Annotated in this window: 53 protein-coding genes (2 of these 53 only partly in view); 35 read left to right on the top strand and 18 right to left on the bottom strand. The window is 69.3% G+C overall.

The genetic code is table 11. From position 1 onward, the window contains the following. Positions 1–2,927, bottom strand: the 5' portion of a protein-coding gene (locus ACXC9Q_RS20540) for a multifunctional oxoglutarate decarboxylase/oxoglutarate dehydrogenase thiamine pyrophosphate-binding subunit/dihydrolipoyllysine-residue succinyltransferase subunit (RefSeq protein WP_457058218.1). It extends 877 nt beyond the left edge of the window; only the first 2,927 of its 3,804 coding nucleotides appear in the window; its start codon is at positions 2,925–2,927; its stop codon lies off the left edge, out of view. Positions 2,928–3,353: 426 nt separating this feature from the next. Beyond that, positions 3,354–3,761 carry a DUF3052 domain-containing protein gene (locus ACXC9Q_RS20535; protein WP_457058216.1) on the bottom strand — a complete coding sequence of 136 codons (408 nt, stop codon included), beginning with the start codon at positions 3,759–3,761 and terminating at the stop codon, positions 3,354–3,356. Positions 3,762–3,791: 30 nt separating this feature from the next. Between ACXC9Q_RS20535 and ACXC9Q_RS20530 the strand changes: the two genes are divergently transcribed. The 4 genes from ACXC9Q_RS20530 to ACXC9Q_RS20515 all read left to right on the top strand — a co-directional run bounded on the left by ACXC9Q_RS20530 (position 3,792) and on the right by ACXC9Q_RS20515 (position 9,330). Continuing rightward, on the top strand, positions 3,792–4,463 hold the full coding sequence (locus ACXC9Q_RS20530; RefSeq protein WP_328518816.1) for a FadR/GntR family transcriptional regulator: 672 nt from the start codon (positions 3,792–3,794) through the stop codon (positions 4,461–4,463). Positions 4,464–4,477: 14 nt separating this feature from the next. After that, positions 4,478–4,687, top strand: coding sequence for a DUF6343 family protein (locus tag ACXC9Q_RS20525; protein ID WP_457058215.1), 210 nt, complete (start codon positions 4,478–4,480; stop codon positions 4,685–4,687). Positions 4,688–4,838: 151 nt separating this feature from the next. Beyond that, positions 4,839–6,419, top strand: coding sequence for an ABC-F family ATP-binding cassette domain-containing protein (locus tag ACXC9Q_RS20520; RefSeq protein ID WP_457058214.1), 1,581 nt, complete (start codon positions 4,839–4,841; stop codon positions 6,417–6,419). An 838-nt stretch (positions 6,420–7,257) separates the two neighbouring features. Further along, positions 7,258–9,330 (top strand): copper-translocating P-type ATPase, encoded by a 2,073-nt coding sequence (locus ACXC9Q_RS20515; RefSeq protein WP_457058213.1) that lies wholly within the window; start codon positions 7,258–7,260, stop codon positions 9,328–9,330. On the opposite strand, the gene ACXC9Q_RS20510 is transcribed toward ACXC9Q_RS20515, so the two are convergent. After that, the gene (locus ACXC9Q_RS20510) at positions 9,307–9,858 is read right to left on the bottom strand and encodes a TetR/AcrR family transcriptional regulator (protein ID WP_457058212.1); all 552 of its coding nucleotides are present in this window, start codon (positions 9,856–9,858) and stop codon (positions 9,307–9,309) included. The two genes, ACXC9Q_RS20515 and ACXC9Q_RS20510, sit on opposite strands and share 24 nt — an antisense overlap. 63 nt (positions 9,859–9,921) lie before the next feature. Here ACXC9Q_RS20510 and ACXC9Q_RS20505 point away from each other — a divergent pair, with 63 nt between their 5' ends. From ACXC9Q_RS20505 to ACXC9Q_RS20475, 7 genes are all read left to right on the top strand, one after another. Then, a complete protein-coding gene (locus ACXC9Q_RS20505) occupies positions 9,922–10,227 on the top strand; it encodes a DUF2218 domain-containing protein (protein WP_457058211.1) in 306 nt (101 codons plus the stop codon). A 118-nt stretch (positions 10,228–10,345) separates the two neighbouring features. After that, positions 10,346–11,692: a purine-cytosine permease family protein gene (locus tag ACXC9Q_RS20500; RefSeq protein WP_457058210.1), complete on the top strand. Its 1,347-nt coding sequence runs from the start codon at positions 10,346–10,348 to the stop codon at positions 11,690–11,692. A 20-nt stretch (positions 11,693–11,712) separates the two neighbouring features. Continuing rightward, on the top strand, positions 11,713–13,281 hold the full coding sequence (locus ACXC9Q_RS20495) for a hydantoinase/oxoprolinase N-terminal domain-containing protein (protein ID WP_405068456.1): 1,569 nt from the start codon (positions 11,713–11,715) through the stop codon (positions 13,279–13,281). A gap of 20 nt (positions 13,282–13,301) precedes the next feature. After that, the gene (locus tag ACXC9Q_RS20490; RefSeq protein WP_457058208.1) at positions 13,302–14,375 is read left to right on the top strand and encodes a DUF917 domain-containing protein; all 1,074 of its coding nucleotides are present in this window, start codon (positions 13,302–13,304) and stop codon (positions 14,373–14,375) included. Beyond that, positions 14,372–15,487: a DUF917 domain-containing protein gene (locus ACXC9Q_RS20485; RefSeq protein WP_457058207.1), complete on the top strand. Its 1,116-nt coding sequence runs from the start codon at positions 14,372–14,374 to the stop codon at positions 15,485–15,487. The genes ACXC9Q_RS20490 and ACXC9Q_RS20485 overlap by 4 nt, the downstream gene beginning before the upstream one ends. 87 nt (positions 15,488–15,574) lie before the next feature. Further along, the gene (locus ACXC9Q_RS20480; protein WP_457058206.1) at positions 15,575–16,645 is read left to right on the top strand and encodes a DUF917 domain-containing protein; all 1,071 of its coding nucleotides are present in this window, start codon (positions 15,575–15,577) and stop codon (positions 16,643–16,645) included. Beyond that, on the top strand, positions 16,642–18,168 hold the full coding sequence (locus tag ACXC9Q_RS20475) for a PucR family transcriptional regulator (RefSeq protein ID WP_457058204.1): 1,527 nt from the start codon (positions 16,642–16,644) through the stop codon (positions 18,166–18,168). Before ACXC9Q_RS20480 ends, ACXC9Q_RS20475 begins: the two co-directional genes overlap by 4 nt. On the opposite strand, the gene ACXC9Q_RS20470 is transcribed toward ACXC9Q_RS20475, so the two are convergent. The 3 genes from ACXC9Q_RS20470 to ACXC9Q_RS20460 are packed head-to-tail and all read right to left on the bottom strand — an operon-like array spanning position 18,165 to position 21,204. Further along, entirely contained in the window at positions 18,165–19,130 is a 966-nt protein-coding gene (locus ACXC9Q_RS20470) for an aldo/keto reductase (RefSeq protein ID WP_457058203.1), read from the bottom strand. The genes ACXC9Q_RS20475 and ACXC9Q_RS20470 overlap by 4 nt on opposite strands. Then, a complete protein-coding gene (locus ACXC9Q_RS20465) occupies positions 19,130–19,891 on the bottom strand; it encodes an SDR family NAD(P)-dependent oxidoreductase (protein ID WP_457058202.1) in 762 nt (253 codons plus the stop codon). The genes ACXC9Q_RS20470 and ACXC9Q_RS20465 overlap by 1 nt, the downstream gene beginning before the upstream one ends. Beyond that, a complete protein-coding gene (locus ACXC9Q_RS20460) occupies positions 19,888–21,204 on the bottom strand; it encodes an L-fuconate dehydratase (RefSeq protein ID WP_457058201.1) in 1,317 nt (438 codons plus the stop codon). The genes ACXC9Q_RS20465 and ACXC9Q_RS20460 overlap by 4 nt, the downstream gene beginning before the upstream one ends. 189 nt (positions 21,205–21,393) lie before the next feature. Here ACXC9Q_RS20460 and folP point away from each other — a divergent pair, with 189 nt between their 5' ends. The 5 genes from folP (at position 21,394) to ACXC9Q_RS20435 (ending at position 25,297) form a co-directional block, all read left to right on the top strand. Further along, a complete protein-coding gene (gene folP / locus ACXC9Q_RS20455) occupies positions 21,394–22,275 on the top strand; it encodes a dihydropteroate synthase (protein WP_457058200.1) in 882 nt (293 codons plus the stop codon). Continuing rightward, entirely contained in the window at positions 22,275–23,000 is a 726-nt protein-coding gene (locus ACXC9Q_RS20450; protein WP_457058199.1) for a pyrimidine reductase family protein, read from the top strand. Before folP ends, ACXC9Q_RS20450 begins: the two co-directional genes overlap by 1 nt. A 2-nt stretch (positions 23,001–23,002) precedes the next feature. Then, positions 23,003–23,689: a class III extradiol dioxygenase subunit B-like domain-containing protein gene (locus ACXC9Q_RS20445; protein ID WP_457058198.1), complete on the top strand. Its 687-nt coding sequence runs from the start codon at positions 23,003–23,005 to the stop codon at positions 23,687–23,689. A gap of 15 nt (positions 23,690–23,704) precedes the next feature. Next, a complete protein-coding gene (locus ACXC9Q_RS20440) occupies positions 23,705–24,313 on the top strand; it encodes a hypothetical protein (protein ID WP_457058197.1) in 609 nt (202 codons plus the stop codon). Positions 24,314–24,379: 66 nt separating this feature from the next. After that, complete coding sequence (locus tag ACXC9Q_RS20435; RefSeq protein ID WP_457058196.1) at positions 24,380–25,297, top strand: alpha/beta hydrolase; 918 nt, start codon at positions 24,380–24,382, stop codon at positions 25,295–25,297. Positions 25,298–26,108: 811 nt separating this feature from the next. On the opposite strand, the gene ACXC9Q_RS20430 is transcribed toward ACXC9Q_RS20435, so the two are convergent. Both ACXC9Q_RS20430 and ACXC9Q_RS20425 read right to left on the bottom strand, forming a co-directional pair. Next, positions 26,109–26,765 (bottom strand): hypothetical protein, encoded by a 657-nt coding sequence (locus tag ACXC9Q_RS20430; RefSeq protein ID WP_457058195.1) that lies wholly within the window; start codon positions 26,763–26,765, stop codon positions 26,109–26,111. 20 nt (positions 26,766–26,785) lie between these two features. Further along, positions 26,786–27,766 (bottom strand): ABC transporter substrate-binding protein, encoded by a 981-nt coding sequence (locus ACXC9Q_RS20425; protein ID WP_457058194.1) that lies wholly within the window; start codon positions 27,764–27,766, stop codon positions 26,786–26,788. A gap of 73 nt (positions 27,767–27,839) precedes the next feature. On the opposite strand from ACXC9Q_RS20425, the gene ACXC9Q_RS20420 reads away from it, so the two are divergent. From ACXC9Q_RS20420 to egtD, 8 genes are all read left to right on the top strand, one after another. Beyond that, positions 27,840–28,889 (top strand): FecCD family ABC transporter permease, encoded by a 1,050-nt coding sequence (locus ACXC9Q_RS20420; RefSeq protein ID WP_457058193.1) that lies wholly within the window; start codon positions 27,840–27,842, stop codon positions 28,887–28,889. Then, positions 28,886–29,914, top strand: coding sequence for a FecCD family ABC transporter permease (locus ACXC9Q_RS20415; protein WP_457058192.1), 1,029 nt, complete (start codon positions 28,886–28,888; stop codon positions 29,912–29,914). The genes ACXC9Q_RS20420 and ACXC9Q_RS20415 overlap by 4 nt, the downstream gene beginning before the upstream one ends. 3 nt (positions 29,915–29,917) lie before the next feature. Next, positions 29,918–30,691 carry an ABC transporter ATP-binding protein gene (locus tag ACXC9Q_RS20410; protein WP_457058191.1) on the top strand — a complete coding sequence of 258 codons (774 nt, stop codon included), beginning with the start codon at positions 29,918–29,920 and terminating at the stop codon, positions 30,689–30,691. Then, positions 30,688–31,347: a (2Fe-2S)-binding protein gene (locus ACXC9Q_RS20405; protein ID WP_457058190.1), complete on the top strand. Its 660-nt coding sequence runs from the start codon at positions 30,688–30,690 to the stop codon at positions 31,345–31,347. Before ACXC9Q_RS20410 ends, ACXC9Q_RS20405 begins: the two co-directional genes overlap by 4 nt. A 165-nt stretch (positions 31,348–31,512) precedes the next feature. Continuing rightward, positions 31,513–32,739 (top strand): glutamate-cysteine ligase family protein, encoded by a 1,227-nt coding sequence (locus ACXC9Q_RS20400; RefSeq protein ID WP_457058189.1) that lies wholly within the window; start codon positions 31,513–31,515, stop codon positions 32,737–32,739. Positions 32,740–32,857: 118 nt separating this feature from the next. Continuing rightward, a complete protein-coding gene (egtB, locus tag ACXC9Q_RS20395; protein WP_457058188.1) occupies positions 32,858–34,195 on the top strand; it encodes an ergothioneine biosynthesis protein EgtB in 1,338 nt (445 codons plus the stop codon). Next, the gene (gene egtC / locus ACXC9Q_RS20390; RefSeq protein WP_457058187.1) at positions 34,195–34,956 is read left to right on the top strand and encodes an ergothioneine biosynthesis protein EgtC; all 762 of its coding nucleotides are present in this window, start codon (positions 34,195–34,197) and stop codon (positions 34,954–34,956) included. The genes egtB and egtC overlap by 1 nt, the downstream gene beginning before the upstream one ends. Next, positions 34,953–35,918 carry an L-histidine N(alpha)-methyltransferase gene (egtD, locus tag ACXC9Q_RS20385; protein WP_457058186.1) on the top strand — a complete coding sequence of 322 codons (966 nt, stop codon included), beginning with the start codon at positions 34,953–34,955 and terminating at the stop codon, positions 35,916–35,918. Before egtC ends, egtD begins: the two co-directional genes overlap by 4 nt. 2 nt (positions 35,919–35,920) lie before the next feature. Here the strand turns inward: egtD and ACXC9Q_RS20380 are convergent, their stop codons facing one another. Genes ACXC9Q_RS20380 through ACXC9Q_RS20370 form a run of 3 tightly spaced genes read right to left on the bottom strand, consistent with a single transcriptional unit; the run spans position 35,921 to position 39,106 of the window. Next, positions 35,921–37,222 carry an ABC transporter substrate-binding protein gene (locus tag ACXC9Q_RS20380; protein ID WP_457058184.1) on the bottom strand — a complete coding sequence of 434 codons (1,302 nt, stop codon included), beginning with the start codon at positions 37,220–37,222 and terminating at the stop codon, positions 35,921–35,923. Between the two features lie 14 nt (positions 37,223–37,236). Further along, a complete protein-coding gene (locus ACXC9Q_RS20375) occupies positions 37,237–38,163 on the bottom strand; it encodes a carbohydrate ABC transporter permease (RefSeq protein WP_457058183.1) in 927 nt (308 codons plus the stop codon). After that, positions 38,144–39,106 (bottom strand): carbohydrate ABC transporter permease, encoded by a 963-nt coding sequence (locus tag ACXC9Q_RS20370; protein ID WP_457058182.1) that lies wholly within the window; start codon positions 39,104–39,106, stop codon positions 38,144–38,146. The genes ACXC9Q_RS20375 and ACXC9Q_RS20370 overlap by 20 nt, the downstream gene beginning before the upstream one ends. 108 nt (positions 39,107–39,214) lie before the next feature. Here ACXC9Q_RS20370 and ACXC9Q_RS20365 point away from each other — a divergent pair, with 108 nt between their 5' ends. Both ACXC9Q_RS20365 and ACXC9Q_RS20360 read left to right on the top strand, forming a co-directional pair. After that, positions 39,215–40,264, top strand: coding sequence for a LacI family DNA-binding transcriptional regulator (locus tag ACXC9Q_RS20365; RefSeq protein ID WP_457058181.1), 1,050 nt, complete (start codon positions 39,215–39,217; stop codon positions 40,262–40,264). Positions 40,265–40,293: 29 nt separating this feature from the next. Further along, entirely contained in the window at positions 40,294–41,022 is a 729-nt protein-coding gene (locus ACXC9Q_RS20360; RefSeq protein ID WP_457058180.1) for an alpha/beta fold hydrolase, read from the top strand. A gap of 43 nt (positions 41,023–41,065) precedes the next feature. Here ACXC9Q_RS20360 and ACXC9Q_RS20355 read toward each other — a convergent pair whose 3' ends face one another. After that, the gene (locus ACXC9Q_RS20355) at positions 41,066–41,758 is read right to left on the bottom strand and encodes a CHAP domain-containing protein (protein ID WP_457058179.1); all 693 of its coding nucleotides are present in this window, start codon (positions 41,756–41,758) and stop codon (positions 41,066–41,068) included. A gap of 118 nt (positions 41,759–41,876) precedes the next feature. On the opposite strand from ACXC9Q_RS20355, the gene ACXC9Q_RS20350 reads away from it, so the two are divergent. Further along, on the top strand, positions 41,877–42,560 hold the full coding sequence (locus ACXC9Q_RS20350) for an NBR1-Ig-like domain-containing protein (RefSeq protein WP_457058178.1): 684 nt from the start codon (positions 41,877–41,879) through the stop codon (positions 42,558–42,560). Positions 42,561–43,707: 1,147 nt separating this feature from the next. Here the strand turns inward: ACXC9Q_RS20350 and ACXC9Q_RS20345 are convergent. Beyond that, positions 43,708–44,217, bottom strand: a complete 510-nt coding sequence (locus tag ACXC9Q_RS20345) for a GbsR/MarR family transcriptional regulator (protein WP_457058177.1) — start codon at positions 44,215–44,217, stop codon at positions 43,708–43,710. 97 nt (positions 44,218–44,314) lie between these two features. On the opposite strand from ACXC9Q_RS20345, the gene ACXC9Q_RS20340 reads away from it, so the two are divergent. The 7 genes from ACXC9Q_RS20340 to rpe all read left to right on the top strand — a co-directional run bounded on the left by ACXC9Q_RS20340 (position 44,315) and on the right by rpe (position 50,951). Further along, complete coding sequence (locus ACXC9Q_RS20340) at positions 44,315–45,232, top strand: ABC transporter ATP-binding protein (protein WP_457058176.1); 918 nt, start codon at positions 44,315–44,317, stop codon at positions 45,230–45,232. Then, positions 45,229–46,827, top strand: a complete 1,599-nt coding sequence (locus ACXC9Q_RS20335; RefSeq protein ID WP_457058175.1) for an ABC transporter permease — start codon at positions 45,229–45,231, stop codon at positions 46,825–46,827. The genes ACXC9Q_RS20340 and ACXC9Q_RS20335 overlap by 4 nt, the downstream gene beginning before the upstream one ends. Before the next feature lie 84 nt (positions 46,828–46,911). Continuing rightward, complete coding sequence (locus ACXC9Q_RS20330) at positions 46,912–47,298, top strand: pyridoxamine 5'-phosphate oxidase family protein (RefSeq protein ID WP_457058174.1); 387 nt, start codon at positions 46,912–46,914, stop codon at positions 47,296–47,298. Continuing rightward, positions 47,288–48,610, top strand: a complete 1,323-nt coding sequence (cbiE, locus tag ACXC9Q_RS20325) for a precorrin-6y C5,15-methyltransferase (decarboxylating) subunit CbiE (protein WP_457058173.1) — start codon at positions 47,288–47,290, stop codon at positions 48,608–48,610. The genes ACXC9Q_RS20330 and cbiE overlap by 11 nt, the downstream gene beginning before the upstream one ends. Then, positions 48,607–49,347: a precorrin-4 C(11)-methyltransferase gene (gene cobM, locus ACXC9Q_RS20320; protein WP_457058172.1), complete on the top strand. Its 741-nt coding sequence runs from the start codon at positions 48,607–48,609 to the stop codon at positions 49,345–49,347. Before cbiE ends, cobM begins: the two co-directional genes overlap by 4 nt. Then, positions 49,344–50,078 (top strand): cobalt-precorrin-6A reductase, encoded by a 735-nt coding sequence (locus tag ACXC9Q_RS20315; RefSeq protein WP_457058171.1) that lies wholly within the window; start codon positions 49,344–49,346, stop codon positions 50,076–50,078. The genes cobM and ACXC9Q_RS20315 overlap by 4 nt, the downstream gene beginning before the upstream one ends. Positions 50,079–50,285: 207 nt before the next feature. After that, a complete protein-coding gene (gene rpe / locus ACXC9Q_RS20310; RefSeq protein ID WP_457058170.1) occupies positions 50,286–50,951 on the top strand; it encodes a ribulose-phosphate 3-epimerase in 666 nt (221 codons plus the stop codon). Here rpe and ACXC9Q_RS20305 read toward each other — a convergent pair. Next, positions 50,916–52,133, bottom strand: a complete 1,218-nt coding sequence (locus ACXC9Q_RS20305; protein WP_457058169.1) for an MFS transporter — start codon at positions 52,131–52,133, stop codon at positions 50,916–50,918. The two genes, rpe and ACXC9Q_RS20305, sit on opposite strands and share 36 nt — an antisense overlap. Before the next feature lie 80 nt (positions 52,134–52,213). Between ACXC9Q_RS20305 and ACXC9Q_RS20300 the strand changes: the two genes are divergently transcribed. Beyond that, positions 52,214–53,005, top strand: coding sequence for an HAD-IIA family hydrolase (locus ACXC9Q_RS20300; RefSeq protein ID WP_457058168.1), 792 nt, complete (start codon positions 52,214–52,216; stop codon positions 53,003–53,005). Here ACXC9Q_RS20300 and ACXC9Q_RS20295 read toward each other — a convergent pair. From ACXC9Q_RS20295 to ACXC9Q_RS20280, 4 genes are all read right to left on the bottom strand, one after another. Further along, complete coding sequence (locus ACXC9Q_RS20295; RefSeq protein ID WP_457058167.1) at positions 53,002–53,742, bottom strand: polysaccharide deacetylase family protein; 741 nt, start codon at positions 53,740–53,742, stop codon at positions 53,002–53,004. The genes ACXC9Q_RS20300 and ACXC9Q_RS20295 overlap by 4 nt on opposite strands. 115 nt (positions 53,743–53,857) lie before the next feature. Continuing rightward, positions 53,858–54,568 carry a polysaccharide deacetylase family protein gene (locus ACXC9Q_RS20290; RefSeq protein WP_457058166.1) on the bottom strand — a complete coding sequence of 237 codons (711 nt, stop codon included), beginning with the start codon at positions 54,566–54,568 and terminating at the stop codon, positions 53,858–53,860. Positions 54,569–54,678: 110 nt separating this feature from the next. Beyond that, positions 54,679–55,428, bottom strand: coding sequence for an amino acid ABC transporter ATP-binding protein (locus ACXC9Q_RS20285; RefSeq protein WP_457058165.1), 750 nt, complete (start codon positions 55,426–55,428; stop codon positions 54,679–54,681). After that, positions 55,412–56,019, bottom strand: partial view of an amino acid ABC transporter permease gene (locus tag ACXC9Q_RS20280; protein ID WP_457058164.1) — the 3' portion only. 160 nt of this gene lie beyond the right edge of the window; only the last 608 of its 768 coding nucleotides appear in the window; the start codon falls outside the window, past its right edge — the gene reads right to left on this strand; it ends in the stop codon at positions 55,412–55,414. Before ACXC9Q_RS20280 ends, ACXC9Q_RS20285 begins: the two co-directional genes overlap by 17 nt.

The raw sequence follows: 56,019 nt of genomic DNA, 5'->3' as shown, positions 1-56,019 counted from the left end.
AGCGGGACGTAGTCCTGCGCGTTGACCCGGTCGATGACCGCGGCGAACCGCTGCACGAAGGTGCCGCGGCGGCTGTCCTGACCGGCCAGCCGGACCGGGCGCCCGTCCAGCAACAGCGAGCCGAACGCGGTGATCTCCGCGCTGGCCCAGTCGATCGGGCCCTGGGTGATCGCGTGCGCCCGGCGCTGCAGCTGCGGCATCACCTTCGGGTGCACGGTGAAGCCCTCCGGCAGCGTGGTGTGCGCGTCGGCGATCTTCTTCAGCACCTCGGGCGTGGTCGCGGTCGCGTCCGGGCCCTCCGGCTTGTCCGGGTAGATCGGGACGGTCACGTACGGCGCCGGGGTGTCGGGCTGGCTCTTCGCCTCGCGGACCTCGGCGAAGACCCGCTCCAGGCGATGCTGGAAGTCCTGCATGGCCTGCTCGGCCTCTTCGATCGTGATGTCGCCACGACCGATCAGGGCCTCGGTGTAGAGCTTGCGGACGGACCGCTTCTGCTCGATCAGGTCGTACATCAACGGCTGGGTGAAGCTCGGGTCGTCACCCTCGTTGTGGCCGCGGCGGCGGTAGCAGACCAGGTCGATGACGACGTCCTTGTTGAACGCCTGGCGGTACTCGAAGGCCAGGTCGGCGACCCGGATGCACGCCTCGGGGTCGTCGCCGTTCACATGGAAGATCGGCGCCTGCACCATCCGGGCAACGTCGGTGGAGTACATCGACGAGCGGGACGACGCCGGTGAGGTGGTGAAGCCGACCTGGTTGTTCACGATCACGTGGATCGTGCCACCGGTGCGGTAGCCGCGCAGCTGGGAAAGGTTCAGCGTCTCCGCCACCACGCCCTGGCCGGCGAACGCCGCGTCACCGTGGACCAGCAACGGCAGCACCGGGAACGCGGCGCCGCGGTCCAGCAGGTCCTGCTTGGCCCGGACGATGCCCTCGAGCACCGGGTCGACCGTCTCCAGGTGGGACGGGTTCGCCGCGACCGAGACCTTGATCTTGTCGCCGAACTCGGAGACGAATTCGCCCTCGGCGCCGAGGTGGTACTTGACGTCACCGGAGCCCTGCACGGTCCGCGGGTCGATGTTGCCCTCGAACTCGCGGAAGATCTGGCCGTACGACTTGCCGACGATGTTGGCCAGCACGTTCAGCCGGCCGCGGTGGGCCATGCCGATCGCGACCTCGGCCAGACCGGCGCCGGCCGCCTCCTCGCAGAGCTCGTCGAGCAGCGGGATGGTGGTCTCGGCGCCCTCCAGCGAGAACCGGCGCTGACCGACGTACTTGGTCTGCAGGAAGGTCTCGAACGCCTCGGCCTCGTTCAGCTTGGCCAGGATCCGCAGCTGCTCCTCGCGCGGCGGCTTGGTGTGCGGCCGCTCCACCCGCTCCTGGATCCACTTGCGCTGCTCGGGGTCCTGGATGTGCATGTACTCGACACCGGTGGTCCGGCAGTACGAGTCGCGCAGGATGCCGAGGATCTCGCGCAGTTTCATGAACTTCCGGTCGCCGCCGCCGAACGAGCCGGTGGCGAACTCGCGGTCCAGGTCCCACAGGGTCAGGCCGTGGGTGGCCACGTCCAGGTCCGGGTGGCTGCGCTGCTTGTACTCCAGCGGGTCGGTGTCGGCCATGATGTGGCCGCGGACCCGGTAGGCGTGGATCATCTCGAGGATGCGCGCCTGCTTGGAGACGTCCTCCTCGTGGCTGTGCGGGAGGTCGGCGGCCCAGCGGATCGGCTCGTAGGGGATCCGCAGCGACTGGAAGATCTCGTCGTAGAAGCCCTCCGCGCCGAGCAGCAGCTGGTGCAGGCGGCGCAGGTACTCACCCGACTGGGCGCCCTGGATGATCCGGTGGTCGTACGTCGAGGTCAGCGTCATCACCTTGCTGACCGCGAGCTTGGCCATCGTCTCGTCGGCCGCGCCCTGGTACTCCGGCGGGTACTCCATCGCGCCGACGCCGATGATGGTGCCCTGGCCGGTCATCAGCCGCGGCACCGAGTGCTGCGTGCCGATGGTGCCGGGGTTGGTCAGGCTGATCGTGGTGCCCTGGAAGTCCGGCAGTGCCAGCTTGTTGTCCCGGGCCCGCCGGACGATGTCCTCGTAGGCCATCCAGAAGTCGGCGAACGTCATCGTCTCGGCGGCCTTGATCGACGGCACCAGCAGCTGCCGCGTGCCGTCCGGCTTCTGCATGTCGATGGCCAGGCCGAGGTTGATGTGGGCCGGCTGGACGTGCGTCGGCTTGCCGTCGGTCTCGTCGAACGACGCGTTCATCTCCGGCAGCGTCTTCAGTGCCTTCACCAGCGCCCAGCCGATCAGGTGGGTGAAGGAGACCTTGCCGCCGCGGGCGCGCTTGAGGTGGTTGTTGATGACGATGCGGTTGTCGATCAGCAGCTTGACCGGGACCTGCCGGACGCTGGTCGCGGTGGGGACCGTGAGGCTGGTCTCCATGTTCTGCGCGGTCCGCGCGGGCGCGCCGCGCATGATCTGCCGCTCGCCGTCGGAGTTGGTCGCGGGAGCCGGCTTGGACTGGACGCTGGGCGGCTGGTTCACCGTGCCTCCGGTTGGGGTGCCGCTCTGGGCCGGCGCTTGCTTCGCTGCGGGTTGATTCTGAGGTACGCCGGCCTGCGCAGCGGCCGGCGTGGGCTGAGCGGCCGCCGTGGTGGCCGCGGGTGCGCTGGAGGCGGGCGCGGACGGCGTCGTACCGCGGCTCGGCGCCTCAGGGGTCTTGTTGTCGGACACCGCGTCGGGCCGGGGAGCGTCGGCCGGGGTGGTGTTCACCGGCTTCGCGTCGTCACCAGGCTTGTAGGTCTTGAAGAAGTCCAGCCACGCCGGATCCACCGAATTCGGGTCCTGCTGGTACTTCTCGTACAGCTCGTCGACCAGCCATTCGTTCGCACCGAAGGCTGCTAGGGGATTGGTGTCTGATGGCTCGGTGGCCACTGGGCAGTTCGCCTCTTCCGATCGGGTCCGGTACCGCGGTTGTTACTGCTGATGTTATGGGTGGTGTCCCAGGGCAAGGCTAATAGCACGCCGACCACTTCCACAGCCCGGGACCACCGGACCAGTGCGCCGGGTGGTCAGGCCCTGGCGGCTTGATCGATCGATGCCTGAAACACTGTGCAGGCAGGTGTTTCAGCTCATCGGCCGGAGACTCCGAGGCCGACGGCACGGTCCGGAGCCGACGGAACTGCGGGACCCCTTGCAGAGGTGGGATTTCGGCTGCTCGCCGAGGTGACGCTGTGTAGAGCATTTGAGCGCGGTTGGCCACTGTATGCAGTTGTGCGCTTGCCGGTGGTGATGATCAGGACTACGCAGAAATGTGGTCAACGTCACCCTCTGGATCAGTCCAGTTCGCCGCGACTGGGCTCACCGGTTACTCAGCCGCCGGACCAGCTTCAGGCCGGACCAGGTCGCGTCGATCGCGGCCACCTTCACGTCGACCACGCCGAGCGGCAGGGCCAGCTCGCGGATCCCGTTCTCGTCCAGGTCGGTCGGTACGCCGGACGACCGCTTCGGCCACGCGATCCAGATCATCCCCGCGGTCACCGTCTTGCCGAGCAGCACCGGCAGGCGTCTGCTCAGCCGGCTCCGGTCCGGGCAGAAGGCCAGTACGGCGTCGTACGACGTCCGGCCGGCCCGGCGGACCACCGTCGTACCGGCCGGCAGGCCCTCGATTGCGAAACCGTCCGGCGCGTTGTCCAGCAGTACGACGTGCTCCGGCTTGATACCCAGCTTCGCCGCGAGCGGTTTGCCCGAGTAGCCCGGTGTGGTCATGAAGGGATCGTAGGGCGGCATACTGACGAGATGGCGTTGACGGATGAGGCGATCGTCAAGATCAAAGGGATGATCACCTCGGGGGAATTGGGTCCAGGGGATCGACTGCCGAAGGAGGCGGATCTCGCGGCGCGGCTCGGCCTGTCGCGGAACTCGCTGCGCGAGGCGGTCAAGGCGCTGACGCTGGTGAACGTGCTGGACGTCCGGCACGGCGACGGCACTTTCGTCAGCAGTCTCGACTCGGCGCACCTGCTGGACGCGCTGAACTTCATGGTCGACCTGCATCGCGACGACTCGGTGCTGCAGTTCTTCGAGGTCCGGCGGCTGCTCGAGCCCGGGGTCGCGGCGCTGGCCGCGGTCCGGATCAGCCATGAGCAGCTGACCGAGCTGCGGCTGCTCTGCAGCGACCTGACGGCGGACTCGCCGGTCGAGGACCTGGTCGCCAACGACCTGCGGTTCCACCGCGCGATCGCCGAGGCGACCGGGAACCAGGTCGTGTGCTCGCTGCTCGACGGCATCTCCGGTGCGACCCAGCGGGCCCGGATCTGGCGCGGGGTCACCCAGGCCGGCGCGGTCGAGCGGACGCTGTCGGAGCACGCCGCGATCCTGGACGCGATCGAGATCGGTGACGCCGAGGCGGCCCGGGCCTGGATGACCGCGCACATCGCCGGCGTCGAGACCTGGCTCCGCAAAGCACCCTGAGGTACTCCGGTGGCATGGCCTTCGAACCGGCGCCGCCGCGCAGTGCGCTGACGCTGCGTCTGGTACTCGCGTCGTTCGGTCTGGCGCTGTGGATCGCGGCAGCCGTGCTGGCCGTCGTCTTCGACCTGCCGGTCGGCTGGGTGATCGCGTTCGGTGCGCTCGCGGTGGTCGCGCTGGTCGACCTGCTGATCGTTGCCTGGCGCAAGCGCCAGGAAAACGGTTGAACCCGGCCGGGAGTGCCGCCTACCCTTGGTGATGTCCCATTCCCGACGGCAGGGGTCCGCGTTGTAGCTCCGAGGTCTTCTCTTCAGCCGATCGATCGCCACCCGTCCTGGTGTGCGGTCTCGTCCGAGACCTCTTCTGGAGTGCACGCACATGAGTTTTTCCCTGTCCTGTACGGACCTCTTCTTCGCCTGGCCGGACGGCGACGTCCTGTTCGACGGGCTCACCTTCGTCGCCGGACCCGTGCGGTCCGGGCTGGTCGGCCGCAACGGCGCCGGCAAGTCGACGTTGCTCCGGCTCATCGCCGGACGGCTCACTCCGCAGCGCGGGTCGATCCGGGTCAGCGGCGAGCTCGGGTACCTGCCGCAGGATCTGACCCTCGACACCGGCCTGCGGGTCGATCAGGCGCTCGGCATCGAGGCCGTCCGCCGCGCCATCACGGCGATCGAGTCCGGTGACGCCTCGGAGGAGAACTTCGCGATCGTCGGCGACGACTGGGATGTCGACGAACGGGCCGAGGCGCTGCTCGGCAAGCTCGGCCTCGGCGCGATCGACCTCGACCGGAGCGTCGGTGAGCTGTCCGGCGGCGAGACGATCCTGCTCGGCCTGGCCGCCGAGCTGCTGCGGCGTCCCGACGTACTGCTGCTCGACGAGCCGACCAACAACCTGGACCTGCGGGCGCGGCGGCATCTGTACGACGCGGTCGAGCAGTTCCGTGGTGCGTTGGTGATCGTCAGCCACGACCGCGAGTTGCTGGACCGGGTCGACCAGATCGGCGAGCTGCGCAAGGGCGACGTCACCTGGTACGGCGGGAATCTCACCGCCTACGAGGAGGCGGTGGCCATCGAGCAGGAGGCGGCCGAGCGGATGCTGCGGTCGGCCGAGGCCGACGTCCGCAAGCAGCGGCGCGACCTGATCGAGGCACGGATGAAGATGGACCAGCGCCGGGCCCGCGGACAGCGGGCGTTCGAGCAGGGCGGGATCCCGAAGATCGTCGCGGGTGGGCTGAAGCGGGCGGCGCAGGTGTCGGCCGGCAAGCACCTCGGCATGCAGTCCGAGCGGCTCGACTCGGCGCGGGAGGCGCTGGCCGACGCGGAGGAGCTCGTCCACGACGACGACACGATCCGCGTCGACCTGCCGAAGACCGCCGTACCCGCGGGCCGGGTGGTGCTGCGGCTCGAGGATCACGTCCTGCGGACCGGGGCACACGTCGACCTGGAGATCCGCGGGCCGGAGCGGATCGCGCTGACCGGGCCGAACGGCGCGGGCAAGACGACGCTGCTGCAGTCGATCACGAGCGGTGGGTTGCCGGTGGTGCCGTTCCGGTACCTGCCGCAGCGGCTGGATCTGCTCCGGGAGGACCTGTCGATTGTCGACAACCTCGCGCTGCTGGCCCCGAGCACGGAGAACCAGGAGCGGCGGTCGCGGCTGGCACGCTTCCTGTTCCGCGGGCGCGCGGCCGATCAGCTGGTCAGCACGCTGTCCGGTGGCGAGCGCTTCCGGGCGACGCTGGCGGCTCTGCTGCTGGCTGAGCCCCCACCGCAGTTGCTGATGCTAGACGAGCCGACCAACAACCTGGACCTGGCCAGCGTCGCCCAGCTCCGCGACGCCCTCGCGTCGTACAACGGTGCCCTGATCATCGCCAGCCACGACCTCCCGTTCCTGCGCGAGATCGGCATCACCCGCTGGGTCGAACTGACCCCCGACACGCTGACCGACATCGATCCGCTGTAGTCGGACTCAGGCCATGAGGTTGGCCGGGGTGTGACCTCTCAGAGGACAGGCTGTCGTCGGGGGTTGAGACAGGTAGTGGTGGGCTGGGACAGGTCATTCCGGCTCTTGTGCTGGGTGTGTGGGTGATAGGGGCCGGGGTCTGCGGTGCGGTCGGTGGGTTCGGGGGCTGCGGGGTCACTCGGTGGGGAGTGCGGACATTGGGTGTGGTGTCCGCGGTCTCGATCAGGTGTCCGAGGTCTGGAGAGTTTGTTTGATCGAGTCCCCGGGGAAGCCCCGGCGTACCGAGGAACGGGTAGTGGTCGGCCACGCCCCACTCGACCGGCCGGCGTTCAGGCTGAACCACCTCACCCAGGTGCCCGCGCGGGCTGACCACTACCCGTCCGTCGGTACACCGGGGCCTCTCCCCGCTCCCCCTCGTCCGCCCCCGAGCCCTGAGGACCCGATCGGTATGTCGACCTCGGGCGGGGGCGCGGGGTCGACTTTGGGCACGGGATGGTCGTTGTGCGGGCGGTTTCGTGGTTGAACCGTGCCCAAGGTGGCGAGCCGGGCCCGGGTACACCCACGGAAACGACAGGGGAGCCGTCATTCCCCGTCGCAGCCCACCAGAAGGTCTCCCAGCCCCGGGGATCGGCTGTCCGGGTGCCATGGGGCAGGTCGCTTTCCGGAGGATTCCGGTCACCTGGCGGACAGTTGTTTCCGAAGATCCCAGCTGATCAGCCGGCCGCCGCCAGCACCTCCTGTCCACGTGCAGACGTACCTCCGTTGCCCGTCGTCCGTGCTGGACGGCGGGGCGGTTTCGCTGGTTGCGGTTAATACCCCTCGGGGGTATGTTTCGAGCATGGATGAGCATCACGACCACACCGCGCATGCTGACCACGCTGACCACACTGGGCATGCTGACCACGGTGGGCACGCGGGTCACGGGGATCATGCGGCGCAGTTCAAGGATCGGTTCTGGGTGAGCCTTGCGCTGGCGGTGCCGGTGGTGTTCTTCAGTGCGATGTTCGCCGACCTGCTCGGGTACCCGCGGCCGGAGTTCCCGGGGTCGGGGCTGATCGCCCCGGTCCTCGGGACGGTGATCTTCGTGTACGGCGGGCAGCCGTTCCTGACCGGAGGTTGGGGCGAACTGAGGTCCCGTCGTCCCGGGATGATGCTGCTGATCTCGATGGCGATCACGGTCGCGTTCGTGGCGTCCTGGGTGACGACGCTCGGCATCGGCGGGTTCGACCTGGACTTCTGGTGGGAGCTCGCGCTGCTGATCGTGATCATGCTGCTCGGGCACTGGCTGGAGATGCGTGCGCTCGGCGCCGCGTCCGGTGCGCTCGACGCGTTGGCCGCGCTGCTGCCCGACTCGGCGGAGAAGGTGACGGCCGACGGCGTGGTCGAGGTGCCGCTCGGTGAGTTGCTGGCGGGAGACGTCGTACTGGTCCGCTCCGGCGGGCGCGTGCCGGCGGACGGGACGGTGATCGACGGGCAGGCCGAGGTCGACGAGTCGATGATCACCGGTGAGTCGCGGCCGGTCCTGCGGGCGGCCGGGGATTCCGTGGTCGCCGGGACCGTTGCCACCGACAACGCTCTGCGGGTCGAGATCACGGCGGTCGGGGACGACACCGCGCTGGCCGGGATCCAGCGGCTGGTCGCCGAGGCGCGGGCGTCGTCGTCCCGCGCGCAGGCCCTGGCGGATCGGGCCGCGGCGTTCCTCTTCTACTTCGCGTCGATCGCGGGGCTGATCACGTTCGTGGTGTGGACGCTGCTGGGTGAGGTCAACGAGGCCGTCACGCGGACCGTGACCGTTCTGGTGATCGCCTGCCCGCACGCCCTCGGCCTGGCCATCCCGCTGGTGATCGCGATCTCCACCGAACGCGCCGCGAAGGCCGGCGTCCTGGTGAAGGACCGGCTGGCGCTGGAGCGGATGCGCACGATCGACATCGTCCTGTTCGACAAGACCGGCACCCTGACCAAGGGCGAGCCGGCGGTGACCGGCGTCGCCACGGTCGGACCGATCACCGACGAGGAATTGCTGGAGCTGGCCGCCGCGGTCGAGGCCGACAGCGAACACCCGCTGGCCAAGGCCATCGTCCGAGCACACTCCGATCGGGTGCCGGTCGGTCACGGACGAGGTGTGGTGGCATCGGAATTCCAGTCACTCACCGGTCGCGGCGTACAGGCTGTTGTGGACGGTTCCGAGGTTGCTGTTGGTGGACCAGCGTTCTTGCGGGAGTACGGCGTACCCGAGCCGGCGGAGCTGGAGACGGACGTCGCGACCTGGAAGGGGCGTGGGGCCGCGGTGCTGCATGTGGTTCGGGATGGGCAGGTGGTCGGGGCGGTCGCGTTGGAGGACGAGGTTCGCGAGGAGTCGAGGCAGGGGGTGGATGCGCTGCATCGGCGCGGGGTGAAGGTCGCGATGATCACCGGCGACGCACACCAGGTCGCCGACGCCGTTGCCAAGGAGCTCGGTATCGACGAGGTCTTCGCGGAGGTCCTCCCGCACGACAAGGATGCGAAGGTCGCCGAACTGCAGGCACGCGGCCTGAAGGTCGCGATGGTCGGCGACGGCGTGAACGACGCCCCCGCGCTGGCTCGTGCCGAGGTCGGCATCGCGATCGGCGCCGGCACGGACGTCGCGATCGAATCGGCCGGCGTGGTCCTGGCCGCCGACGACCCGCGCGCGGTCCTCTCGGTGATCGCCCTGTCGAAGGCCAGCTACCGCAAGATGTGGCAGAACCTGGCCTGGGCCACCGGCTACAACGTGATCACGGTCCCGCTCGCGGCCGGCGTACTCGCCTTCGCCGGCGTGGTCGTCTCCCCGGCCGTCGGCGCGATCCTGATGTCGATCTCGACCATCGTGGTCGCCCTCAACGCCCAGCTACTGCGCCGCCTCGACCTCTCACCCGCTCGACTCGCCGCGTAACCCGGTCAGCGTGACCGCGACCAGGCGCCGTACCGCGGCCTTCGACGGTACGGCGCTTGCCGCGCCGAGGGCATGCACGCAGTACGCCGCCAACTCCTTGGGCGGAACGTCGTCCCGCGCGTCAGTCATCAGACCCGCCAGGAACTCGACGAGATGCACACGAGCCTTGGCCACAGGCTCCGATCGATGCAGCGACGCCGCCGGCTCCGACTGCGGGTGCTCGTAGCAGATGAACGCATAGGCCTCGAGCACATCGCTGAGCTGCCCGCTACGCTCCCAGATGTCCTCGAGTTGCCGGAGATGCTCACCCACCTGTCGCTCATGCCACGCGGCCAGGATCGACTCGACGTCCGGGAAGTACTTGTACAGCGTCGCCCGCCCGACCCCGGCCCGCTGAGCAACCTCCGACATCGTCACCCCGGTCACGCCGCGCTCGACCACCAGCGCGGCGGCCGCGTCGAGCACAGCCCCCCGCACCGCCTCCCGATGCGTCGCAATGCTGTCATCCCACAACTTCGGCACGGCCATCAGCCTACCTTGACAGGCTGTTCGTATCCGAGACACTCTGTTTTGAAAAAAAGGAGTGTGTGGATGGCAGTCGTGCGGGCGTACGTCGGGACTCCGCGAGCGGCACGGTATGTCGAACAACTGACCAGCCACTTCGGTCACCAGCCCGGCGGGATGAAGGTGCTGGCGAGTAGTCCGGGTGAGCTGGTCATCGATCTGGGCGAGGGAACGTGGACGATCCGCAGCGCCGCGGACGAGCTGATCCTCCAGGTCGAGGCAGCCGACACCGCCCGCCTGGACGAACTGAGCGCCCACGTCGCGCAACGCATCGAACAGATCGGCCGCCGCGACGGCCTCCAGGTCCACTGGCAACCGCAAAACCCGGAGTGAGCAAGAGCAGGGACATGGGCTGATTGCACAGTCTGCGGCCGCCTGGTGTGCACGATGGACGGTGAACAGGCCCGCCCAGCGCCGTACGTTCGATGAAATCCCCAGGCTGGAGGTTCTCATGGCCGGTTCATCTGTTGGTACGGACGACTATGCGCTCGCTCGGGTTCCGCAGAGCGCCCGATATTCGTGGTGGTCGGTCGCGACGCAGCGGTTCGGGCAGATCTCGGCGCTCAGTCAGTTTCTGCTCGGGGCGACGCTCGGGTTCGGGATGGACTTCTGGACCGCGTTCTGGGCGCTGACACTCGGCGCGGTGATCCTCGAGCTGGTGGCGATCCTGATCGGGATCATCGGGGCCCGCGAGGGGCTGCAGACTTCGGTGATCGCCCGCTGGACCGGGTTCGGTCAGGCCGGGTCGGCCCTGATCGGGCTGGCGATCGGGATCAGTCTGATCGGCTGGTTCGGGATCCAGTCCGCGGTGTCCGCAGCCGGTCTGAGCCAGTTGATTGGCGTACTGCCGGCGTGGGGCTGGTCGCTCGTCTTCGGTCTCGCGGTCACGCTGGTCGTGCTCCGTGGCTTCCACTCGATGGCGTGGGTCGCGTATGTGACCGTGCCCGCGTTCCTCATCCTGGTCGGCTGGTCGATCATCAGCGAGCTGTCCGACCACAGCCTCAGCGCCCTGGTCAACTCCGCGCCGCCGGGTCCGCCGCTGAGCCTGCTGGAGGGTACGACGCTCGTCGCCGGCGGATTCATCGTCGGTGCGGTGATCACCCCGGACATGACCCGCTTCAACCGGACGGTCGGGGACGTGGTGAAGCAGACCGTTCTCGGCATCACCCTCGGCGAGTACGTGATCGGCCTGTGCGGCGTACTGCTCGCGCACGCGGTCGGCTCGGCGAACGTGATCACCATCGTCACCTCGACGGTCGGCTGGGTCGGCACACTGGTGATCATCCTGGGCACGATCAAGATCAACGACTGGAATCTCTACAGCTCGGGCCTCGGCGTGGTGAACTTCATCGGCACCGTCTTCGGCCGGCACGTCAACCGCGCCGTCGTCACGCTCGTGGTCGGCATCCTCGGCAGCGTGCTCGCGGCCGGCGGGATCCTGGACAAGTTCACCGACTTCCTGATCGTGCTCGGCGTCGCGTTCCCGCCCATCGCCGGGATCATGGTCGCGGAGTACTTCGTGGTGAAGCGCTGGCGTCCCGAGCTGGACGCGACCCGGGCCGGCGGCACGCTGCCCGCCACCGCGCCGACCTGGGTACCGGCCACGATCGTGATCTGGGTCGCCGCCGCCCTGATCGGCAAGTACGTCACCTGGGGTCTGCCCAGCATCAACTCGCTGGTGGTCGGCTTCGCGGCGTACGTCGTCGCCGGCCGGCTCGGCCTGATCCGGGGCGTCGGGACGAGTCGCACCATGGACAGTGAGCAGACCGCCATCAACGCCGTACCGGCGACCAGCTAGGCACAACGGGAGGATCGGGAATGCGTATCGGGATCGATGTCGGTGGTACCAACACCGACGCCGTACTGCTGGAGGGCGAGGGCACCGGCGTCAGCGTGCTGGCCGCCAACAAGTCGGCCACCAGTGCGGACGTCACCGCGGGCATCATCGACACCCTGGACCGGTTGCAGGCCGAGCGGTCCTTCGACCCGGCGCAGATCCAGGCGGTGATGATCGGCACCACGCACTTCATCAACGCCCTGATCGAGGCGCGCCGGCTCGCCCCGACGGCGGCGCTGCGGCTCGGTCTGCCGGCCACCGCGTCGCTGCCGCCGCTGGTCGACTGGCCGGAGCGACTCGTCGAGGCGATCAGCGGGCGCAGTTACCTGGCCCATGGCGGGCACGAGTTCGACGGGCGGCACATCGCCGAGCTGGACGAGGACGAGCTGCGCCGGCATGCCGCGGACATGGTGTCGCACGGCGTCCGGTCGGTGGCGATCTCGTCGGTCTTCTCGCCGGTGAGCAACGAGTTCGAGCTGCGCGCGGCCGAGATCCTGCGCTCCGAACTCGGCGACGACGTGGCGATCTCGCTGTCCCACGAGATCGGCCGGATCGGCCTGCTCGAGCGTGAGAACGCGACCATCATCAACGCGGCGCTGCGTGAGCTGGCCGCGAGCATCGTGGACGGTCTGGCCGGCGCGGTCGCGGGGCACGGCATCGCGGCTCCGCTGTACCTCAGCCAGAACGACGGCACGCTGATGGATGTCGACTTCGCCCGCCGCTACCCGGTCGCCACGTTCGCGTCCGGCCCGACCAACTCGATGCGCGGCGCGGCGCTGCTGTCCGGCCTGGACACCTGCGCCGTCGTCGACGTCGGCGGTACGACGACCGACGTCGGCGTACTCACGCACGGCTTCCCGCGGGAGGCGACCACGGAAGTGGACGTGGCCGGCGTCCGGACCAACTTCCGGATGCCGGATGTGCTCAGCATCGGCATCGGCGGTGGCAGCTTGGTGGCCGAGGGCAACGACCTGGTGACGGTCGGCCCGCGGTCGGTCGGCTATCGGCTGACCGAGGAGGCGCTGGTCTTCGGCGGTACGACGCTCACCGCGACGGACATCGCGGTGGCGGCCGGCCGGGCCGAGATCGGTGACCCGGCGGCGGTGGCCGAGCTCGATCCGACGCTGGTGAAGGCGGCGCTGGCCCGGGTGGCGGCGGACATCGCGGACGCGGTGGAGCGGATGCGTACCTCGCCCGACCCGCTGCCGGTAGTCGCGGTCGGCGGTGGTTCGATCCTCCTGCCGGACGATCTGCCGGGGAGCCTCGCGGTGCACCGGCCCGATCACTTCGCGGTCGCGAACGCGATCGGCGCGGCCATCGCCCAGGTCGGCGGTGAGGTGGACCGGGTGTACGCGATCGACCCCGGCCGGCGGGACGCGGTCGTGGACGAGGCGCGGCAGGAGGCGGTCGACCGAGCCGTCGCCGCGGGCGCCGATCCGGCGCAGGTGCGGATCGTCGACTTCGACGAAGTACCCATTCCGTATTTGCCAGGCAATGCGACCCGCATCCGCTGCAAGGCGGTCGGCGATCTCCGGCTGGGGGCGTCATGAACCCAGGTGGGGGGAGTGCGATGAGGCTGGGTGCCGACGATCTCGCCGCGCTTGCTCGTGGGGCTGCCGTGCTGGGCACCGGTGGTGGCGGGGATCCGCACATCGGCCGGCTGCTCGCGCAGCAGGCGGTCCGGGAGTACGGGCCGGTCGAAATGGTTGCCGTTGACGACCTTCCGGACGACGCCTGTGTGTTGCCGGTGGCGATGATGGGCGCGCCGACCGTCATGGTCGAGAAGCTCCCGTCGGCGGATCAGATCTCGGTCGCCGTCCAGACCCTGGCTCGGTATGTCGGCAAGACGCCGACTCATATCGCGTGCATCGAAGCGGGCGGTGTGAACTCGACCGTCCCGGTGATCGCCGCCGCGCAACTCGGTCTGCCGTTGGTGGACGGTGACGGGATGGGCCGCGCGTTCCCCGAACTGCAGATGGTGCTGCCGACGCTGGCCGGCATCGAGGCGACCCCGATGTCGATTGTCGACGAGAAGGGCAACCGCGGCGTCTTCGACACGATCGACAACCCGTGGGCCGAGCGGCTGGCCCGGTCCGCGACCGTCGACATGGGTTGCTCGGCGATCGTCTCGCTGTACGCGATGACCGGTACCGAGATCCGCAAGGCGTTCGTCCCCGGAACTCTCAGCCAGTGCCTCGCGATCGGTCACGCGATCGAGCGTGCGCAGCAACAGCACAGCGATCCGGTCGCGGCCGTGGTCGATCAGCTCGGCGGCCGGTTGCTGCACGTCGGTAAGGTGGTCGACGTCCAGCGCCGTACGACGACCGGGTTCGCCCGGGGTGATGCCGCGATCGACGGACTGGACGCATCGCTCGGGCGATTGCTGGCGCTGCACTTCCAGAACGAGCACCTGGTGGCCGAGATCGACGGCACCGCGGTCGCGACCACGCCTGACCTGATCATCGTGCTCGACACCGAGTCCGGCGAACCCATCACTACCGAGGCGTTGCGCTACGGACACCGCGTCAGCGTGCTCGCCGCGCCCGCCGACGAACGGTGGCACTCACCGGAAGGCATCGAGCTGGTCGGCCCGCGCTACTTCGGCTACGACCTCGACCCGATCCGCGCGCTGGAGACGGTATGAGCTGGCAGCTCGACATCGAGCACCTGAGAGACCTTGCGAGGGGTGCTGCGATTCTCGGCACCGGCGGTGGTGGCGATCCGCTGATCGGGCGATTGCTCGTGGAGCAAGCGATCCGCGAGCACGGGCCGGTCACGGTCCTCGACCCGGATGAGCTCGACGACGACGCCTTCGTCATCCCGACCGCACAGATGGGTGCGCCGACGGTCATCGTGGAGAAGATCCCGCGCGGCAGTGAGCCGGTCGGCGCGTTGCGCGCCCTCGAGCGCCATCTCGGCCGCACCGCGGATGCGACCATGCCGATCGAGTGCGGCGGCATCAACTCGATGATCCCGCTGCTCGTCGCCGCCCGGACCGGTCTGCCGGTGGTCGATGCCGACGGCATGGGCCGCGCGTTCCCCGAGCTCCAGATGGAGACGTTCTCGGTGTACGGCGTACCCGGGTCGCCGATGGCGATCGCCGGGGAGCACGACGAGACCGTCGTCATCGACACCGGCACGGACAACCAGCAGATGGAGTGGCTGGCCCGCGGGATCACGATCCGGCTCGGCGGCGTCGCGCACATCGCGGAGTACTCGATGACGGGCGCCGAGGTGAAGCGCACCGCCGTACCCAGGACACTCAGCCTCGGCCTGTCGATCGGGCGCGCGGTCCGTGAAGCCAGGGCTGCGCATGACGATCCGATCGAGGCGATCCGGGCAGCACTCGCGCCGACGCTCTACACCCACCTCCGGGTACTCTTCTGCGGCAAGGTCGTCGACGTGGAACGCCGTACGGTCGAGGGCTTCGCCCGCGGCCGCGCTCGCTTCACCGCGTACGACGGCGGGTCCGACCTGGATTTGCGCTTCCAGAACGAGAACCTGGTCGCAGAAGTCGACGGCGAGGTCGTCGCCACGGTGCCGGACCTGATCTGCGTGCTCGAGGCCGACACCGCCGAGCCGATCACCACAGAGGGCCTGCGCTACGGCCAACGGGTCACCGTGGTCGGGATCTCCACGCCCGACCTGATGCGCACACCTGAGGCGCTGGCGGTGTTCGGACCGGCCTGTTTCGGGCTCGACGTGGAGTTCAGTCCGGTCGAACGACGTGTCGAGGCTCTGCCCCTCGCCCGCTGACTCTCGGCCCGCCGCGCTCGATACCCCTCCGCGGCGGGCCGAGTGTTCCACCCCGCCGCGGCGGGGCCTCGGTGACATCATCGGCTCATGACGACGGTCATCCGGGAGCAGGATCTGGGGGCGCTGGTCGTCGGCGTCACCCTGCTGGGATCCGGTGGCGGCGGCGACACGGATGCGTTCGGGCGGATGCTGCGTCGGCGGCTAGGGGCTGGTGAGCTCGTACTGCGGGACGCCTCGGACACACCTGGTGCGTACCTGAGCCCCATCGGCGTGGTGGGTGCGACCAGCGTGCTGGCGGAGAAGCTGCCCAGTGGTGGTGAGTTCGAGACCGCCGTTGGGGCGGTGAGCCGCTGGACCGGGCAGGCGGTCACCGGGCTGATGTCGCTCGAGGCAGGTGGGCTGAACGGACTCAGTCCGCTCATCGCCGCCCTGGATCTCGGACTGCCGTTCGTAGACGCCGATCTGATGGGCCGGGCGATGCCACGGCTCGACCAGTTCTCCTGGGCGGTGGCGGGGCGTTCGCTGACGCCCTGTGCGCTCAGTGAGCCGAGCGGACAGGTGATCGTGGTGGATCACGTCGACGCGTCCGGTCTGGAACGCGCGGTGCGGAGCTTCGTCGCCCACACCGGCGGCTGGGCCGTACTGGCGCTGGCGCCGACGCCTGTCGAGGCCGCGACGTCGGATGCGGTCAATGGCAGTTTGACTCGAGCTCTGGCGCTGGGTCGGGCGCATGCCGGACTCGACACCGGCGCTGCGCCGGCGACGGTCGCGTCGGCTCTCGGCGGCCGGCTGCTGGGTGGCGGGCGGGTCGAAGAGGTCGCGCGCCATGCCATAGCGAACGGCGGTGCTGCCTTCGGGCGTGGCAGTGTCTGTGTGGTCGATTCCGCGAGCCGTGCGGTGGTGCGGATCGAGACGGAGAACGAGTATCTGCTCGCCATGGTCGACGGAGAGCCGGTCGTGAGTACGCCGGACCTCGTCTGTGTGCTGGATCGACGCACACTGCAGCCGATCGCGGTCGAGGCGATCCGGGCCGGCGACGAGGTCCTGGTACTCGCGCTGCCCGGACCGGACTGGTGGCGTCGAGGCGATCGGATCGGGTACGTCGGACCGCGGGCGTTCGGACTCGGATGCGACCCGCAGCTGCTGGAGGCCTCATGATCGCGCCTTCGCTGTCGGCGATGCTGACCTCACCCGGCTGGCGGGACGTCGTCGTTCTGGGCGGTGGACAGGAACCTGGTCCCACGCTGATCGGCTCTCGCGTGCTCATGAACGTCGCCGGCCATCCGGAGCCGATGACCGGCGAACTGTTGGTTGTGCTGCTGGCAACCGACCACTCCGACTGGCGGATCGACGCACTGATCAGCCGAGCCTCGGCCGCAGGCGCAGCGGCTCTGCTGCTCGCCGGTGCCGAGCCACTCGGACGTGGAGCGCAGCTGCTGGCCGAGCGGTTGCAGCTGCCGGTGCTGGGCAGTCCGGATCCGCTGGCAGCTCACGAGCACCTGAACAAGGTGGCTTCCGAGCCCGACCTGGTCCGAGCAGATCTCGTCCTGCATGCTGTCACCGCATTGCGGCGTTCTGACCGTGACCTGACCTCGGTGCTGCGGACGACGTCCGCCGTGCTGGACAGGCCGGTGACGCTGGCCGGCTCTGACGGTGGGACTTTGGCGGGGGAGCCGTTGGAGGCTGAGGAGCGGTCTGCCCTGGTTGGTGCGCTTCCGGCAGTGCCGGTCCCGTGGGCTGCGCCGTACCGGGTGGATCTGCCGAGTGGTGCGGTGCTGATTGCTGTGGCAGTGCTCGGTGCTGGGCCGGTGTGCTGGCTGGTGGCTCGGTTGCCCGGAGTCGTGCCGGCTGAGGTTGCCGCCGTACCTGCTGTGCTGACGGTGGTGGCGCCCGCGGTGGGGGAGCGGTTGGCGTTGCGGCGGCTGGAGTTGGAGCGGGACGCGCGGCAGCGTACGTCGTTGCTCGGTGAGCTGCTGCACGGTGAGCCGTCGGAGGCGACGCGGCGGCGGGCCGTGGATCTCGGGTGGCAGCTGGACGGGTGGCACACGGGGATCCGGATCGGGACCGACGGGCAGGTGGACGTCGCGGGGCGGCGGGCCGACGTGGTGGAAGCCTTTGACGCTGAGGGTTTGCAGGCGGTCGTGGTCGAGCAGGGTGACGGATGGTCCGCGTGGATCACCGCTGCGCGCGAGCCGACGTCGACTGAGGTCCAGCAGCAAGCGGCGGCGATCAGACGGGTGCAGCGTCGCTTGCTGACAGTCGATGCGTACGTCGGTGTCGGCCGGGTTGCACCTGGTCCGAGCGGAATCGCCACGTCGCTGGCCGAGGCAGGTGATGCGGCCGGTCTGGCCCGGGGCCGCGCCGAAACCGGCCGGTTCCTCCACGTCGACCGCCTCGGCCTGGCCCAGCTCCTCCTCGCCTGGACGCGCACCGACACCTTCCAACCGGCCGCCCGCGCCCTCCTGGCTCCCATCGAAGACCAGCCCGGCGACCTGGTCGCGACCCTCGCCGTCTACCTCGACACCGAGTCCTCGCTAGCCGAAACCGCCGCCGTGCTGGGAATCCACCGCAACACAGCAGCCGCCCGCATCACCAAGATCCAGCACCTTCTCGGCGTAGACCTGGCCAACCCGGACGAACGTCTGGCCCTCCACCTGGCCTCCAGAACCACCAGAACCTAAGAGGGGGTCGGTGCGTCCTCGCGGAGGAGGCCGGCGGACTTGAGGTCGGACCAGAGGGCGACCGGGACCTCGGTGCGGGCGAGGGTTGCGTTGGTGTGGACCTCGTCAGGGGTGCGGCAACCCACCGCGATGCCGGCTACGGCGGGGTGGGCGAGGGGGAAGGCCAGGGCCGCGGCGGGGAGGGTGACCCCGTGGGACTCGCAGATATCGGCGAGCTGGTTGGCCTTGGCCACCAGGGAATCCGCGGCGGGTGCGTAGTTGAAGGTGGCGCCGGGGGCGGGGCGGGGCTGGGAGAGCAGGCCGGAGTTGAAGATGCCTACGGCAACTACCTGGATGTCGTTCGCGAGGCAGGCGGGGAGGATGTCGTCCAGGCCGTCGGGGTCGATCAGGGTGTAGCGGCCGGCCAGCATGATCGCGTCGATGTCGATCTCGTTGACGAACCGGGTCAGCATCGCGGTCTGGTTCATACCGGAGCCGATCGCGCCGATCACGCCCTGGTCGCGCAGCTCGATCAACGTCGGGAAGGCGGTCGCGACGGCTTCGTCATAGTGGTCGTCGGGGTCGTGCACGAAGACCACGTCGAGCCGATCGGTGCCGATCCGCCGCAACGAGTCCTCGATGCTCTGCAGCACGCCGTCCCGCGAGAAGTCCCAGCGCCGCCGCCGGTTCGTGTTGATCTCGAAGCCCTCGTCGTCGGTCGCCGCGCCGTCGGCCTCGTAGATGATCCGTCCGACCTTGCTCGACAGTACGAACTCATCCCGCGGCTTGCCGCGCAGCCCAGCCCCGAGCCGTTCCTCAGCGAGCCCGAGCCCGTAGTGCGGAGCGGTGTCGAAGTACCGCCACCCCTCGTCCCAGGCAGCGTTCACCGCGGCGACGGCGTCGGCCTCACTGACCTCGCCGAGCAGATTCCCGAGCGGTGCCCCGCCCAGTCCGACCCGCTGGCCGTCCGGAAAGATCTTCATCACTGTGCTCGATTCTGGGCCGCGGGAAGCCGCAGGTTCTGCATTCCGCCGTCGACCGCGAGCGCAGTACCGGTCGTCGAGCCCGACAAGGGGCTGGCCAGGTAGGCGATCGCGTGCGCGACCTCGTCGGCCGATACCAGCCGGCCCATTGGCTGACGCCCTTCCAGGGCGGCTCGTTCGGCGGCCGGGTCCTCGGCCACGTCGAGCAATCGGCCGACCCACGGCGTGTCCGCCGTACCAGGGTTCACGCAGTTGACGCGGATCCCTTCGCGCACGTGGTCCGCGGCCATCGCCATCGTCAACGCGAGTACGGCGCCTTTGCTCGCCGAGTACAACGCACGATTCGGCAGGCCCGCGGTCGCGGCGATCGAGCAGGTGTTGACGATCGCGGCGGCGGACGACGTCCGCAGGTACGGCAGCGCGGCCCGGGTCACGCGAGCGATGCCGACCACGTTGACGTCGAGGACGCGGTGCCACTCGTCGTCGTCGTTCGCGGCGACCGTGCCCTGCGCGCCGATACCGGCGTTGTTCACCACGATGTCGATCCCGCCGAGCTGCAGCGCCGCCGCGGCGACCGCGTCCCGGACCGAACCGTCGTCGGTGACGTCCGCCGCGATCCCCGTCAGCGGCTCGGACACGTCAGGCTTGAGGTCGAACACGACCACCTGTGCGCCCCGGGACGCCAGCAGCGAGGCGGCCGCGAGTCCGATGCCCTGGGCGCCTCCGGTCACCACGGCGCGTAGCCCGGCGAAGTCGGTCACTTGTTCTCCTTTGTCAGGTCGGTCCAGATCTTGCCACTCGGGTACCGGAAGTCGGTCAGCGTCTCAGCATCCATCTCCGCGCCGAACCCTGGCCGCTCCGGCGCCACGTAGTGCCCGTCCCGGATCACCACCGGGTCCAGGAAGTGCTCGTGCAGGTGGTCGACGTATTCGATCACGCGATCCTCCAGCGACCCGCTCACGGCCACGTAGTCGAACATCGACAGGTGCTGGACCAGCTCGCACAGCCCGACCCCACCGGCGTGCGGACAGACCGGTACGCCGAACTTCGCCGCCAGCAGCAGGATCGCGACGTTCTCGTTCACCCCCGCGACCCGGGCCGAGTCGAGCTGCAGCACCGACAGCGCCCCGGCTTGCAACATCTGCTTGAACACCACCCGGTTCTGCACGTGCTCGCCGGTCGCCACGCGGATCGGCGCGATCGCCTTCGCGATGGCCGCGTGCCCGAGGATGTCGTCCGGGCTCGTCGGTTCCTCCACCCACCAGACGTCGTACGGCGCCAGGGCCTCGACCCACCGGATCGCGTCGGCCACGTCCCAGCGCTGGTTGGCGTCGATCGCGATCCGGATGTCCGGGCCGACCGCCTCGCGAGCCAACCGCATTCGGCGGATGTCGTCGTCCAGGTCTGCGCCGACCTTGAGCTTGATTTGGGTGAAGCCCTCGGCGACCGCCTCGTGACACAACCGCACCAACTTGGCGTCGTCGTACCCGAGCCAGCCGGGCGTCGTCGTGTACGCCGGGTAGCCCCGCTCCCGCAGCAGTGCCTCCCGCTCGGAGCGACCCGCCTTCGCGGCGCGCAGGATCTCGAGCGCTTCGGACGGCGTCAGCGCGTCGGTCAGGTAGCGGAAGTCGACGAGATCGACGATCTGCTCCGGCGTCAGGTCGGAGAGCAACTTCCACAGCGGTACGCCGGCCCGTTTGGCGGCCAGGTCCCACACCGCGTTGACGACCGCGCCGATCGCCATGTGCATGACGCCCTTCTCCGGGCCGAGCCAGCGCAGCTGCGAGTCGTGCACGAGCGACTTCCAGAACCCACCGAGATCGTTCAGCGTCGCGTCCAGGTCGAGGCCGATCACGTGGTCGCGGAGCGCCTCGATCGCCGCGGTCTGTACGTCGTTTCCACGGCCGATCGTGAACGCGAATCCGTGCCCCTCCAGCCCGTCGGCCGCGTCGGTCCGCAGGATCAGGTACGCCGCGGAGTAGTCCGGGTCGGTGTTCATCGCGTCGGAGCCGTCCAGGTCCAGCGACGTGGGGAAGCGGACGTCGTACGTCTCTAACTCGGTGAATCGTGGCATCAGGACCCGATCTGCGGCGGTGGGCGGACTGTCGCGAGGAATCCTATAGGATATGTGCCGATTTGGGCAGCCGTAGGGCGGCGGATCGCCAGGCCATCACAACTGGCCGCGTCACCGGTGCTCGCGCCTGGCGGAGCAGCCGGACGCCGATTGGGATGGCCTGGGGATCCGCCGGTTAGAGTCGGTGCCGTGGCGGACGAGGGCGACGGCGTACTGCGGTTGGGGAGCCGGTCGTTCGGTGTGGGCGAATTCGCCCTGATGGCGATCATCAACCGCACCCCGGACTCGTTCTTCGACCGCGGCGCGACGTACGCGACCGACGCGGCCTACGCGGCCATCGACCAGGCGGTCGCGGACGGTGCCGACCTGGTCGACATCGGCGGCGTCAAGGCCGGGTATGGCGAACCCGTCAGCGAGGACGAGGAGCTCCGCCGGACTGTGGACTTCGTGGCCGGCATCCGGGCCCGGCATCCCGGCCTGGTGATCAGCGTCGACACCTACCGCAGCGGGGTTGCCCGCCGGGTCGCGGAGGCCGGCGCGGACCTCCTCAACGACACCTGGGCCGGCGCCGATCCCGACCTGGTCCACGCCGCCGCCGAAGCCGGGGCCGGACTCGTCTGCAGTCACGTCGGCGGCCTCTCGCCGCGCACGGATCCGCACCGGATGGCGTACGACGACGTGGTCGCGGACGTGATCCGGACGACGACCGGCCTCGCGGACCGGGCGGTCGCGGCCGGCGTCCGCCCGGACGGGATCCTGATCGACCCGACCCACGACTTCGGCAAGAACACCCTGCAGTCACTCGAGCTGACCCGTCGCCTGGACGAGCTGGCGGCGACCGGCTGGCCGGTGCTGGTCGCGGTGTCGAACAAGGACTTCATCGGCGAGACCCTCGAGCTCCCGCCGGGACAGCGTGGCAACGGGACACTCGCCGCGCTCACCATCTCGGCCTGGCTGGGTGCCCGGGTGTTCCGCGTCCACGACGTACCCGCGGCTCGGCAGGCGCTCGACCTGATCGCCGTACTGCGTGGCACCGCCCAGCCCGCCGGAACCCGAAGGAGCCTGGCCTGATGCGTCGCCTGGAAGACCTGTCCGACCCGGAACTGGCCGCGGTCTACCAACCGGAGGATCGGTCGGTCGCGCACCTGCGGGCGAACTTCGTCAGCAGCCTCGACGGCGCGGTCGAGATCGACGGCCAATCCAAGGCGTTGTCGAGTGACTCCGACAGCCGGGTGTTCAGCATGGTCCGGAGGCTGGCTGATGTGGTCCTGGTCGGCGCCGGCACGATCCGCGACGAGGGGTACACGCCGCTGCGGTTGTCCAAGGCGGCCCGGGAGTGGCGGACGGCGCAGGGACTGGCCGAGAATCCGACGTTGGCGATCGTGTCGTCGCGGTTGGAGCTGAGCCCGGTGAACCCGGTGTTCCAGTCGGCGGTTCGGCCGCTCGTGGTCACTCACGCTGCCTCGCCGCCGGAGCGGCGCGAGGCGCTCGGCGAGGTTGCCGAGGTGCTGGTCCTGGGTGCGGCCGAGGTGGATCTGAAGGCGCTCGTCGACGAGTTGGCGGCGCGGGCGATGCCGCAGATCCTGTGCGAGGGTGGGCCGCATCTGCTCGGGGCGCTGACCGACGCCGACCTGGTCGACGAGATGTGTCTCGCGCTCGCGCCACTCCTCGCCGGGCCGGGTTCCGGTCGCATCACCGCGGGGCCGGCGACGACGCTGACCCGGCAGATGAAGCTGACGTCGACGCTGTCCGCGGCTGACGACTACCTCTTCTTCCGCTACCTGCGGGAGGCGTAGCCGTGCCCGTCGTCGCCGCCGCGGTCTGCCCGCACCCACCCCTCCTCGTCCCCGAGGTGGCGTCCGGAGCCGCCCCCGACCTCGACGACCTCCGGGCCGCCTGCCTCGCCGCAATCGACCAACTGTCCACCGCGTCCAGCGTGCTGGTCGTCGGCGCCGCGGCCGCCCGCGCCACCTACCCAGCCGCCGCGGGCGGCTCGTTCGGACCGTACGGCGCACCTGGCGTGCGCATCGGCACCGGCGACCCCGTCCTGCCGTTGTCGTTGGCGGTCGGGGGTTGGTTGCTCGAGCAGACCAAGGCTGCTCAACTGCCCCGCGCGTACGTGGCCGTGCCCGTGGACGCCACGGCGGCCGAGTGCCGGCAACTCGGGCAAGAAATTGCTGATGGCAACGATCGGATCGGCCTGCTGGTGATGGGTGACGGCTCGGCTCGACGGAGTGAGCACTCGCCGGTCCACCTCCACCCGAGAGCCGAGATCTTCGACACCACGGTCGCAACCGCCTTGCAGCACAGGGATCTCGACGTACTGAATGCCCTCGACCCGGACCTCGCCGCCGAGCTGCACGCCGCCGGCCGAGCACCCTGGCAGGTACTCGCGGGCGCACTCATGGCAACCAGCTTGACGGGCGACCTGACCTACCACGCCGCGCCGTACGGTGTCGGCTACTTCGTCGCAAGCTTCACCTGACTGGATACTGTGCTGGTGGCTGAGGAGCGCGCGGGGTATCGGCGGTCGGCGAAGTCGCCGCGGGGTGAGGCGCGGCGGCGGGAACTGCTCGACCGCGTCGCCGACGAACTCGGCGTCAACGGTCTGGTCGACTTCTCCCTCCGGCGGGCGGCGCGCGCGGCCGGTACGACGCACAAGGTGCTGCTGTATCACTTCGACGGACCGGAGGACCTCCTCACCCAGGCCGTTCTTCAACTCCGCGAACGCCGGATCACCCGCGGAATGGCAGCCGCGACCGCGGGCCCGGCCGATCGATCGCTCGCGGACCGGGTCCGATCGATGTGGCCGACGCTGATCGGCGAGGAATCGTGGGTGCTGGACCAGGCGATCGGCCTCGCGATGTACGACGCGGCGCGGTACGCGGACCTCGCGCGCTCGGCCTCGAGGCAATACATGCCCGCATTGCTGTCGATCTGTCCGGCGGGCTGGCCTGAGCAGCGCAAGCGTGAGGTCGCCGAGCTGATCCTGGCCACCTTGCGCGGGTTCCTGATCGAGTGGCGGACGAGTGGTGATGCGGACGGCATCGACGCCGGGTTCGCCGCGATGGTGCGGGCGCTCGAGCGCGAGGAGTCCGCCGGCGACTGAAGGGGCGTGGGTCGGCCCCGACGTACGCCCATGGACAGTTTGCGAACCGCGTGGTTCACTTCTGGTATGCGCGAGAAAGTGAGCTTCACCAGCGCCGGCGTCGAGTGCGCGGCCTGGCACTATCCAGGGTCGAACGGCGGCTGCGTGATCATGGCCGGCGGATTCGGCGTGACGAAGGAACCGGGCACGGACCGGTTCGCAGAGCGGTTCGCGGCGGCCGGGTTCGACGTACTGGCGTTCGACTACCGCAACCTCGGTGAGAGCGGCGGCCAGCCGCGCCAGGTCGCCCGGATCACCGACCAGTTGGACGACTGGCGGGCTGCGATCGCGTTCGCAGCCAAGCTTCCAGGGGTGGAACGCGTGGGCATCTGGTCGTTCTCGCTGTCCGGCGGCTACGTCCTTCAGTTGGCCGCCGAGCATCCGGACGTGACGGCCGCGATCGCGCAGTCGGCGAACGTGGACGGCCCGGCCGCGAGCCGCAACGCGTCCCGGTATCAGACACCGCTCACGGCACTGCGGCTGATCGGACGCAGCATCCTCGACACGCTCGGCGGCCTCGTCGGTCGGCCGCCGAAGCTGGTCGCCCTGGCCGGACCGCCTGGCACGGTCGCGCTGCTCAACACCCCGGACGCCCAACTCACCAACGAGGCGCTCGACCCCGACAACCGGTACGACTGGCAGCAAGCCATAGCGGCGCGCTCAGTCTTCGCAGCCGCCGTCTACCGCCCCGCCAAGTACGCGAGTCAGGTCCGCTGCCCACTGCTCTTCGTGGTCTGCGACGACGACCAATCGGCCCTCGCCGCGCCGGCCCTCGCAGCCGCCGACCAAGCCCCCACCGCCGAAGTCCTCCGCGTCCACGGCGGCCACTACGCCCCCTTCCTCGACGCTCACGAAACCGCAGTACAAGCCGAACTGTCCTTCCTCAACCGCCACCTAACCCCCCACCCCACTCCGGCCGAACCACCCCTCCACCACTCCGCATGAAGGCCACCCGCCCGCCCGCATTGGCGCCACGCCCAACTCCGTGGCCGATTCATGGGGTATCCGGCTCTGTTGTCGGTTCCGTGGGTGCTTCGCCGGCCATCGGCCGGATGGCCAGGCCATCACAACGCGGCGAGTCCGACGGCTTCCCGTGGGCGGTCGCGGCGTCTCGTTGATTGTGATGGCCTGGAGGTCCGCCACACCCCGCCCCGAGGCGGTGGCGGGTTTGGCGATGCCGGGCCGCGGACCGGACCTGCACCACTCACTAAGCAGCGCGATGCCACAGATGCCCCGCTCGGCCGCGAGCACTCGCCGGCTGACGGACCGGGTTAGTGAGTGCCCCACGTCCGCCCAGCCCGAGACCCGCGGGCCAGCCGGGCCAGGCTGGGAAGGATCTCCCACCCGATCCGGGACGAGACCCTCCCCGCCCCGGCGGCAACCGACAGAACAGGGCCAACTGCGGGGATGCAACGGAGGCGAACGAACCATTCACGGATGCGTCAGAGGAGCCGGATATCCCCTCAGCTGGAGGGTTGCCCGCTCAGATTCCGAGGGGGCAACCCTCAAACTCGGGGGTCATCCCTCCGTTCGTGTCCTCTCGTCTCGTACACCAGCGGACCCAGCATCCGCATGGAGATCCGCCGGGCGCTGTACGGCGGACGGGGGCGCGGACACCTTGTCGGGACTTGCGACAGCTCATGACATGTCCCAGGTCCCGACACGTTGTCCCAGCCCGCTGCGGCTGTCCGAAGTCCCCGGTCGCCGTACGCCGCCAGTGGTCCCCGGCTACAGGTGCGGCGCCAGCGGCCCCCGGTTACCCGTGCGGCGCCGGCGGCTCGACGGGGACGGCGGGCCATCGGGGGGCGGTCGCGGCCAGATCGGGTCGCCCGGCCGCTCGCAGTTCGTCGGCCAGTTCTTCGCGGGCTGCCTGTACGACGGCGACCGCGGCGTCGGCGGTTTCGTGGGGGCCCGACCAGTTGCAGGTTGCGTCACCGGCATACCAGTCGCCGGCGGCCGAGCGTCGTACGTGGGAGGCGGCGAGACGGGCCGCGGGGAGGTCGGCGCCGACGAGCTGGATGACGGCGTCGACCGCGACCACCTCGGCGTCGAGGTCGAGGATCGGCTGCAGCTCCACCGCATCCGTCAGCACGAACTCGTATCCGGCCGGAGCGCGCCCGCCCAGCCAAGCCAGCGCCTCCTCGGCCGTCGCCCGCAAGAGCTGCGCGTTGTCCGGATCCGCCAGCGTGTGTACGCCACAGAGCCGCGTATGCGTCGGCCGGAGTTCGTTCTGCCACAGCCGGACCTGCAACTCCTCCCGCCCGGACAACCGTCGCCCAAGAATCCGCGCCAGCCCCACCACGTCGAAGTTCAGCTCATCCGGCGTCCGCTTCCGCCCCGCCTCGAGCGGCTCACCCACCCGCGTCCCCCGCGTAGTCCACGCACCCACGTGCCACCTGGTCAGAGCCGCCATACTCCGACCCTACCGACCGGTCAGGCGGACTTGGCCGGGGCCGGTACGTCGAAGGTTTTGGCCAGGTCGGTGAGGATCGACCAGGCGCCTTGGAGGCCGACGGCGGTCATCCAGGTGAGGTCGGGGACCTCGTGGACCTTGGCGGCCAGGGGCTTCCAGAGGGGGTTGGCCTTGAACTGGGCGGCGGTCTTGGTGCTCAGGCCCTTCTCGTCGGCGTAGGTGGCGACGAAGATCGCGTCGGCGTCGGCGTCCTTGATCCGCTCGGGGCTGATCTCGAGGGCGAAGCCGTTCGCGTCCTGCGGTGCCGGGCGCTTCAGGCCGGCGTCCTTCAGCACGATGCCGGAGAAGCTGGCGTTCTGGTAGAGCCGGGTCGGCCCGTCGACGAAGCGCACGACCGAGATGGTCGGGTTCCCGGCCTTCGCGTTGATCGCGGCGCCGACGGTCTTGGCCGCGTTCTCGTACGACGAGAGTTCCTTCTCCGCCAGGTCTTCCTCGCCGAGTGCCTTCGCCTCCAGCCGGATGTTGTCCTTCCAGGTCGGCCCGGTGGTTTCGGACATGACCGTCGGCGCGATCGCGGACAGTTGGTCGTAGAGCTTCTCGTGCCGGACCTTCGCGGTGATGATCAGGTCCGGGTTCAGTTCGGCGATCTTCTCCAGGTTCGGCTCGGCCAGCGTGCCGACCGCCTGTGCCTCGGAGCCGTACGTCGCCCGGTCGTCGCCGAGGTAGTCCGGCAGCTTCCCGTTGATGCTGCGGTAGTCGGTGTACCCGACCACCGGCGTGTCCAGGATCAGCGTCGCGTCGACGAAGCTCGCGTCCAGCGCGACCACGCGCTTCGGCTTGGTCTTGATCTCGGTCTTGCCCATCGCGTGCTCGACGGTCCGCGGGAAGCCCGCCGCGGAAGCCCCGGCGGCGTCCGGCGCGTCGCCGGAGTCCGAGGAACCGCACGCGCTCAGAGCGAGCGCGGCGACAGCGAGCAGGGCGGTGAAGCGAGGCAGGCGCACGGGTGTCTCCTGGTGAGGACGGGTCGCAGGTTAAGGTGGCTCACCACCTCAAAGGTAAGGCAACCCTAACCGTATGTCCGTGTCGTCCGCACGCCCCGCCGCGCCGCCCTCCACAGTTCGTCCCAGTGCCAACGCGTCCGTACGGCGTACTGCCGCGCTGCTCGCCCTCGTCGTGATCCTGGTGCTGGTGTGCGCGGCCGGCCTCGCGCTCGGCTCCCGCTGGCTGGGGCCGGGTGCGTTGTGGCATGCCCTCACCGCCAATGACGGCTCCGATGCCGACGTGATCGTCCGCAGCCTGCGGTTCCCGCGCACGGTCGTGGCCGTGCTGATCGGCGCCTGCCTGGGCATCGCCGGGGCGTTGATGCAGGGCCACACCCGCAACGCACTGGCCGAGCCGGGCATCTTCGGCGTGAGCGCGGGCGCCGCGTTCGCTGTCGTACTCGGTCTACAGCTCGGCGTTGCCGACTCGGTCGGGGCGACGGTGTGGTTCGCGCTGGTCGGGGCACTCATCGCCACGTTCGGGGTGCAGCGGTTGGCGTCGCGGGGGAGTGGCGCGACGCCGGTCGGGCTCGCGCTGACGGGTGCGGCGGTGGCCGCGATGCTCGGCGCGCTGACGTCCGCGATCGTGCTGCTCGACGCGGACACGCTGGACAGTTATCGCTTCTGGGCGGTCGGTTCGGTGGCGGGTCGCGGGCTGGATGTCGCCGGTCAGGTGCTGCCGTTCGCTGTCGTCGGCCTGCTGCTGGCAGCGGTCAATGCCCGGGACCTGGATTTGCTTGCCTTGGGCGACGATGTGGCCGCCGGCCTGGGCCTGTCGATCCGCCGGGCCCGGTTGGTCGGGCTGGGTGCGATCGGCCTGCTCACCGCCGCCGGAGTCGCAGCCTGCGGACCGATCGGCTTCCTCGGGTTGCTCGCCGGCCACGTCGCCCGCCGGATCTTCGGCGCCCGGAACACCTGGCTGATCCCCTCCGCCGGACTGATCGGCGCGACCGCCCTGGTCCTCGCGGATCTCGTCGGGCGGCTGGTCGGGGGCGCGGGCGAGGTCCAGGCCGGCGTCGTCCTCGGCATCGTCGGCGCGCCCTTGTTCGTGCTCGTCGTACGACGCCGGGCGGTGGTCCTGTGAAGTCGCGGACCGTTGTCCTGAGCATCCTCTTCGCGGCCCTGGCGGTCGTGATCGCCCTGATCTCCTTGAGCGTCGGTACGACGAAACTCCCGATCGCCGATGTGGTCGAGGTGCTGCTCGGCGGCGGTCGCCGCGGTACGCGTCTGGTCGTCCTCGAGTTGCGACTGCCCCGGGTCGCCACCGGACTACTCGTCGGCATCGCGTTCGGTGTCTCCGGCGCCCTCCTGCAGACCTTGTCCCGCAACCCTCTCGCCAGCCCCGACATCGTCGGCGTCAACTCCGGCGCGTCCGCCGGTGCCGTCGCGGTGATCGTGCTGGCCGGCTCCGGCGGCGGGAACATCTCCGGCGCGGCCGCGAAGGTCGGCATCCCGTCGGCCGCCGTCCTCGGTGGACTGATCGCGACGCTGATCGTCGGCGCGTTGTCGGTACGGCGTGGCGTGGTCGACGCCGGTCGGGTCGTCCTGATCGGGGTCGGCGTCGCGGCCGCGGCGAACTCGCTGGTCGCCTGGATGCTGGTGATCGGCGACGTCAACGACGCGGGCCGGGCGGCCGCCTGGCTGGCCGGTTCGCTCAACGCCCGCGCTTGGAGCGATGCGATTCCGGTGCTGGTCGCCGTCGTGCTCTTGTTGCCGGTGGCAATGATGTTCAACCGGGACCTGTCCGCGCTGGTGCTGGGTGACGATGTCGCGTCCTCGCTCGGCGTCCGGGTGGCCCGGATCCGGCTCGGGTTGCTGGTCATCGCGACCGTGCTGGCCGCGATGGCGACCGCGGGCGCCGGGCCGATCGCGTTCGTCGCGCTCGTCGCGCCGCAGATCGCCCAGCGGCTGACCCGGATGGAGCGACCACCCTTGCTCACGACCGCGATGCTCGGCGCGCTGTTCGTCGTACTGGCCGATCTGCTGGCGCGAAACGGTTTGCAGTGGTTGCGGGTCGGGCCGTACGAGTTGCCCGTCGGCGTGGTCACGGCGGCGTGTGGAGCGCCGTACCTGCTTCATCTCATCGGCCGTCAGCAGAAGGGACGCTGAACCGTGCACGTCGAGAACCTGACCCTCGCGTACGGCGCTGATGCGCCGGTCGTGTCCGGATTGACGCTGGAGGTGCCGACCGGTCAGCTGACAGCCGTGGTCGGGCCGAACGGGTCCGGCAAGTCGACTCTGCTGCGTGGGATGAGCAGACTGCTGATTCCGCAGAGCGGTCAGGTGTTGCTGGACGGCAAGGACATCCACAAGCTGCCGGCGCGTGAGCTGGCCCGGCAGCTCGGTGTGCTGCCGCAGGGTCCGGTCACACCGGAGGGGATCACTGCAGCCGAGTTGGTGTCGCGGGGTCGCCATCCCCACCGCGGACTCTTCGGGCGGCTGACCGCCGAGGACGACGAAGCCATCGACCAGGCCCTCGAGGCAGTCGAGCTGACCGAACTGCGCGACCGGCCGGTCGACCAGCTGTCTGGTGGTCAGCGGCAGCGAGTGTGGATCGCCATGGTGCTGGCCCAGGGCACGCAACACCTGCTGCTGGACGAGCCCACGACGTACCTGGACCTGGCGCATGCCGTCGACGTGATGAACGTGGTCCACGCCGCGGCGACGTCAGGCCGGACCGTGGTCGCGGTGCTGCACGACCTCACTCTCGCCGCGCAGTACGCCGATCACCTGGTGGTGATGGGGAGCGGCCGGATCGCGGCCGAGGGCCGTCCGGTCGACGTACTGACCGAGGACCTCCTCCACGACGTCTTCGGGCTGCGGGCCACTGTGGTCGAGGTCGGGGGAGCGCCTGTCGTCGTACCGGATCGTAGGCTGGCAGGGTGACCCACTCCGTCAGCGCACTCGCGGACATCCTCGCCGATTCGGTGCCCTGGATGTCCGTGCGTACGGCGGACTCCGTGCCCGGACCGGAGTGGGTGTCGTGTGCGGAGCTGGTCGCGGAGCAGCAGGCCGGGGGTGATCCGACGTATGGCTGGCGCCAAGCCGCAGCGGATGACTACGCGCGGGACTACGCCATTGATCCGCCTGAGCAGGTCGCCGCGATGTTCACGCTGATGTGGTACGTCCAGGTGCCCGCACTGGTCGCGGGAGCGACGGCCGCGGCGACCGGTGTCTCACCCGAGGTGTCGCCGTCCGCTCTGGCGTTCAGGCGACACCCGACCGCGCACTACCCGTCCGAGGTCGCATTGCTGTCGACAGAGGTCGTGCCACTCGCCGCAGCCGCAGAGCAACTCAAAGCACACACCACGGCTTTCCTGGAGTCGTACGAGCCCGGTGTGAAGCTTGGCTCGCTGCAGCGCTTCGGTGCCGTCGACGACGAGGTGCGGGCCGCGATCCGGTTGCCGGACGAGGCGCCGTACGCCGAGCAGGCCGCCAAGGCGTTCAGGGTGTCACTGGAGCAGAAGCTGCGGACGTCCTGCTGCTACTTCTACGTGCTGCCGAAGGTGAACGCCTGCACCACCTGTCCGCGCTTCCGCTGAATTTCGCTCTGAGCGGAACGACCCCCGCCCGTCCGGATCCGGCCGGAAAACTGTCGGTGGCGCCGGGAAACATGGCGGGCATGAATCGTCAACTGTCCCAGGTGTCACCGACGGGTAATCCCACGTCGGTTGTCCGGCCCCGGGTCCGGGGTTAGGTTCGCTGACGTGACCTCGTCCGGTGGTTCTCCGGCGACGACTCCGATCGGCTCCCGGGCCGAGGCGGAGGGTTATGTCGCGATGGTCTGTTTCAAGCACGGTCCTCCTCGGCTGTACGGCGTCGAACTCGAGTGGACCGTGCATCACGCGGAAGATCCGCACCGGCCGCTCGACGCCGGCCGCTTACGCAAGGCCCTGGGCGTGCACGCGCCCCCGACCCTGGTCAGAGGCAGCCCGCAACTGCCGCTCGGCCGGGGCGCTCTGGTCACCGTGGAGCCCGGTGGCCAGGTAGAGATCTCCGGCCCCGCGTCGGACTCGATCCCGCAGTTGATCGATGACACCGCCGCCGACGCGGCCGAGCTCACCGCTCTCCTTCTCGATGCGGACCTCGTTCCGGGCGACCACGGCCTGGATCCCTTCCGCACACCTCGCCGCATCCTCACCGTCCCGCGCTACGCCGCGATGGAACACGCCTTCCAGCGTCGCGGCCCGCACGGCCCACGGATGATGTGCAGCACGGCCGGTCTCCAGGTCTGCCTGGATGCCGGCGAAGCGGACCAGACCGCCCAGCGCTGGCGCGCGCTGCACGATCTCGGTCCCGCGCTGGTCGCCCTGTTCGCGAACTCGCGCCGCCGGGCCGGCGCGGACACCGGCTGGGCCTCCGCCCGGACCGAGGCGACCTTCGGCACCTGCGCCCCGTTCACCGAGCCGCCACCACTCGACGGTGATCCCGCCGCCGCCTGGGCGCGGACGGCGATGGAGGCTCCGGTGCTGTGCTTCCGCCGGGGCGACAGCTGGGACGCGCCGGACGGATTGACCTTCGGCGCCTGGGCGGACGGACAGCTGCCCGGCGACAGGCCGACGTACGACGATCTGGACTATCACCTGTCCACTCTGTTCCCGCCGGTTCGCCCGCGCGGGTATCTCGAGGTGCGTTACCTCGACGCCCAGTCCGGCGACGGGTGGATCGCCCCGACCCTGCTGCTCACCGCGCTGATGTCCGACCCGGCCGTGATCGACAGTCTGCTGGCCGCGGCCGAGCCCGCCGCCGGTCGATGGTTCCCGGCCGCTCGGGAGGGGCTGGAGGACAAGTTGGTCCTGCAGGCCGCCCGCGACGTGGTCGACCTGGGCACCGAAGTGCTGACCCGCACCGGTGCGGACTCCGAACTCACCGACGCGGTCGCAACCCGGCTGCATCGCACCGTCGACGACACCCAAAGAAGGCGAGCGTCATGACTGTGCTTTTGGCCGGGCCTTCGGCGCCGGCGGGGTCATGGGGCCTTGGCTCCCGGCCTTCCCTCGTCGTTCCAGTCGCTTCGCTCCCTCCACTCCTCAGTCCAGGCCGGGAGGCCCCATGACCCACCAACTGTCCGAATTGTCTCCCGAGGGCCTGCGCGCGTTCGTGGCGGAGCAGCTCGAGCGGTCGCGGGCGCGGACGGTGCAGCTGACCGACGCGGTCGACACCGACGACCTGGTCAAACAGCACTCCAAGCTGATGTCGCCGCTGGTCTGGGACTACGCCCACGTCGGCAACCAGGAAGAGCTGTGGCTGGTCCGCGACGTCGGCGGCCGTGAGCCGCTGCGCCAGGACATCGACGAGCTGTACGACGCGTTCATGCATCCGCGGGCGGATCGGCCGGCGCTGCCGCTGCTCGGTCCGGCGGAGACGCGGTCCTATGTGACCGAGGTGCGGGACAAGGTCATGGACGTCCTGGACCACGTGAAGTTCGACGGCGGCCGCGAGCTGGTGGACAACGCCTTCGCGTTCGGGATGATCACGCAGCACGAGCAGCAACACGACGAGACGATGCTCGCGACGCACCAGCTGCGTATCGGTGCGCCGGTGCTCGACGCGCCGCCGCCCCCTCCCGGTCGCAAGCTGGCTGCCGCCGAGGTGCTGGTGCCCGGTGGCGTCTTCGAGATGGGTACGTCGATCGAGCCGTGGGCCCTGGACAACGAGCGACCGGCGCACGCTGTCCGGGTGGCGCCGTACGTGATCGACACTGCGCCGGTGAGCAACGGGGACTATCTGCGGTTCGTGGTTTCCGGTGGCTACGAGGATCCGCAGTGGTGGTCCGAGGCCGGGTGGGCGCACGTGCGGAAGGCGTCGCTGGTCACGCCGCGGTTCTGGGAGCTCGCCGACGGTGAGTGGTGGCGGCTGCGGTTCGGCCATCGGGAGCGGTTGCCGTTGGACGAGCCGGTGATGCATGTCTGCTTCTACGAGGCCGAGGCGTACGCGAAGTGGGCCGGGAAGCGGCTGCCGACCGAGGAGGAGTGGGAGTTCGCGGCCCGGTTCGACCCGTCGAGCGGCCGGACCCGGCGCTTTCCGTGGGGTGACGACAGCCCGGGCCCGCAGCACGCGAACCTGGGCCAACGGCATCTGGCGCCGGCGCCGATCGGCGCGTATCCCGCCGGTGCGTCGCCGCTGGGAGTCGAGCAGTTGATCGGCGACGTCTGGGAGTGGACGTCGAGCGACTTCACGCCGTACCCAGGGTTCCGCGCGTGGCCGTACGACGAGTACTCGCTGGTGTTCTTCGGGCCCGACTACAAGATCCTCCGCGGCGGCTCGTTCGGCACCGACGAGGTCGTTGCCCGAGGCACCTTCCGGAACTGGGACTACCCGATCCGCCGGCAGATCTTCGCCGGCTTCCGCTGTGCCCGCGATCCCCGGCCCGAGGAGCTGACCGCCTGATGTGCCGTCACCTCGCCTACCTGGGCCCGCCGGTCACGCTGGCCTCGCTGGTCCTGGAGCCGTCGCACTCCCTGTTCGAACAAAGCTGGTCGCCGCAGGACATGCGCGGCGGCGGTTCCGTCAACGCCGACGGCTTCGGCCTCGGCTGGTATCCCGAGGGCGATGCCACCGTGTCCGGCGGCCCGGTCCGGTACCGGCGGCAGGTGCCGATCTGGACCGACGAGAACCTGCCCGGCCTGGCCGGCTCGATCCGGTCCGGCGCCGTCGTCGCCGCCCTCCGGAACGGGACCGTCGGGATGCCGTACGGTCAGGCGGCGGTCGCGCCGTTCATGGCCGGGAACTGGTTGTTCAGTCACAACGGACTGATTCCCGGCTGGCCGGAGTCGACGCTGAAGCTGGCCGAGCGACTCCCGGTCGCCGACCTGCTCCGGCTCGACGCGCCGGTGGACTCGGCGCTGCTGTGGGCGCTCATCGCCAACCAACTGTTCGGAGGGATCCCGCCGGCCGATGCGGTGGCGGCCGTCGTACCCGAGGTGGAGGCGGTGGCGCCGGGATCGCGGCTGAACATCCTGCTCACCGACGGCGAGCAGTTGGTCGCGACCACCTGGACCCATTCGCTGAAAGTACGCCGGACCGCCGACTCGGTGACCGTCAGCTCGGAGCCGTTCGGTGCCGGCGACTGGGACGACATACCGGACCGCTCGCTGCTCGTGGCCACCGCCACAACGCTGCACATCACCCCGCTGGAAGGACAAGAGTGACCCTCATCGACGTACATCTGACTCCGGACTATGCGGCCCGCGCGTTGCGGGACGACGTCCGGGCGGGGTTGACCGCGGACCCGAAGTGGCTGCCGCCGAAGTGGTTCTACGACGCCCGCGGGAGTGAGCTCTTCGAGGAGATCACTCGGCTGCCGGAGTACTACCCGACCCGCGCCGAGCGCGAGATCCTGCAGGCCCGGTCCGGTGAGATCGCCGCCATCACCAAGGCGCACACGTTGGTCGAGCTCGGCTCCGGATCGTCGGAGAAAACCCGGCTGCTGCTCGACGGGTTGCGGGATCGCGGCACGCTGACGACGTTCGTACCGCTGGACGTCTCGCAGTCCGCGCTGCGGGTGGCGGCTGATGCAATCAACGCCGACTACCCAGCGCTCGACGTCCACGGCGTCGTCGGCGACTTCACCGCTCATCTCGACAAGCTCCCCGGCGACCCGCCGCGCATCGTCGCCTTCCTCGGCGGCACCATCGGCAACCTGCTCCCGGCCGAGCGCGAGACCTTCTACACCTCGATCCGCGAAGTCCTCGAACCAGGGGAGTGGCTCCTCCTGGGCACCGACCTGGTGAAGGACCCAGCCACTCTCGTCGCCGCGTACGACGACAGCGCAGGCGTCACCGCCGAGTTCAACAAGAACGTCCTGCGAGTGATCAACCGCCAACTCGGCGCGGACTTCGACGTCGACGCCTTCAGCCACGTGGCGATCTGGGACCCCGAGAACGAGTGGATCGAGATGCGGCTACGCGCCGACCGCGCGGTCAGGGTTCTCATCCCCGAGGTGCACCTGGAGATCGAGTTCGCCAAAGGCGAAGAGCTCCACACCGAGATCTCCGCCAAGTTCCACCGCCACGGCGTGGAGGCCGAACTGGACAAAGCGGGCTTCACGTCGGCCGCGTGGTGGACCGACTCCGAAGCCCGCTTCGCCTTGTCGCTCTGGCAAGCCGTCTGAGGTCAGCCGGCCGACTTGATCAGGCCGTTGATCTTGTCGATGTAGGCCGGGAGGTCGGTGATCGGCTTCTTGCCGCTCAGGATGGGCTGGTAGTTCGCCGTGGTCAGGTCACCGACCTGCTGGGCCCACTGCGTGGTGAACCGCACGCCGACCGTCTTCTCCGCGCCCAGGTCAGCCTTGACCGTGTCCACCACCGTCGCCTGCTGCGCCTTCGTCAACGCGTCGAAGTAGCTCGCCTGCGCCGGGGTGTACGCGGGCGGGGCGACCGGCGAGGCCGGCAGGACGGCGTCCCACACCTTCGTGTTCAGGTACTCGAGCACCTTGAACGTGGCGTCCTGATCCTTCGTGTACTGCGGGGTGCAGATGCCGACCGAGTCGTACAGGGTCGTCGGGGTGTCGACCTGCGGGAACGGAGCGAACCCGTACTTCACCTTCGGCTTGTCGGTCTGGAACCCGGCGGCCAGCCACTGGCCGCCGAACATCATCGGCACCTTGCCCGCGGCGAACAGCGACTGCACATTCGCGACGTCGTACCCGGGCGGGGAGACCGAGCCGCTCTTGATCGCGTCGGCCAGCTTCTGCACATCCTCGGTGTACTTGGCGTCGGCCTCGGCCTTGGTCGGGTGGTTCACGTTGTCGGTGAACGGTGCGCCCCCGGCCGAGACGGAGTACAGGCCCATCGTGAACGGGCCGTCGGCGGAGGTGAGGTTGTCGGCGACCAGGCCGTACTTCGCGCCGTTCTTGTTCGCCAGCTTCGCGGCCGCGGCGTACATCTCGTCCCAGGTCCAGCCGGCCTTCGGGACCGGCAGGCCGGCGGCGGTGAACGCGTCCGCGTTGTACCAGACGCCGTACGTGTTCATCAGCGACGGCAGGCCGCCCATCTGGCCGTCGGCGGTCTTCCAGTTCTCCATCGCGGAACCGACGAACTTGTCGGCCTTGAAGTCGCCGTCGCCGTCCTTGATCTTGCTGCTCCAGTCGACCAGCAGCCCCTGCGAGGTGTACTGCTGCTCGGTGTCGTTGCCGCACCAGAACAGGTCCGGCAGCTTCTTCGCCTGGGTCAGCGACGCGAGCTTGTCGCCGAAGTTGCCGGCCGGGGTGTCGAGCAGCTGGACGGTGATGTTGTCGTCCTTGAAGTCGGCCAGTGCCTTCTTGATCGCGGCGTTGGTCTGGGCCGACTCCCAGGTCATCACGGTCACCGTGACCGGGCCGCTGCTCGAGCCGCCGCCGGAGTCCGACCCGCTGCAGGCCGTTGCCGCCAGCAACCCGGCGCAAGCCAACGATGTGATGATGAAGGTGCGTTTCACTTCGAACTTCCCCTCTATTTCTGGGTCGTGCTGCCGAGCGCGCCGAGACCCTGGATGAAGTAGCGCTGCGCGGCGAAGAAGACGATCAGCGGCGGCAGCATGTAGAGCAGGTTCGTGGCCATGTAGAAACTCCAGTCCGGCGTCTTCCCGGCGAACGGCGAGATGAACGACGCCATCCCCACCGAGAACGGCCACTTGCCGGACGAGTAGAGGTAGACCAGCGGGTTCAGGTAGTCGTTCCAGGACGCCTGGAAGGCCAGGATCGCCATCGTCAACCAGGCCGGCCGGGTCAGCGGAAGCATCACCTGGGTGAAGATCCGGAAGTGCCCGGCGCCGTCGATCTTGGCCGCTTCGTCGATCGAGTACGGGATGGCCAGGAAGTACTGCCGGGCCAGGAAGATGAACAGCGGGTTCCCGCCCAGGAACGCCGGCACGATCAACGGCAGCCAGGTGTCGTACCAGCCGATGCTCTTGTAGAGCTGGAACAGCGGGATCAACCCGACCACACCGGGCAGCAGCATGCTCCCGACGAACAGGTAGAACCACACCTTCCGGCCCGGGAATCGCAACCGGGCCAGCGCGTAGCCGGCCATCATCGCGGTCATCACTCCGCCGAGCACGCTGAGCGCGGTGATGATGACCGAGTTCAGCAGCAGCCGTGGGAAGTGGATCGCCTTCGGCCCGTTGACGAAGTTGCTCCAGGTCCACTCGTGCGGCAGGAGCTTCGGCGGGATGTCGAACACGGCGGTCCGGCTCTTCAGTCCGATCGTGATCATCCACAGCAGCGGGACGATCATCACCGCGCAGACGAACAACGCGACCACGTACCAGGACGTCGTACCGACGAGGCGGGGCTTCTTCTTCGCCGGCGGTGCGATCGGGCTGGGAGCGGGCTGTTCGACGTCGGCCAGGACGGCGGTTTCAGTCGGGAGTGTTGTCACTGTACGTCCAGAGCGAGGAGAACTTCGCGGTCAGGGCGATCACGGCGATGATGATCACGAACAGCACCCACACCTGCGCCGACGCATAGCCCAGTTGGGGGATCTGGCCCAGGTTCGGGAAGCCGTTCTTGTAGATCGACAGCATCAGCACGTTGGTGCTGAATCCCGGCCCGCCGTTGGTCAGGATCTTCGGCTGGTTGAACGTCTGCAGCGCCGCTGTGGTCTGCAGGATCACCTGCAGCAGCATGATCGGGCTGATCATCGGCAGCGTGATCCGGAGGAACACCGACCACGGCCCGGCGCCGTCCACCCGGGCCGCCTCGTACAACTCGTTGGGCACCGACTGCAACGCGGCCAGGAAGATGATCATCGTGCCGCCGACGCCCCACAGCATCACCAGCACGACCGACGGCATCGACATCGCCGGGCTCTGCAACCACAGGCTGGTCGGCAGTCCCAACCGGTCCAGGACCGTGTTCAGCAGGCCGACCTGCGGATCCAGGATGAACTTCCACAACGTGATCGTCGCGACCGCCGGGAGTACGACGGGCAGATACGCCAGCGTCCGTACGACGCGGACGCCGGCGAACCGCTGGTTGCAGAACATCGCCAGCGCCAGCCCGAGGATCAGCGACAACGGAACGTAGAGCAGCACGAGGTACCCGGTCGCGCGCAACGCCGGCCAGAACGCCGGGTCGACCGTGAACAACCGGCGAAAGTTGCCCAGGCCAATGAACACGGGGTCGACCAGACCGTTGTACTTGGTCAGCGCGAGGTAGAACGAGCGGATCAGCGGGTACGCGACGAAGACAACGAACCCCATGATCGCCGGGGCGATGAACAGGTACGCCGCCTTCACGTCGGAACCGGCGTTCCGGCTCATCCCGCCCCGGCTCCGGCCGGCCTTCCTGCTGCCGGTCTTCAGGCGAGAGGCTCCGCTCACGCTTCCCCTCGCGCTCGGAGAAGGACTCATCCTGCCTCCTGGACGGTAACGTTTCCAACGATTTACTGTTGGGTGACGATGCCGTGTCGTGAAAAGGAAGTCAACCCCGTGTCCGAAACGTTTCCAAACAGACCAGAGGCCGCCCGGCCGACGATGATCGACGTCGCCCGGCGGGCCGGCGTCGGGCTCGGCACGGTGTCCCGGGTGGTCAACGGCGGGCACGGTGTCCGGGACGAGACCGCGCAGCGGGTCCGGACCGCGATCGAGCAGCTCGGGTTCCAGCGCAACGAGGTGGCTCGCGCGCTCCGGCCGGGCAAGAAGTCGTCGAGTCTCGCGCTGGTGCTGGGTGACCTGACCAACCCGTTCTACGCGACGATCGCGAAGGCCTCGCTCGAGGTCGCCGGGCAGTCCGGGTTCGCCGTCGTCCTGGGCAGTGTGGACGAGGATCCGGAGGGCGAGAAGCGGGCCATCCAGGAGCTGGTCAGCCGGCAGGTCGCCGGGCTGATGATCGTGCCGGACCAGGGGGATCACTCGTTCCTGGTGGGCGCCGGCGTACCGGTGGTGTTCGTGGACCGGCCGGCGACCGGGATCGACGCGGACATCGTGATGGTCGACAACGAGGGCGGCGGCCGGCTCGCCGCCGAACACCTGCTGGGGCAGGGCCACCAGCGGATCGCGATCCTGCTGGCGCCGTCGTACTACACGACCGGGCGACGGTTGCGCGGCTTCCGGCGAGCGCATCGGGCGGCCGGGATCGACGTCGACGAGTCGCTGGTCGTCCAGCTGCCCGAGGGCAACGCCGAGGCCGCCGCCAAGGCGACCCGCGAGGTGATGCTGCGGCCCGATCCGCCGACCGCGATCTTTGCCTCGACCAACTTCCTCACCGAGGGCGTGTTGCGGGCTCTGAGCCAGCTCGGCCGGGAGCCCGCGGTGGTGGGTTTCGACGACTTCCGGCTGGCCGACATGTTGCCGACGCCGGTCACCGTTGTTGCCTCCGACATCGCCGAGCTCGGCCGCAGCGCGGCGCGGCTGCTGCTGGATCGGGCGTCGGGTGCGGACACTCGACCACCGCAGCGGATCGTGTTGCCCTGCGCCTTGATCCAGCGCGGCTCCGGCGAGCGCGCACCGGATTCTGCTCCGAAGAGAACCCCTGAGTGAGCCGTCCGGGCCGTGGCTAAGGTCGAGACATGTACTACGAGTCCTTCGGTGACGGCCGGCCGATCATCTTCCTGCCCGGCTGGGGTGGCGACAACGGCGAAGGCCGCGACATCCACGAGCCCGTCTTCGAAGGGCGTCTGGGGTGGCGGCGGATCTACGTCGACCCGCCGGGCACCGGTAAGTCTCCGGCGGACCCGGCGATCACGGACCAGGACGGCATGCTCGCGGCGATCCTCGCGCTGGTCGACGACCTGGTCGGCGACGAGCGTTTCGCGGTGGCGGGTACGTCGGCCGGCGCGCTGCACGGTCGCGGCATCGTCAAGCGCGACCCGTCCCGCGTGCTCGGCCTTCTGCTGCGCGTGCCCGGCATCGTGATCGACCGCACCAAACGCACGCTGCCCACCGACGAGTATCTGGTCCGGACTCCCGAGTGGCAGGACAAGGATCGCCGGTACTACGACGCCGTCGAGTCGATCGCCGATCTCGAGTTCCTCGACCGGATCCAGGCCGACGTCAGCACCTATGCGCTGAGCGAGGACCCGGCGACCCGGTTCGAGGGACCGACGTTGATCGTCACCGGTCGCCAGGACACCATCACCGGGTACGCCGATGCCTGGTCGATCCTCGATGACTACCCGCGCGCGACGTACGCCGTCCTCGATCAGCAGGACCACGGGCTACCGGTCCGGCGACTCACGGCGTACCGGGCGCTGGTGGACGACTGGCTGGATCGCGTGGAGGAGCACCTGGACGCGTGAGGGGCGGAACGCGCGTCCAGGTGCTCTCCAGTGAGGGGACTGGTCAGAAGTTCGGCCAGGCCCAGCCGAGGTAGCTGGAGAAGTAGGGGAGTTTGGCCAGGCCGATCTTGCCGTTGACGCTGGTGGCCCAGAAGTAGCCGTCGCCACGGGCCACGCCGACGTGGCCGTACGGTGCGGCGAGATCCCAGAACACCAGGGCGCCCTTCGGCGGGTTCAGGTCGCCCTTGTGCGCGACCCCACGAGCGACGGCGTCGTTCCAGTCGATCTTGGCCGAGCCCCAGATCAGATCCTTGTTGTACGAGTTCTCGGCGGCCTTCTCGCAGTACCCCTGATACGCCGTCGACCCGTTGCGGGCGGCGTACCAGTTGATGGCGCGATCGGCACGCGGGTTGCTGGTGCACAGCGGCGCGACCAGGCCGGAGCTGCCGGTGTTGACGTAGGCGTCGGAGATGAAGCCCTTGCCGGGGACGTGGTCCCAGACCAGGCTGCGGCCGAACTTGCCGGTGACCGGCTCGCCGTAGGTCTGGCAGTCGATCTCGACCGAGCCGTTGGGTTGGGTGCCGACCGCGCCGAAGTCGGTGGCGTTGCCGGATCGGATGGTCACGCCGAGGCCGCTGTCGGTGACGACGGTGCCGGTAGCGGCGCTCGCGGGCAGGGTGCCGGTGAGGATCGCGGCGCCGCCGAGCAGGGCGGTCGCGGCGATGCGGGCGGTGATGCGTAAGAGGGCGGTACGCATGGTGTTTGTCCTTTTCGCTCAAGCAGTGGCGAACTGGCACTGACTTACAGAGAATCAGAGGGTTACGGTGTTGTCGCAGTGGGCAACGATCGACCGGGGAGTGCCAGGGGAGTGCACCGTGAGGCCAGCGCAGGCTCGCTTTGTGATCGGCTGCCGGATGCGTGAGCTCCGGGAAGCGGCCGGCGTGCCGCTCAGCCGCGCGGCCGCGGAGTCCGGCTGGGACAAGGGCCACCTGTCCCGCGTCGAGCGCGGCCACACCAAGCCCAGCCGCGAGCTGATCGAGTGGTACGACGCCTCGTTCGGAGCCGGCCAGGCCTTGGTCAACCAACTGATCGAGCTGGACGCCGCGGTCCGCGCCGGCCGCGACATGTCCCAACGCGACCTCCGCCGCCACGTGCAGCCAGTGCTCCTCGGCGGCTCCGTGCCGATCGACCACCACCCGGAGGACCGCGCCGAACTGGTAGGGGAGTCCGTGCCCGACGGCACGCGGGTCCGCCGGGATCAGTCGTTCGACAAGACCTGGGAGGTTCGCAACAGCGGCGAACGCCCTTGGCACAACCGCTGGCTGACCCGACAAGGCGCCGCCGGTGCCCCCGGCTGGCTACGGTCGCCGGTACGCGAACGCCTACCCGACGCCGAGCCAGGCCACATCGTGACGGTCACAATGACCCTGCAGGCCCCATCCCAGATCGGCGCCTCGACCGCCTACTTCAAAATCACCGACGAAGCCGGCCGCCTCTACTACCCAGGCCTGGAGTCCCCACCCATGTACTGCACCATCTTCACCGTCTACGAGCTCTAGGCCCGCCCCAGCCCCGCGCCCCGACTCCGCGCCGCGCCTCAGGCCCTCGCTGCGCCCCGACCTCTCGCCGCGCCCCGACCCCGCGCTGCGCCCCAGCCCCCTCGCCGCGCCCCAGCCAGAAGGTGGGGTGTGGACAGGATCTGGTGGGGTTGGACAAGGAATAGCGGCTCTTCTTCTCGATGTGTGGGTGGCGGCCCATCTGTCGTGTCGTGGTCGACGGGCGGACCCAGTACCGGTGACCTGACGGCCTGTCGTTAGGTCGTGGCCCTCGGTTCCCGGCATCGGGTCGGCAGCCTGCAGATGGCCGTCCGCCGGGTTCCGACCTGCTTGCGCCGCCCGGGGGTGTTGATCGGCGCGATTGCTGCGGCTCTGGACAGGTGCCGGGGTCCTCGGACACCGCACGGCCTGTCCGAGGCCACCAGGTGGTGTCCCAGGCCGCGCGGATCGCCACCGGTCCCACCCGCCACCGGTCCCACGCGCCGCTGCGACGGACCCGTCCGCCACTGCACCTGCCCGCGCGTGTGCGGCAGGTCCGGCTGCGGACGGAGGCTGCCGAGGGTGCGGCTGGAGGCTGGGCGTGTCAGCGCGACAGGAGGTGTCCGCCCCGGCCCCGGCCTGGCCGGCCGGAGCCAGGCGTGAATGCCTCCTCCGACCAGCACCCCTGGACCGACACCACCTGTCGAGCTGGCACGCCCAGCCGACCTCACCCACACATCCAGCAGATAGAGCCAATAACGGCCCTCCTGCTCAATGTCTGGGTGGTCCGCGCGGCTTTGGGTCGCGTGCCGGTGGGGGCTGCGTGGCCGTACCTTGCCCGAAATCCTGCGGTCGTCGAGTCGTGGATTCGGGGGGAGGATTGGTGGTTTCTGGGACCGCGATCCACGACTCGGCGCTACGCCTCTCGTCTCCCCGGGCGACGACCGAGCCGGTTAGTAGCTTGGTAGTGCCGGGGTGTCCCCGGAGGTGCTGTGACGGGGTGTTCGGGTGGCGTCGGCAGGCGGGCGTGGGGGGAGGACAGGTACTGGTGGGGCGGGACATGCAATAACCTGTTCAACCCCCAACGCCCTGTTCAAGCCCCCGACCCCCTGTTCAAGCCCCCGACCCCCTGTTCAAGCCCCCGACGCGCCGGTCAAGCCCCCGGTGGGGTTCAGAGGCTGGAGTCCCGCTCGGCTTCGATTTCGGCGTCTAGTTCGGCTTTGCGTTTGATCCAGCGTTCGCTGAGGCCCTTGACCTCTTCGCCGATGAAGTCGATGAAGCCGAGGGATATGCGGATGCGGCGGTGGGCGGCGGTGCCTTCGCCGGAGGCGTCGAGGACCTTGCGCAGCGAGTCGGCCCAGCGGACCAGGGCCTGGTCCTCGCTCATCATCGTCTGGTACCAGGCGTCGTCCTGGACGACGTACACATCGCGACGGGTGCCGGGCTCGCGCTCGCGGGTGGCCAGGCGCAGCTGCAGCAGGTAGTTGACCGCACCGGAGACCGCGGCCGGACTCGCCTGCAGCTGGTCGGACAGGTCGGCGGCGGTCATCCGTCCGTCCACACTCGACAAGATGGCGGCGAACACCCGGCCCGCCATCCGCGGCCAGCCGGTCTCGGCCAGCAGGTTGCCGAACTGTTCGGTGTACCGCCTTACGGCGTTGTCGTCTCGCTGTGCACTCACCGCCCCATCATCCCCTCTAGGTCACTCGGATACCTGACACGTGAACGACGTGTTAGAAAGATTCACAATCTTCTGAATGAAGTGTACGTTATGAATCATGACATCAGCCATCGTGGTCTCTGGACTGCACAAGTCGTACGGGAGTACGCACGCCCTCGACGGTCTCGACCTGGACGTCGCGACCGGTGAGGTGCACGGATTCCTCGGGCCGAACGGCGCCGGGAAATCCACCACCATCCGGGTCCTGCTGGGGCTGCTGCGGGGTGACGCCGGCGATGTCTCGCTGCTCGGTGGCGACCCGTGGCACGACGCGGCGAAGCTGCACCGGCGGCTCGCCTACGTTCCCGGCGACGTGAACCTGTGGCCGAACCTGACCGGTGGCGAGGCGATCGACCTGCTCGGCCGGCTCCGCGGCGGGCTGGACGAGAAGAAGCGCGACGACCTGCTCCGCCGGTTCGACCTCGACCCGACCAAGAAGGGCCGCACGTACTCGAAGGGCAACCGGCAGAAGGTCGCCCTGGTCGCGGCGCTGGCATCGGACGTCGAGCTGCTGATCCTGGACGAGCCGACGTCCGGCCTGGACCCGCTGATGGAGGAGGTGTTCCGGCAGGTCATCGAGGAAGACCGTCAGCGCGACCGCACCGTGCTGCTGTCGAGCCACATCCTCTCCGAGGTCGAGGCGCTGTGTGATCGGATCAGCATCATCCGCCGCGGCAAGGTGGTCGAGACCGGCACGCTGTCCGACCTGCGCCACCTCACGCGTACGTCGATCCACGCCGAGTTGGCCGCGTCGCCGAACGGCCTGGCCCAGCTGCCCGGCGTCCACGACCTCGATGTCGAGGGCAACCGGGTCCGCTGCGAGGTGGACACGGCCCAGCTGGACGCGGTGATGCGGCAGTTGTCCGCGAGCGGGATCAAGAGCCTGGTCGCGCAGCCGCCGACGCTGGAGGAGCTGTTCCTGCGGCACTACGAGGACGACGACACCAGCACCGAGCCCGTGGCGGCCGCGCGATGAACGACTTCGTCGGTACCGGGACCCTGGTGCGGCTCGCGCTGCGCCGGGACCGGATCCTGATCCCGGTATGGATCTTGGTGTTCGTGATTTCGGCGGCCGGGTCGGCAAAGGCGTCGATCGACCTCTATTCGGACCCGCAGTCCCTGGCCGAGGCCGCGCGCACGTCGAACGCGTCCCCTGCACTCGTCTCCCTGTACGGCCGGATCTTCGACGAGTCCTCGCTCGGTGAGGTCTCGCTGTTCAAGTTCACCGCGTTCGGTGCCCTGCTGGTCGGGTTGCTGGCCGCCATGCTCGTCGTACGGCACACCCGGAGCGAGGAGGAGAGCGGTCGCCTCGAGTTGCTCAGCGCCGGAGTGGTCGGCCGGTACGCCGCTTTGACCGCCGCGCTGATCGTGTCGTCGGGGACCGTCGTACTGCTCGGCCTGTTGACGGCCTTGTCGCTGATCGGGAGCGGTCTGCCTGCCACTGGTTCGTTCGCCTTCGGAGCGATGTGGGCCGCGGCCGGTCTGTCGTTCGCAGGCGTCGGTGCGGTGACGGCACAGGTCACCGAAGGCGCGCGGGCAGCGAACGGGCTCACCGCGGTCGTGCTGGGTGCTGCGTACGTCCTGCGCGCGATCGGCGACTCCGCGTCGAACGGCAGCACGCAGTGGGTTTCGTGGTTGTCGCCGATCGGGTGGTCGCAGCAGGTGCGTGCGTACGCCGGCGACCGGTTCGTCGTCGTACTGGTGCCGCTCGCATTCATGGCGCTGACAGTCGCCGGTGCGATGGCGCTGATCCGGCGGCGTGACGTCGGTGCCGGCCTGGTGCGGCCGCGTCCGGGCCCGCCCACTGCTGCGCCGTCGCTGCGGTCGCCGCTGGCGCTGGCCTGGCGCCTGCACCGCGGAGCGTTCTACGGCTGGCTCTTCGCGTTCCTGCTGCTCGGCCTGCTGGTCGGCAACATCGCGAGCAACGTGGACGGCTTCGTCACCAGTGACAGCGCCAAGGAGATGGTGGAGAAGCTCGGTGGGGTCAATGGCATCACCGATGCCTTCCTGGCGACCGAGATGGGCGTCATGGGTCTGCTCGCCTCAGCCTTCGGGATCCAGGCAGCACTCCGACTCCGCTCCGAGGAGACCGCGCTCCGGGCCGAGCCACTGCTGGCAACCGATGTCACTCGGAGTCGGTGGCTGGCTAGTCATGTGCTGATCGCGCTGTTCGGCACCGGTGCGCTGATTCTCGTTGCCGGACTGGGCTCCGGGATCTCCAGTGGTGCGTCGCTGGGCAACATGGGTCGCCAGGTGCCACGGATGCTGGGCGCGGCCGCCGTACAACTGCCCGCGATCTGGCTGGTCACCGCACTGGTCGTGATCCTGTTCGGAGCCGCACCCAAGCTGGTCACCGGCGGATGGGTCCTGTACGGCGTGTTCCTGTTGATCGGCCAGTTCGGATCGGTCTTCAACTTGCCGCAGTCCGTCATCAACCTCAGCCCGTACGGCCACACTCCGCGCCTCCCCGGCGGCGACTTCTCCGTGACCCCGGTCATCTGGTTGACAGCCATTGCCGCCGCTCTGACCCTGGCCGGCTTCGCCACCTTCCGCCGCCGAGACATCGGCTGACCAGAGCAGCGCTGGTCTGAGGGGTCCAGCGCCAACGGCCCGCCCGGCACCTCACCGGGCGGGCCGCTTGTCTACGATCGCTAGGTGTTGAGCGAGCGACTTGCCGGGTTCTGGACCGAGCGGCATCTGTGTGTGCTGAGTACCGTCCGAGCGGACGGGACTGTGCATGCGACGCCGGTGGGGGCGACGCTGGATGTCGAGGCGGGGATTGCTCGGGTGATCTGCTCGGGGACGTCGCACAAGGCGCGGACGATCCGGAAGGCGGGTGCCGAGGGTGCTGCGGTGGCCGTGACCCAGGTGGACGGGCGTCGGTGGAGCACGCTCGAGGGGCGTGCGGTGGTGAGTGACGACCCGGCGCGCGTCGAGGAGGCGGTACGGCGGTACGCGAAGAGGTACCGGGAGCCGCGGGAGAACCCACGCCGCGTGGTCATCGAGATCACCATCACGAAGGTGCTCGGCAATGCCGGCTGACCTGGTCACGGTGGTGGGAGTCGGTGCCGACGGCTGGAACGGCCTGTCCCCGGCCGCCCGTGCCGCGGTCGAGTCTGCCGAGGTCCTGATGGGCAGCCCCAGACAACTGGCCCTCCTGCCGCCAGACCTCAGCCACGCCGCCGCCCCGCGTGCGGACGACCCCGGCGACGTCGGAGCGACGTCGCCCACGGATGTCCCCGATGACGTCGGAGCTGCGTCGGCAGCGGACGTCCACGGCGGGGTCGCGGGCCGGGTGCGGGTTGCTTGGCCTTCGCCGCTTTCCGAGGCATTGCCGGGCTTGCTGCAGGAGCACCGCGGCCGGCGGATCTGTGTGCTGGCCAGCGGCGACCCGACGTTCCACGGCATCGGCACGACACTGACGCGGTTGCTCGGCGCAGACGCCGTACGGGTCATCCCACACCCGTCGAGCGTGTCGTTGGCCTGTGCTCGGCTTGGGTGGCCCCAGGACCAGGTTCAGGTAGTGAGCCTGGTCGGCCACCCCGTCGAGCGAGTCCACCCGCACATCCAGCCCGGTCGTCAGCTCCTGGTGCTGAGCTGGGGTGCTCACACCCCCGCAGAGGTCGCGGAGCTGTTGGTTGCGCGCGGCTACGGCTCCAGCCAGCTCACCGTCCTCGAACAACTCGGCGGCCCGTCGGAGCGTGTGCGGACGACCCGAGCCTCGGAGTGGTCGGATGACACCAATGCGCTCAACGTGATCGGTGTGCTCTGCCAGTCCGACGCGGACGCAGTCCTGCTGCCCACGGTGCCCGGTCTGCCGGACGATGCGTACGAGAGCGACGGACAGCTGACCAAGCGCGAGGTGCGGGCGGTGACGCTCTCTCGGCTCGCACCGGTGCCCGGCCAGTTGCTGTGGGACGTAGGCGGCGGCGCAGGCAGCATCGCGATCGAGTGGTCGCGCCATCACCCGACCTGCCGGGCGATCGCCATCGAACGCGATCCGGACCGGGCGAAGCGGCTGGACCGCAACGCCAATGCGCTCGGGGTAGAGCTAGCTGTGGTGCAAGGCGCGGCTCCGGCGGCACTCGACGGACTGCAGTCACCCGACGCGATCTTCATCGGCGGGGGAGCGACCGCGGCCGGCATGTTCGACGCCTGCTGGAACGCGCTCCGGCCCGGCGGCCGCCTAGTCGTGAACGGTGTGACGCTGGAGACCGAGTCCCTCATCGCCCAGTGGTACGGCGCGGTCGGCGGCGATCTCATCCGGCTCGACGTGCAACGCGCATCACCCGTCGGAACGATGACCGGCTGGCGTCCCGCGATGCCTGTCACGATCTGGAGCGTGACCAAGTGACCGTGCACTTCATCGGAGCCGGTCCGGGAGCTGCCGACCTGATCACGGTCCGCGGCCGCGACCTGATCGCCGCCGCACCGGTCTGCCTGTACGCCGGTGCCCTCGTCCCGGACGAGCTCCTCGACTACTGCCCACTCGGCGCGCGCAAGGTCGACACCGCCTCGCTCACCCTCGACGAGATCATCGCCGAACTCTCCGCCGCCCACGCCGACGGCCTCGACGTCGCCCGCCTCCACTCCGGCGACCCGTCCGTCTTCAGCGCGATGGCCGAGCAGATGCGCCGCCTCGACGCCCTGGGCATTCCGTACGACGTGACACCCGGCGTACCCGCCTTCGCGGCCGCCGCGGCGACACTCGGCCGCGAGCTGACCGTGCCCGAGGTCGGCCAGACGGTGATCCTGACCCGCATCGGTGGCCGGGCCAGCGCGATGCCGGCGGGCGAGGAGCTGGCGGTGCTCGGTGCGAGCCGGGCGACGCTCGTACTGCACCTCGCCGTCCAGCAGATCGACCGGGTCGTGGCCGAGCTCGTGCCGAACTACGGCGTCGACTGCCCGGTTGCGGTCGTTGCCCGGGCCTCGCGCGACGACGAGGTGATCCTGCGTGGGACGCTGGCCGATATCGTGGACCAGGTGCGGGCCGCGGACATCCGCCGTACCGCCGTGATCATTGCCGGAAAGGTGCTCTCGGCAACGACCTTCCGTGACAGCCACCTGTACTCGGCCGCGCGGGTGCGATGAAGGTCCTCCTGCTCGGCGGGACCGGCGAGGCTCGGGAGTTGGCCGACGTGCTGGTCGCTTCTGGCTTTGAAGTGGTGTCGTCGCTTGCCGGCCGCACAACTGACGCGCGGCTACCCGTCGGTGAGGTGCGCTCAGGTGGCTTCGGTGGCGCGGCCGGGTTGGCGCGCTGGCTCCAGGCGAACCCGGTCGACGCCGTCGTCGATGCGACTCATCCCTTCGCGGCCACGATGACGTCGCATGCGGTGACTGCCGCGCGTCAGGTCGGCGTACCGCTGCTCGTCCTCCGGCGTCCGGGCTGGAGCGCCGAGCCCGGCGACACGTGGCACTGGGTCGGCTCACCGGCCGAAGCCGCCCGGTTGCTGCCCTCCTTGGGATCCCGCGTGTTCCTCACCATCGGCCGCCAAGGACTTGAGGCCTTCGCGACCACCGGCCTCTGGACTGTCGCCCGCTGTGTCGACGCGCCCGAACCCCGGCCGTCATGGTGCACGCTGGTCCTCGCCCGCGGTCCGTACGACGTCGACGGTGAGCTCAGTCTGCTGCGCGAGCACCGGATCGACGTCGTGGTCAGCAAGGACAGCGGCGGCCCGGCAACTTCGGCAAAGCTGGAAGCCGCACGCCGGCTCCGCATCCCCGTCGTCGTCATCCGGCGCCCGCCGCTGCCGTCGGGAGTCGGCGTGGTGGACTCCGTCGCCCAGGCAGCCAAGTGGCTCGCGGACAACCTCACTCGATGATCCGGAAGCCCTCAACTACACCTCCGTCGACCCACCCGGAGCTCTTCGTCTGCCACCGGCCCACCACGATCGGGGAAGTCCTGGCCGCTGAGCTCGCCACCTGACAGCCGATCCCTGGCCGCTGAGCTCGCCACCTGACGGCCGATCCCTGGCCACCGGGCTCACCACCTGACGGCGGATCCGCGGGGTCTCGGTAGATTGACGCCCATGGGGATTCAGATCGCGCCGAGCATCCTGTCCGCCGACTTCGCGCGGCTGGCCGATGAGGCGGCTGCTGTGCCGAATGCGGACTGGCTGCATGTCGACGTGATGGACAACCATTTCGTCCCGAACCTCACCCTCGGCCTGCCGGTGGTGGAGTCGCTGGCGAAGGCGACCGCCACCCCGCTCGACTGTCACCTGATGATCGAGGACCCGGACCGCTGGGCACCTGGGTACGTCGAGGCCGGCGCGTCCAGCGTCACCTTCCACGTCGAGGCGTGCAAGGCGCCGATCCGCACCGCACGCGAGATCCGCGCCAAGGGCGCCCGTGCGGCGATGGCGCTGAAGCCGGCTACGCCGATCGAGCCGTACGAGGATCTGCTGTCCGAGCTCGACATGATCCTGATCATGACCGTCGAGCCCGGCTTCGGCGGCCAGAAGTTCCTCGACGTCTGCGTGCCGAAGATCCGCCGGACCCGCGAACTCATGAAGAAGCACGGTCTCGAGCTGTGGATCGAGATCGACGGCGGAGTCTCCGTCGACACCATCGAGCGGTGCGCCGAGGCGGGCGCCGACGTGTTCGTGGCCGGCTCGGCCGTCTACGCCGCCGACAACCCGAACGCGATGGTCGAGCAGCTACGCGGTCTCGCCGAGCAGGCTGCCGGCCGGTAGCGCGGACTCAGTCGGCGACTGTGCCGGCACCCGCAACAACAGCACCATCGAGACTCCCGCGAGTACGGCGGCCACCAGCCAGACGTACCGCACTCCGAAGCTCTCGATCACCGCGCCCGAGACGGCGGCTCCGATCGCCGCGCCACCCATCGCCGCGCTGCCCATCCACCCGAACACCTCGGTCCGGACCGTGTCCGGGGTCAGCGCACCCAGCCGCTCGTACAGCGCACCGATCGCCGGGGCCAACGTGAGCCCCGACAGCGTCAGCGCAATCCCGAGCGACACCGGTGACCACGTCGCGAACACGCAGAGCAGCATCCCCGCTGTGACCAAGGCGGCCCGCCGCCAGAGGTACGACGGACGCCGACCAGGCAACGCGCCCGCCACCGCGCCGCCGACCAGACTCCCGAAGGCCCAGACAGCCTCGAAGATGCCCGCGATCAGCCGCTCACCGTGCTCGTCCGCGAACGCCACGATGCCGAGCGAGATGCCGTTGAACGCCATCACCCACAGGCCGAAGGACAGGATCAACGGCAACCGATACCGGTGCCAGAGCAACTGACGCGCGGTCAAGCGCACCTCGCCGTGATGATCCCGGTGCAGCGGCTTGGGTTGTCGGAGCGCGTACCACCAGATGAAGAGCGCCGACATCGACGCCGCGAGCAGGACACCGAGCCGCGGGCTGGCGACGCTGACGGCCGTTGCCCCGAGCATCGGCCCGACAATGAACAGCAACTCCTGAGCCGTCGCATCCACCGCGTACGCCGTCCGCAACGCCGGACCCTTGACTACGCGGGGCCAGGCGGCGCGCAGCGTCTGCATCACTGGCGGCACGAACCCACCGCTGATCAGCGCGGCCAGTGGCATCAGCCGATACCAACCGGCCGGCAGCAGAGCGATCCCGAGCTGGGCCACGCTCCAGGTGATCCCGGTAAGTAGCAGCACGCCGCGTGGACCGCGCCGATCGGCCGCGCGGGACCACAGCGGCCCGGCGATCGCCATACCGACGGAGTACGCACCCGCGACCACGCCCGCCCAGCGGAACGACCCGCTCAGGTCCTTCGCGAGGAACGCGATCGGGACCATCGTGGCGAGGACGGGCAAGCGCGCCAGCAGGGACGACACCAGCAGCGCCATCACGCCGTGCGTCCGCCACAGCTCGCGGTACCCGGACAACTCCATGGACAGCATTCTCACTCTGCCCACCGACAGTTTGCGATGGATTACCTCGCGGGCGGAACCGGCCCACCTACGATGGGCCAATGACCGAGCACAAGCCGGTGGAAAGCTGGCTCACGGACATGGACGGCGTGCTGGTGCACGAGGAGCGTGCCATCCCCGGGGCCAGCGAGTTCATCGCGTCGCTGCAGGCGTCAGGGAAGAAGTTCCTGGTGCTCACCAACAACTCGATCTTCACCCCCCGCGACCTGCGGGCCCGGCTGCTGGTGGCGGGCATCGACATCCCCGAGACGGCGATCTGGACCAGCGCGCTGGCTACGGCCCAGTTCCTGGACGACCAGCGTCCGGGCGGTACGGCGTACGTGATCGGCGAGGCCGGCCTGACCACGGCGCTGCACGAGGTCGGCTACGTGCTGACCGAGAGGGATCCGGACTATGTCGTCCTCGGGGAGACCCGCACCTATTCCTTCGAGGCGATCACCAGGGCGATCCGGTTGATCTCCGACGGCGCGCGGTTCATCGCGACCAACCCCGACCCGACCGGCCCGTCGCAGGAGGGTCCACTCCCCGCGACCGGTTCGGTGGCGGCACTCATCACCCGCGCCACGGGCGTCGCGCCGTACTTCGTCGGCAAACCCAACCCGCTGATGATGCGCAGCGCGCTGAACCGGATCGAGGCGCATTCCGAGACGACCGTGATGATCGGTGACCGGATGGACACCGACATCATCAGCGGTCTCGAGGCCGGTCTCCGCAGCGTGCTGGTGCTCTCCGGCTCCACCGGCGAACACGAGGTGGATCGCTTCCCTTACCGTCCGACGCGGATCGTCGAGTCGATCGCCGACGTCGTACCGCTCGTCGCCGCGATGGCCTAGCAGGTCAGCGTACGGAAACCGTAGCCCTGCGCCTTGAGCGACTTCAGAATGGTGGGCAGCGCGGCCGCGGTCTGAGTGCGGTTCCCGCCGCCGTCGTGCATCAGGATCACCGACCCGTTGTGGACGTTCTTGAGCACGCGCTGCACGATCGCCGGTGCACCGGGCTTGGTCCAGTCACGGGAGTCGACCGTCCACACCACGAGGTCCTTGCCGAGCGCCCTTGCCCGTTGCGTCACGGTGGGGTTCATTCCGCCGTACGGCGGTCGCAGGCAGGCCGGTGTACTCCCGGTGGCCGCCCGGATGGCCTGATCCGTCGACGCGACCTCCTGCCGGAACGCCGCCGCGCCCAGCTTGCGGAGGTCGGCGTGGTCCCAGGTGTGGTTCTCCACGCTGTGCCCGGCGGCGTGGATGGTCTTGGTCAGCTCCGGGTGCTTCGCGACGTTCTTGCCCACCTCGAAGAAGGTGGCCTTGGCGTCGTACTTCGCCAGGATCGCCAGGATCTGCGGTGTGTACGTCGCGTCAGGCCCATCGTCGAAGGTCAGCACCACGTACTTGGTCGGCAGCGCGACATTGGCCGGCGTCGGCGCCGCCGCTGAGGGCGCGGGCGCCTTGGGCGCCGGTGGTTGGCTGGGTGTGCGGGCGGCCGCGACAACGACAGAGCCGATCACCGCGCTGACCACCATCATCATGGCCAGCCCGATCATCCGGTTGCCGGCGCGCGTCAAGCGAACATCCATGCGTCCCCCAGGGCGGTGGGTGGCTCACTTCCTCACCCGTCCACCATGGACACACCGCCGCCGAAAGCCAGCGCCCACGCCGCTTCCGCGTCAACAATCCACGAATACCGGACGCTCAGGTACAGGACATCGTGGTGAAGCCGTAGCCGCGCGCCTTCAGGGTTCTCAGGATCGTCGGCAGCGCCGCAACCGTCTGGCTGCGATTCCCGCCGCCGTCGTGCATCAGGATCACCGACCCGGTGTGCACCTTCGCCAGCGCCCGGCGCACGATCACCGACGTTCCCGGGCGCGACCAGTCGCGCGTGTCGATGGTCCACACGCGGATCTTCTTACCGAGGGCGGCTGCTCGCCGGGTGACGAGTTTGTTCGTCCCGCCGTACGGCGGCCGCAGGCAGCGTGGGGTGTAGCCCGTCTGGGCCCGGATGTATCGGTCCGTCTTCTGGACCTGGTACCTGAAGGACGTCGCCGAGACGTGGCGGAGATCCGGGTGCGACCAGGTGTGGTTCTGCACGCTGTTGCCCTGTTGGTAGACGCGCCGGGTCAGGCTCGGGTACCGAGCGACGTTCTGGCCGATCTCGAAGAAGGTTGCCCTCGCCCCGTAAGCGCGAAGGATCTTCAGGATCTGTGCGGTGTACCGCGGACTCGGGCCGTCATCGAAGGTGAGATAGACGTACTTGGCCGCGGCATCGGCCTGGGTGGCGGCGGCTGTGGTGGCTCGGGTGGTCGTGGCTCGGGTCGTGGTGACCCGAGGTTTGGCAGACGCCGTGAGCCCAAGCGTCGTGAGCCCAAGCGTCGTGACCAATCCGATGGCGACTGCAGTGATCATGAGTCGGCGCGATCGACGGTACAGAGACATGGCTACCCCCCGTGTGTAGCTGCACCCCGAACGGGGTCGTCCTCCATCGTGCGCCCCCGGCAGGCCTTTCGGCCAGGGCCTCAAAGCACCTGTGACAGGAACTGCCGCAGCCGCGGCGACTCCGCCGCGCTGAAGATCTGCTCCGGTACGCCGGACTCCACCACGACCCCGTGGTCCATGAACGCCACCTGGTCGGCGACCTCGCGGGCGAACCCCATCTCATGCGTGACGACGACCATCGTCATCCCCACCTGGGCGAGATCGGCCATCAACCCGAGCACGCCCTTGACCAGCTCCGGATCGAGCGCCGAGGTTGCCTCGTCGAACAGCATCACCTCGGGTTTCATCGCCAGCGCCCGGGCAATCGCGACTCGTTGCTGCTGACCGCCGGATAGGTTCCCTGGGCGCGCCTCCGCCTTGTGGCTGAGCCCGACGAGCTCCAACTGCTCCAGGGCCCTGTCCCGCGCCTGCTCGGCGTCGAGCTTCTTGAGCTTGCGCAGGGGGAGGGTGATGTTCTCGAGCACGGACTTGTGCGGGAACAGGTTGAAGTGTTGGAACACCATCCCGATCCGGCGCCTCAATTCGTCCGGACTGCCCTTCAGCACGGACTCACCGGCCAGCCTGATGTCGCCGGCTTGCGGTTCGAGTAGCCGGTTGATCACCCGGAGCAGTGTCGACTTCCCGGAACCCGACGGGCCGATCACACACGCCGTACGCCCGGTCGGTACGGCGAGATCCACGCCGCGCAGCACCTTGTCGCTGCCGAACGCCAACTCGACTCCGGCCACCTCGAGACTGGCGGCGGTGTTGACCTCAACGGTGGTTGGCATGCGCCAGCTCCTCCAGTACGACGTCGTCCGCGCGGGACTCGTGGGTCGGACGGCCCTCCCGGAGACGCTTGTCGAAGTAGTTCACGAGATGGGTCAGCGGCACCGTGATCACCAGGTAGAAGATGCCCGCGAGCAGCAACGGAGACAGGTTGCCGTTGGTCGCGGCCGCGTCCTGGCCGATCCGGAACAGCTCGCGCTGACTGGCGAGCAGGCCGAGGAAGTAGACCAGGCTCGACTCCTTCACCAGGGCGATGAACTGATTCACCAGCGCGGGCAGAACCCGTCGTACGCCTTGCGGAATGACGACGAGCCGCATGCCGTCCGGGTAGCTGAACCCCAGTGCGCGGGCCGCCTCGAGTTGGCCCTTCTCCACGCTCTGGATGCCGGAGCGGAAGATCTCGCCGATGTACGCGGCGGCGATCAGGGAGAGGGCGAGGATGCCCAGCGGGTACGGGTTCGGGCCCCACCAGTGCCGGGTGATCGGGGACAGGCCTTGGCCGATCAACAGGATGGTCAGGATCGCGGGCAGGCCGCGGAAGACGTCGGTGTAGATCTTCGCGGGCCAGCGCAGCCAGCGCTTCGTGGACAGGG

This window comes from Kribbella sp. CWNU-51, assembly GCF_054073265.1.
This window is presented reverse-complemented; position numbering and strand designations above follow the sequence as displayed.

Bases quoted from the DNA above. Each gene is read 5' to 3' on its own strand.
- ACXC9Q_RS20535 (WP_457058216.1), bottom strand. From the start codon at position 3,761: ATGACCACACCGGGCTACTCGGGCAAACCGCTCGCGGCGAAGCTGGGT.
- ACXC9Q_RS20530 (WP_328518816.1), top strand. From the start codon at position 3,792: ATGGCGTTGACGGATGAGGCGATCGTCAAGATCAAAGGGATGATCACC.
- ACXC9Q_RS20525 (WP_457058215.1), top strand. From the start codon at position 4,478: ATGGCCTTCGAACCGGCGCCGCCGCGCAGTGCGCTGACGCTGCGTCTG.
- ACXC9Q_RS20520 (WP_457058214.1), top strand. From the start codon at position 4,839: ATGAGTTTTTCCCTGTCCTGTACGGACCTCTTCTTCGCCTGGCCGGAC.
- ACXC9Q_RS20515 (WP_457058213.1), top strand. From the start codon at position 7,258: ATGGATGAGCATCACGACCACACCGCGCATGCTGACCACGCTGACCAC.
- ACXC9Q_RS20510 (WP_457058212.1), bottom strand. From the start codon at position 9,858: ATGGCCGTGCCGAAGTTGTGGGATGACAGCATTGCGACGCATCGGGAG.
- ACXC9Q_RS20505 (WP_457058211.1), top strand. From the start codon at position 9,922: ATGGCAGTCGTGCGGGCGTACGTCGGGACTCCGCGAGCGGCACGGTAT.
- ACXC9Q_RS20500 (WP_457058210.1), top strand. From the start codon at position 10,346: ATGGCCGGTTCATCTGTTGGTACGGACGACTATGCGCTCGCTCGGGTT.
- ACXC9Q_RS20495 (WP_405068456.1), top strand. From the start codon at position 11,713: ATGCGTATCGGGATCGATGTCGGTGGTACCAACACCGACGCCGTACTG.
- ACXC9Q_RS20490 (WP_457058208.1), top strand. From the start codon at position 13,302: ATGAGGCTGGGTGCCGACGATCTCGCCGCGCTTGCTCGTGGGGCTGCC.
- ACXC9Q_RS20485 (WP_457058207.1), top strand. From the start codon at position 14,372: ATGAGCTGGCAGCTCGACATCGAGCACCTGAGAGACCTTGCGAGGGGT.
- ACXC9Q_RS20480 (WP_457058206.1), top strand. From the start codon at position 15,575: ATGACGACGGTCATCCGGGAGCAGGATCTGGGGGCGCTGGTCGTCGGC.
- ACXC9Q_RS20475 (WP_457058204.1), top strand. From the start codon at position 16,642: ATGATCGCGCCTTCGCTGTCGGCGATGCTGACCTCACCCGGCTGGCGG.
- ACXC9Q_RS20470 (WP_457058203.1), bottom strand. From the start codon at position 19,130: ATGAAGATCTTTCCGGACGGCCAGCGGGTCGGACTGGGCGGGGCACCG.
- ACXC9Q_RS20460 (WP_457058201.1), bottom strand. From the start codon at position 21,204: ATGCCACGATTCACCGAGTTAGAGACGTACGACGTCCGCTTCCCCACG.
- ACXC9Q_RS20450 (WP_457058199.1), top strand. From the start codon at position 22,275: ATGCGTCGCCTGGAAGACCTGTCCGACCCGGAACTGGCCGCGGTCTAC.
- ACXC9Q_RS20435 (WP_457058196.1), top strand. From the start codon at position 24,380: ATGCGCGAGAAAGTGAGCTTCACCAGCGCCGGCGTCGAGTGCGCGGCC.
- ACXC9Q_RS20430 (WP_457058195.1), bottom strand. From the start codon at position 26,765: ATGGCGGCTCTGACCAGGTGGCACGTGGGTGCGTGGACTACGCGGGGG.
- ACXC9Q_RS20420 (WP_457058193.1), top strand. From the start codon at position 27,840: ATGTCCGTGTCGTCCGCACGCCCCGCCGCGCCGCCCTCCACAGTTCGT.
- egtB (WP_457058188.1), top strand. From the start codon at position 32,858: ATGACCCACCAACTGTCCGAATTGTCTCCCGAGGGCCTGCGCGCGTTC.
- egtC (WP_457058187.1), top strand. From the start codon at position 34,195: ATGTGCCGTCACCTCGCCTACCTGGGCCCGCCGGTCACGCTGGCCTCG.
- ACXC9Q_RS20360 (WP_457058180.1), top strand. From the start codon at position 40,294: ATGTACTACGAGTCCTTCGGTGACGGCCGGCCGATCATCTTCCTGCCC.
- ACXC9Q_RS20355 (WP_457058179.1), bottom strand. From the start codon at position 41,758: ATGCGTACCGCCCTCTTACGCATCACCGCCCGCATCGCCGCGACCGCC.
- ACXC9Q_RS20340 (WP_457058176.1), top strand. From the start codon at position 44,315: ATGACATCAGCCATCGTGGTCTCTGGACTGCACAAGTCGTACGGGAGT.
- ACXC9Q_RS20335 (WP_457058175.1), top strand. From the start codon at position 45,229: ATGAACGACTTCGTCGGTACCGGGACCCTGGTGCGGCTCGCGCTGCGC.
- cbiE (WP_457058173.1), top strand. From the start codon at position 47,288: ATGCCGGCTGACCTGGTCACGGTGGTGGGAGTCGGTGCCGACGGCTGG.
- ACXC9Q_RS20315 (WP_457058171.1), top strand. From the start codon at position 49,344: ATGAAGGTCCTCCTGCTCGGCGGGACCGGCGAGGCTCGGGAGTTGGCC.
- rpe (WP_457058170.1), top strand. From the start codon at position 50,286: ATGGGGATTCAGATCGCGCCGAGCATCCTGTCCGCCGACTTCGCGCGG.
- ACXC9Q_RS20305 (WP_457058169.1), bottom strand. From the start codon at position 52,133: ATGGAGTTGTCCGGGTACCGCGAGCTGTGGCGGACGCACGGCGTGATG.
- ACXC9Q_RS20300 (WP_457058168.1), top strand. From the start codon at position 52,214: ATGACCGAGCACAAGCCGGTGGAAAGCTGGCTCACGGACATGGACGGC.
- ACXC9Q_RS20295 (WP_457058167.1), bottom strand. From the start codon at position 53,742: ATGGATGTTCGCTTGACGCGCGCCGGCAACCGGATGATCGGGCTGGCC.
- ACXC9Q_RS20290 (WP_457058166.1), bottom strand. From the start codon at position 54,568: ATGATCACTGCAGTCGCCATCGGATTGGTCACGACGCTTGGGCTCACG.
- ACXC9Q_RS20285 (WP_457058165.1), bottom strand. From the start codon at position 55,428: ATGCCAACCACCGTTGAGGTCAACACCGCCGCCAGTCTCGAGGTGGCC.